Genomic DNA, 55,783 nt, shown 5'->3' with positions numbered 1-55,783 from the left:
TCCAGCCGTCCACCGCGATCGTCTTGACCCCGTAGACCAGCGGCAGCACGGCCGCGAGCGAGAGCGCCGCACCGGACAGGTCGAAGCGGCCGCGCCGGGGGGAGCGGTACTCGGGCAGCAGGGCGGGCGCGGCCAGCAGGACCAGGGCCATGACCGGGACGGCGAGCAGGAAGGCGGAGCCCCACCAGAAGTGGTCCAGCAGCAGGCCGCCGGCGACCGGGCCGAGGGTGGCGCCGGTGGTGAGGATGCCGCCCCAGGCGCCGAGGGCGATCTGGCGCTGCTTGGGGTCGTGGAACATGTTCCGGATCAGCGCGAGGGTCGACGGCATCACGGTGGCCCCGGCCACGCCGAGCAGGGCGCGGGCGGCGATCAACTGGCCGGCGCCGTCCGCGTGGGCGGCGAGCAGTGAGGCGCCGATGAAACCGGCGGCGCCGATCATCAGCAGCCGGCGGCGGCCGATCCGGTCTCCCAGCGCGCCCATCGTGAGGAGCAGCCCGGCGAGCAGGAACGAGTACATGTCCATGATCCACAGCTGTTCGGTGCCGCTCGGCGCCAGCGTGGTGGAGATGTAGGGGACGGCGAAGAAGAGCACGCCCATGTCCATGGTCAGGACGAGGGTCGGGAGCAGGAGGACGGTGAGCCCGATCCATTCGCGGCGGCCTGCGCGGCCGGTGGTTGCGGTCATGGGGAGGACAGTACGGACGTGTCAGACGCTTGTCTAGTACGTTCGTCTCAATCGATTGTGCAAGACATTCGAGTCAGACGATCGAGCCAGACATTCGTGCAAGACATCCGTCCAGGAGGGACGTAGCATCGGGGCATGGGAAATCGCGAGGACCTGATGGCCGGCGCCAAGCGCTGCCTGTACGAGAAGGGCTACGGGCGCACCACCGCCCGGGACATCGCCGCCGCGGGCGGCGTCAGCCTGGCGGCCATCGGCTACCACTTCGGCTCCAAGGAGGCGCTGCTCAACGCGGCGCTGATCGAGGCGACGGGCGAGTGGGGTGCCCGGCTGGCCGCCGTGGTGGAACGGGCCAACAGCGCGTCGGACGACCCGGAGGAGCGGTTCGTCGCCGTCTGGGACGGGGTGAGGGAGACCGTCGCCGAGCACCGCGGCCTCTGGGCCGCGCAGTTCGAGGCGATGGTGCAGGTGGAGCGGGTGCCGGAGCTGCGGGACGCGCTCGCCGATGCGCAGCGGCGCGGGCGGCTCGGACTGTCCGCGCTGTTCCAGGGGCTGACCGAGGTGCCGGACACCGAGGAGGAGATGGCCCGCGGCGTGTTCTACCAGGCCCTGCTGGTGGGCATGGCCGGGCAGTGGCTGGCCGCCCCGGAACTCGCCCCCGGCGGCCGGGACTTCCTGCGCGGACTGGAGCTGGTCGGCGGTTCGGTCCTCAAGGGCGGGGCAGGCCCGGGCCGGCCCGGCCCCGCCGCGGCCCCGGGCGGACCTGCCGACTGACCGTCCTGCCGGTGGTCAGACGGTGACGGCCGTCAGCAGTACCACCGAGTCGATGTGGGCCAGCAGACCGTGCCGCTCCTGCGGCACGGGGTGCAGCTGGCCCGCCGAGAGTTCCACCCGCCGTCCGCTGATGGTCAGCGAGACGCGGCCGCGGAGGACCTGGAGGCTGGCGGCGGTCGGCGCGTTGTGCTCGTCCAGTGCGGTGCCGGCGGTCAGCGCGATCACGGTCTGCCGCAGGACGCCGTCGTGCAGCACGAGGTGGGCACTGCGCCCGTGCGGGCTCTCGGCGGCGAGCGCCGCGTGCTCCGCGACGAGCTGTTCGAGATCGATCATCACGCGTCCTCCTGCGGCGGGCGTGCCGGGGTCCGGCGGGCGTGCCGGGGGACCGGGCAGTGCCCGTCCCCTCCGGCCCAGCGTCGCGGACGCGCCGGGCGCCCGCACCCGGAGAGCCGCCGGGCCGTCACCGTACGGGACCACTCGGGGTGCGGAGGCCGTCGGCTGCACCCATGGTGGAGGCATGGTGACCAACGAGCGTTTTCTCAGCGGATTCCAGGTCAACCGCTCGCTGCTGGCCGGCGGCGCGGTGCTCACGGGCATCGGCGCGCTGCTCGGGGCGGCCGGAGCGGTGATGGTGTGTGCGGCGCTGGCCACGGCCGGCCGTACCTGGGTGCGGGGTCTGGAGACCCCGCCGACCGCGCTGGCCCAACGGGCGCTGCGCGAGGCCAAGGTGGCCTCGGCGGCCGGCTGGGAGGCGTGGCGCACCGAGCACCATTCGCCCAACTGAGCCGGGCAGGCCGGGTGGATCGCAGCCCGGGCAGGCCGGGCGGACAGGGTGTCCGGCCTGCGCCCGGTTCCGTCGGGCCCGGCCCGGCTACAGCCCGAGTGACTTGGCGACGATGCTGCGCATGACCTCGCTGGTCCCGCCGTAGATCCGGAAGACCCGGTTGTCCGTGTAGAGCCGGGCGATCGGGTATTCCAGGATGTACCCGTAACCGCCGTGCAACTGAAGGCACTTGTCGATCACGACGGACGCCGACTCGGTGCAGAACAGCTTGGCCGCCGCCGCGTCCGCGACGGTCAGCTCGCCGTCCTGGTACAGCTCCAGCGCGCGGTCGACCATCGACTGCTGCGCCACCACCTGGGCCTCGCAATCGGCCAGCGTGAACTTGGTGTTCTGGAACTCGGCGACCGCCTTGCCGAACACCTTGCGGTCCTTGACGTACTGCACCGCGAACCGCACCGCCGCCGCGGCGGCCGCGTACGCGCCGACCGCGATCGCCAGCCGCTCCTGGACCAGGTTGTGGGTCAGGTACGCGAACGCCCGGCCCTCCTCGCCGAGCAGGTTCTCCACCGGCACCTTGACGTCGCTGAACGCCAACTCGGCGGTGTCCGAGGTGCGCAGGCCGATCTTCTCCAGCTTGCGGCCGACGCTGTAGCCGGGGGCGTCGGTGTCCACGCAGAGGATGGAGAGGCCGGCCCGGCGGTTCTCCGGGTCGTACGGCGCGGTGCGGCACACCACCAGGACGAGGTCGGCGAGGACGCCGCCGGTGATGAAGGTCTTGGCGCCGTTGAGGACGTAGTGGGTGCCGTCCTCGGAGAGCCGGGCGGTGGTGGCGATCCCGGCGAGGTCGGAGCCGGCTCCCGGTTCGGTCATGGCGATGGCGGTCATGATGTCGCCGGAGACGAAGCCGGGCAGCCATCGGCCCTTCTGCTCCTCGGTCGCGTACTCCAGCAGGTAGGGGAGGACGAGGCCGGTGTGCACGCCGGAGGAGCCGAAGCTCACGCCCGCCCGGGCGGTCTCCTCGGCGACCACCGCCTGGAACTTGAACCCGCTCTCGCCGGCGCCGCCGTACTCCTCGGGCACCTCGATGCCGTAGACGCCGAGTTCGCCGAGCTTGCGGTAGAAGTCGCGCGGCGGGTGGCCCGCGGCCTCCCAGCTCTCGTAGACGGGGACGACCTCGTTGGCGATGAAGTCCCGGATGGTCTCCCGGAAGGCCTCGTGGTCCTCGGTGAACACGGTGCGGCGCACGACGGCGCTCCCTTCGGTGGGCCGGATGCTGCGGAGCCGGGCGCCGATGGGTCGGGTGGCCCGGTGATCGCCCCACAAGTTAATCCCCGGTAGCTTCGACTGTCCAGGGTCGGCGTGGGGCCGGAACGGGAGCGTCCGGCCCGCTTCCGGGGCCGGAGGCGCGGGGCCGGGGGCGGCCGGAAGTGAATCCCTGTTAGCCTCCCCGGTCGAGGTCGAACGACCGTCCGAACGCCTGGCCGTCCGTCCGTCCGTCCGTCCGTCAGACAGACAGACAGACAGACCTACCGGCCGGGCCGGAGTGGCGCCGGGCAGTGCGGGGAGGCGTGGAGGGCGGGAGGCCGTGGTGGTGCGACGACCGCCCGCCCGCGCCCGGCAGGCGCAGATCCTGGCCGTGGCCGCGGAACGGTTTCACCGTGACGGCTACCACCGGGTCTCGATGGCGGAGGTCGCCGCCGGGGTGGGCATCACCGCTCCCGCGCTCTACCGGCACTTCCGGGGCAAGTCCGAACTGCTCGACCGCGCCGTCCGGGTGGGCCTCGACGCACTGGCCGAGGGGGTCCGCGCCGCGGACTCGACGGCCTCCCTGGGCACCGCGCTGGCCGCCGTCGCGGTCGGGCACCGGTCGCTGGGCACGCTGGTGCAGCGGGACGCCCGACTGCTGCCGCCGCACCGGCGGGTGGCGCTCCGCCGTGAACTCCGTGCGGCCGTCGTGCGGATGGTCGTCGTGCTCCGCGCCGGGCGTCCCGAAGTCGCCGCCGGCGATGCCGAGGTGATCTGCTGGTCGGCACTGTCGGCCGGGGCCGGGCTGTCCTACCTGTCGGCCGTCCCGCAGCCGCGTCGGGCCGAGCGGCTGCTCCGCGACCTGCTCGGGGCGGTGCTGGCGGTCCGGCTGGACGCCGCCGCCGCGGCCGGGCCGCGGCCGGCTGCTCCCCGTCCGCCCGGCGGCGCGGGCGGGGCGGGGCCGCAGCCGCGTCGGGAGGAGCTGCTGGCCGCGGCCGTCCGGCTGTTCCACCGGCGCGGGTTCGACAACGTCAGCACCGACCTGCTCGGCGCCGCCGTGGGCATCTCGGGCCCCAGCGTGTACCGGCACTTCGACAGCAAGGCGCAACTGCTGGCGGTGGCGCTGGTGCGCGGCCGGGAGCGGTTGTGGCACGAGGTGGGGGGCGCGATCGCGGCCGCACCGGGCGGGCCGGAGGCGGAGCTGGTGGCGGGCCTGGCCGCCTACGTGGGTTTCGCGCTGGGCAACGGGGACTACCTGGGCGTGATGCTGAGCGAGACCGAGCGGCTGGCGCCGACGGACCGGCGGGCGGCGGTCGACTTCCGGCGGGACTTCCTGCGGACCTGGGTCGACCTGCTCGGCCGGGTCCGACCGGAGGAGGATTCGGTGACCGCGCGGATTCGGGTGCACGCGCTGTTTTCGCTGGTCAACGACGGTGTGCGGAACCGTCCGTCCGGTGCGCGTCCGGATCTCGACGACTGCCTGGTGCGGCTGGGCCGGGCCGTCCTGGGGCTCGGCCCCTGAGTCGGGCCGGGCGGGGCGCCGGGGCTCGGGACCCGACGGCCGAGGCCGGGTGCCCGCCCCGTGCTGGGGGCGGGCACCCGGCCTCGGCACGGGCCGGTGCGCCCGGGGGAGGAGTGCCGATCAGCCGCCGAAGCGCGGGGCGATCAGGGCGGCGAGGTTGCCGTTGCCCTGCAGGGCGCCGACGTTCCCGGAGTTGCCGGCCACGGCGAGGCCGTTGTTCTGGTTGCTGGCGCCGGACCCGGTGGCCGTCTGCTGGGTCGTGACCACGTTGCCGTGGACGTTGCCGATGATGTTGTTGGAGCCGGTGTTGTTCACCACGTTGCTGTTGGAGTGGTGGTCCGCGCCGGCGCCGTTGTCGGCGTGGGCGGTGCCGATGCCGGCGAGGAGGAAGGCCCCGAGGGCGGTGACGGCGGCGGCTGCGCGGATACGGGACACGGTGGTCTCCTGAGGGTGGAGTGCGAATGGTGGCGCGTTCCGGAGTGGCCGCTCCGAAGCGCCGTTGCCTGACGTCGCACGACCAGCATTCACCAGCACCGCGGACGAACTCCACCGAATGGGTGGCAATTCGCCCGATGGTGTCATCTGACGGGCATTTCCGCGCTCTTCGTCAGGGCGTCGACGGTTGCCGACCGACCCTTAAACTCCCTTTCGGGTGACGGTAGTTGGAAGGGTGTCGAACCGATCCGTTGACGTCCGGATGTCAACTCAGGGTTGACCGGACCCCTTTCCCTAGAAAGAAATGGTCGCCGGATAGTCGCACTGGCACACTGGGGACCCATGTCTGAAGGTCTCCCGCCCGACCATGCCCCCGCCGAGGATCTGCGTACGACCGAGGTCGATCTCGGCGGACTGGTGAACGTCCTCGCCACCCACCTCTACTCCACCCCGTTGGTCGCCCTGCGGGAACTCGTCCAGAACGCCCACGACTCGCACACCCGGCGCCGACTGGAGGACCCGGCCGGCGGCCACCGCCCGCTGATCCGGGTGCGCGCGGACGCCGGCCGCCGGACCGTCGGCATCGAGGACACCGGGGCCGGGCTGACCGAACCGGAGATCCACGCCTACCTGGCCACCGTCGGCACCGGCTACACCCGGATGCTGCGCGAACTCACCGGCAACCAGGAGCTGATCGGCGCCTTCGGCCTCGGTTTCCTCTCCGCCTTCTCGGTGGCCGACGAGGTCACCGTCACCACCACCTCGCACCGCGAACCGCGACGCGGTCACCGCTACCGCAGCCGGGGCGGCGAGCAGTACAGCGTCGAACCGGTGCCCGCCAGGCCGGTTCCCGGCACCCTGGTCGAGCTCGCGCTGAAGGCCGAACACGCCCACCTCGCCGACGAGTCCACGCTCCGCGAGGTGCTCGGCCGGTACTGCGTACTGCTGCCCGTCCCGGTCTACATCGGCGACGACGAGCGGCCGGTCAACGACGTCCCGGTGCCCTGGCGGCAGGACGGCGCGGCCGGCGGGGACGGCAGCGGCCCTGCCGCGGACGGCGGGAGCGCGACCGGCCGGTCCGACGGCAGGACGGCCGGCGGTGACGGGTACGCCGCCCGGATGCGGTTCGCCACCGCCTTCGGCCGCCGCTTCGAACCGCTCACGGCCTTCCCGGTCCGCCCCGTCGACGGCGATCCCGCCGAGGGCGGCACCGACGCCGTCGGCCTGCTCTGGGTCCAGGACGGCGGCACCTACGGCAGCAGCGACAACCGCGATCTCGCCGTCTACCTGCGCGGCATGCTGCTCACCGAGGACGCCCGCGACCTGCTGCCCGGCTGGGCGGGGTTCATCGGCGGGGTGGTCGAGTCCAGCCGGCTGACCCCGACCGCCAGCCGCGAGGACCTCCAGCGCGACGACCACTACCGCGCCCTCCAGCGGGCGCTCACCGACGCGGTGGTGGACGGGCTCTACGAGACCGCCCGGCTGCGGCCGGCCGTCTGGCGCCGGATCCTCGCCCGGCACGGCCAGGACCTGCTCGGCGCCGCGCTCTGCGACGAGCGGCTGTTCACCCTGCTCGCCGACGACGTCCCGGTGCCCACCTCCCAGGGCGACCTCACGGCCGGGGCGCTCCGGGCGGCCGGCGGGGGCGCGGTGCACGTCGCGCTCGGCTCCGGCGGTGGCTTCGAGGAGATGCTCTACCGCGCCATGCAGGTGCCGATCGCCCGCGGCGACCGCTACGCGGTGCTGCCCTTCCTGCGCCGCTACGCCGGGCTGCGGGACTGCCGGCTGGTCGAACTCGGCAGCGAGAGCGGCAACCGCGAGCTGTTCCGCGACCCGGAGCGCCCGCTCCCCGCGGACGAGAGCGGCTGGCTGGCCGCCGCCCTCACCGATCCGGGCGAGCAGCTCGTCCCGGCCCGGTTCGACCCGGCCGGGCTGCCGCTCGTCCTGGTGCCGGACCGGGAGGCCGAACTGAAGGCCCGGATCGAGGACGACCAGGCCGACGCCCGGATCCCGTCCGCCGCGCTCCGGCTGGCCAGGTCGTTCACCGCCCACACCGACGGCGAGGTCAAGGCCCGGCTCTACCTCAACCTGGCCTGCCCGGCCGTCCAGGACCTGCTCACCGCCTACCGGGCCGGTCACACCGGCAGCGCCACCGCCGCCGGGCTGCTCCGCTCGCTCAAGGTGATCATGGCCGCCGCCTCGTCCGGCGCCGCGCCGGGCGGCGCGTCCGGCGACCTCACCGCCGCGCTCGGCGGGATCGGCACCGCGGTCTCCGCGCTGACCGCGGCCGTCCCGCCCGGCCTGCCCGCCGTCCCGGACACCCTCGACGGACTCGCCGGGGAGGGCTGACGGGTGGATCCCGCCGGCACCCCGCCGCCTGCCGTACCCGCCCCGGCCGTGCCCGCCGTGCCCGCCGTGCCCGCGCTCGGCCGTCGGCGGAAGCACCGTCAGTGAACGACTTGTCAGTGGCGACCGCCACACTGCCCACCAGTACGACGCACCACCCGCAGGGGGAGACGGAAGCGGTATGAGCACCGACATCTGGGCCTGGGTCCACGACACCCACCGCCGCCTGGCCGAGGCCGGCCACCACCGGCTGGCCGACGCCATCTACGAGCTCCCCGGCCACGCCAACGAGGGGCGGAACGAGCAGCTCGACGCCGTCTACCCCGAGGCGGTCGCCGCCGCCCGGGCCCTCGACCTGCCCTGGGTCGAGGTCTACCTGCGGCACTGGCGGATGCAGAACCTGCTGAACAAGCGGCACCAGGGCGAACAGGCGCTGCCCGAGGCGGTCGACCTGCTGGAGTTCGCGCACCGCGAGCAGACGGCCGGCTGCCCGCAGTCCGTCTGCGTGGTGCAGGACTTCGCGATCTGCCACGCCCGGGTCGACGGCCCCGGCTACGTACCCGAGCGGCTCGCCGTGCTCAGCGAGACCCTGGAGCGGATCGAGCCGGCCCGGGCCTGCTTCGACTGCCTCTCCCGGGAGTACTCGGACGCCCTGGAGGACGACGGTCGCCCCGCCGAGGCGCTGACCTACCTGGACGCCGCCGCCGGCCGGATGCGTGCGTCCGGCCAGCAGCTCTCGCTCCACTTCCACCACGCCCGCGCCGGGACCCTGCACCTGCTCGGCCGGCACGAGGAGGTGCTCGCCCTCCTCGACACCGCCGAACAGGCCGAGCGCGCCCGCGGCCGGGAGGTCGACGAGAGCGACCGGCGCTGGGGCGCCCTGCTGCGGGCCCGCGCCCTGGCCTCGCTCGGTCGCACCGACGAGGCCACCGGCCTCCTGCCCGGCGCGGCCGAGGCGGAGCGTCACGCCGACCTCCGGCCGGCCTGGACCACCACCGTCGAGCTGCTGGTCGCCGCCGGCGCCCGGGAGAACGACGCCGAGCTGGGCATCACGCTGGCCGGCTGGGTCGGCTACCTCGACGGCACCGGCTCGCACCGGCCGTGCATCGACCTGCTGCTCGCCGCCGGACGGCTGGCGCTGGCCCGCGGCGCCCGGACGGTCGCACTCACGCTCGCCGCCACCGGCGAGCGCAAGCTCGGCTCGCTGCGCCGCCGGGACGGCGTCGCCGAGCAGGTCGCGGAGCTCCGGGCGGCCGCCGAGGCACTGCCCCGTCCCGGGCTGCCGGTCCCGGCGGAGGACCTGCCCGGCCACCTCGCCGAGGGCGGGGTGCCGTTCGAGACCGGCGCCGACCTGCTCTCCGTCGCCCTGGACCGGTACCGGGGCGAGCCGTCCGGCGCCACCGCGCTGGTCCTCCTGCAGGCCGGGGTGCTGGGCGGCCTCGGCCATCCGAGGGCCGCCGCCGACCTGCTCTGGCGGCAGCTGGACGCCGACCCGGCGGGCGAGGAACTGCCCAGCACGCTCGGCGCCTTCCTGATCGAGGCCGGCGACGCCGAGGGAGTGCGCCGGCTCGCCGACCGGCTGGCGGCGACCAGCCCGGCCGACGGCCACTGGGTCCGGGCCCGCTGGGCCGCCGCCGAGGGGCGCTGGGCCGAGGTGGTGGAGCAGTGCGAGGCGATCCTGGCGGCGCAGCCGGACCGGATCAACACCCGTCGGCTGGCCGCCGGCGCCGCCACCGAGCTGGGCGACCACGTCGCCGCGCAGCGCTTCTACCAGGACCTCCTGGTCCATGCGCTGCCCGCGGACACCGCGTCCGAGGAGGAGCTGCACCGGACGGTCCGGCCGGCCGACCTCTGGCACCTGATCACCGCCGCCACCGCCAACCGGGACTGGACGGTGGTCCGTTCCGCCGGCGCCCGGCTCGGCATCGAGTTCGACGAGCCCGAGGGCCCGGTGGACGAGGAGTGGCAGATCGTCACCGTCCGGGCCGGTCGGCGGGACGGCTCCACCGCCGACCTGCCCGCCGTCCGGACCGGCCCGGCCACCGCCCGGATCCTCCCGGTGCTCGGTGACGAGGTGCCGCTCAACCACGGCGACGTGGTGGTCTTCGCCCCCGCCCCGCTGGAGGAGCCGCCCGCCGAGTCCGCCCCGGAGGAGGAGCGGCGTGGCCGGCCCCCGGTGTTCGCCCTGCTCACTCTGCTCGACCCGGCCGGCTACACCACCTACTGGGTGGACGGCGGCTGGCCGGGCGACGAGGCGTGGGCCGAGCTGCGCGAGAAGCTGCGGGGCGAGGGCTACGCGGTCTGGGCGTACAGCGGCGACCAGTACACCATCACCGACCCGGCCGACGAGGACGCCGTGCTGCCCGGGATCTACGCGGCCCTCGCGGTGCCGCCCACCGCGCACGCCGCCGACGCCGACGCACTGCTGCACCGGTTCACCGACTCCTGGCCGCACCCGCTGGCCTGGCTGGAGCTGGCCGAGGCGGCGGGTGCGGACACCGCCGCGCACCGGGAGGTGATCGAGCGGTACGGGCTGTAGTCCGGAGCCCCCGCGGCCACGGGGCGGACCCGACGGCAGGGGGAGTTCTTGGTGAATGCTTTACTGTTTCATTGCCAAGAGTCGACCCTTCAGGAGTCCGCCCCGTGACCAGCCTCGCCCTCGGCCCGTCCTGGCTCGATCCGACCTACCTGATCTCCACCTTCGAGCTGATCGGCATCCTCGCGATCGTCTTCGCCGAGTCCGGCCTGCTGATCGGCTTCTTCCTCCCCGGGGACTCGCTGCTCTTCACCGCCGGCCTGCTGGTCGCCGGCGACACCTACCTGCAGCAGCCGCTCTGGCTGGTCTGCTCGCTGATCGTGGTCGCCGCGGTGGCGGGGGACCAGGTCGGCTACCTGTTCGGCCGGAAGGTCGGACCGAGCCTGTTCCGGCGCCCCGACTCGCGGCTGTTCAAGCAGGAGAACGTGGAGAAGGCGGCGGCCTTCTTCGACCGGCACGGGCCCAAGGCGATCGTGCTGGCCCGCTTCGTGCCGATCGTCCGGACCTTCACCCCGATCGTCGCCGGGGTGAGCAGGATGAACTACCGCACCTTCGTCCTCTTCAACGTCATCGGCGGCGTGCTCTGGGGCGGCGGCGTCACCGTGCTCGGGTACTTCCTCGGGCAGATCCCGTTCGTCCGGGAGCACATCGAGGCGATCCTGATCGGCATCGTGCTGTTCTCGGTCGTCCCCGTGGCCGTCGAACTGCTCCGCGCCCGCCGGTCCCGGCCGTCCGCCGAGCCGGTGCCGTCCGCCGCGCAGGCCGGGTCCGCCGAGCACGCCCCGCCGGTGTCGGCCGGTGGCCGACACCGCGCCCGGTAGCACCCCGCGCCCGGCCGCGCACCCGCCGCCGCCCCGCCGCTCCCGCCGTCAGCCGCCGCACCACCCCGCCTCGTGCGCCCACCCCGCCGGGGAGGAGCCCGGGCGGGGCCGTGCTCGCCGCCGCGTACATGTGCGTCCGGCAGTTCGATCAGGCAAGGTGTATCCGGAGATCGAACGGCGGCCCGGGGTGGCCCGGCGCCGTCAGGGGCGGCAAGGAGTGGAAGTGCCTAAGCGGGGCCGGTCGGGTGGCGGCAAGAGGGCCAGGGGCGGCCGAGCGGCCCGGCCCCAGCGGCAGGCCCGTCCGGCGCCCGGGGCGCAGCCGGTCCACCCGTCGGAGGCGCCGCCCACGGAAGGGCTGCTCGGTCACCCCGCTCCCGTCGCCGAGCACACCGTGCTGGTGCCGTTCCTCCTGCCGGCCCCCGAGACCAAGGGCCTGCTGACGCCCGAGCCGGAGCCCGCACCGGAGCCCGAGCCGGAGCCCCTTCCCGAGCCGGAGCCCGGACCCGAGCCCCTCCCCGGGCCGGACCAGCCGCGGGCCGCGGCGTACCGCCGGCGTCCGGGTGCCGAGGACACCCTCACCCCCGAGGAGTGGCGCGCCGCCGGCTACACGCCGCCCACCGGCGTCGCCGTCCCCGCGCTCATGCCCGGAGCCCCGGGCGAGGCACCCTGGCCGGACCGGATGCGCACCCTGCTGCGCATCCCGATGTCCGAGCGCCCGTCCTTCGAGCGGACCGCCCGCGAGCTGCACCCCTCCGCCGGCCGCAACGTCCCCCGCATCCTCGACCTGACGCTCCGTATCGGCGAGCTGCTGCTCGCCAGCGGCGAGGCCGCCGAGGACGTCGAGGCGGCCATGCTCGGCATCGCGCACGCCTACCGGCTGGACCGCTGCGAGCCGCAGGTCACCTTCACCCTGATCGGCATCTCGCACCAGCCGTCGCTGGTCGAGCCGCCGATCACCGCCGACCGCGTGGTCCGCCGCCGGACCTCCGACTACACCCGGCTCAACGCGGTGTACGAGCTGGTCGCCGACATCACCGCCGAGAAGGTGAGCGTCAACGACGCGTACCGCAGGCTGGCGCTGATCCGCCGCAACCGGCACCCGTACCCGGCCTGGCTGCTCGCGCTGAACACCGGTCTGCTGGCCGGCGCGGCGACCTTCCTGGTCGGCGGGCGGATCGACGACAAGGCCTGGCTGGTCTTCATCAGCGCCTTCGTCGCCGCCGTGCTGGGTGACCGGATGGCCTCGACGATCGCCCGCCGCGGGCTGCCGGAGTTCTACCAGTTCGTGCTGGCCGCGATGCCGGCCGCCGCCTCCGGCCTCATCCTCTCCTTCAACGACCTGGGCCTGCGGGGATCCGTGGTGATCACCGGCGGGCTGTTCGCCCTGCTGCCCGGCCGGGCCCTGGTCGCCGCCGTCCAGGACGGTCTGACCGGCTTCTACATCACCGCAGCGGCCCGGCTGCTGGAGGTGATCTACCTGGTGGCGGGCATCGTCATCGGCGTGATGCTGATCCTGTACCTCGGGGTCGGGTTCCAGGCCAAGCTCCGGCCGGACGAGTCGCTGGTCGGGGTCAACTACCCGCCGGTCCAGATGATCGCCGCGCTGGTGCTGACGCTGGCCTTCGCGATGCTGCTGCAGACCGACCGCCGCTCGCTCGCCCTGGTCACCCTGAACAGCGGCATCGGCTGGGCCAGCTACGGCGTGCTGGTCTACAACGCCGCCATCTCGCCGATCGTCGCGACCGGCGTGGCGGCCGGCCTGGTCGGCCTCTTCGGGCAGCTGATGGCCCGCTACCGCAACGGCTCCGCGCTGCCGTACGTGACCGCCGCGATCGGGCCGCTGATGCCCGGCTCGGCGCTCTACCTCGGCATGCTCTCCTTCGCCCAGGGGCACGCGAGCGGGGGTCTGGTCCAGATCACCCGGGCCGCCGCGATCGCCCTGGCGCTGGCGATCGGGGTGAACCTGGGCGGTGAGATCGCCCGTCTCTTCATGAAGCTGCCGGTCGGTGTCGAGCGGCCGTCGCTGGCCCCGGTCGTCCCCCGGCGGGCGGCCAAGCGCACGCGGGGCTTCTGACGCCCCTACGGGCACGGGTTCGGACGCCGTTGGCCCCCGGGCCATGTCGTGGCAGAGCGGACGCAGTACCAGGAACGAAGGTAAGACGCATGACCACACTGCTGGACGGCTACCGCGACCACATCGTCGCCACGCACAAGCAACCGCTGCTCCTGCTGCTGGTCGGGTTCATCACGTCCTTCGTCTTCATCCGGTTCAGCGTGCGGATGATCAGGGCCCAGGTGCGCTGGTGGCCCGGCAACGTGACCCCCGGTGGGCTCCACATCCACCACATGGTGTTCGGTCTCGGCTTCCTGCTGGCCGGGGGGATCGGGGTGTTCGCCACCTACGGCGGGCACCCGTGGATCGACGTCTTCGGGCTGCTCTTCGGCATCGGCTGCGGTCTGGTGCTGGACGAGTTCGCGCTGATCCTGCACCTCGACGACGTGTACTGGAGCGAGCAGGGCCGCAAGTCGGTGGACGCGGTGATCTTCGGGATCCTCTTCACCGGCCTGCTGCTCATCGGGTACGTGCCGCTGGGTGTGGTCCCCGGGGAGGAGACCAGGTGGGGGCTGGTCACCGTGATCTCGATCAACGCGCTGGCCTCGATCGTGACCCTCCTCAAGGGCAAGGTGTGGACCGGTCTGCTCGGGATCATGGTGCCGGGCCTCTCCTGGATCGGTGCGATCCGGCTGGGGCGGCCGAGCAGTCCTTGGGCGCGCTGGCGCTACGCCACGCGCCCGCGCCGACGGGCGCGTGCGCTCCGGCGCGAGCGCCGACTGCACCGGCGTGCGGACATCGCCCGCACCTGGCTTTTCGACCTGATCGCGGGCGCCCCCGACAAGGTGCCGGCGAACCATCCCGCCGCGCACCGGGTGGCCGAGCGGATGGCCGCCCGGGCCAGCGCCCACCTCGACGCGCACACCGCCCGGGCACTGGCCCGTCGGTCCGCCCGGCTGGCCGACCGCCGCTCGGCGGCGGGCGCGGCGGAGCACGGGGCCGGAGGCCGGGGGGCCGGCGGCTTCGGCGGGTACGGCGCTCCGGCGGACCCGCCGGGCCGGGAGGGTGGCGCGCGGCAGCGCCGGCGCACCGTCCGGGCCGGCCGCAGCCGGACGTACGCGGCCCGTCCGACCGGTCTGGAGCCCCGGCCCGACCGCCCGCGCCGGTTGCGGACGCACACGCCACGGATCCGCCGGTAGTGCGTGTACCTTGCGTTGGAGCAGGTCCGAGGCCATCAGGTCGGGGCCAATATCCGGTCAGATCATCCGATAGTCACCCGGCCGGCGGTGCGGGCTTCAGGTGTGAAAGCCGCCCGACTTGAGAACATGGCGGTCAGTGACCGTCTTGTCACGCAATGGGATGGTTCGTCCGGCCGTCATCGGCGGACGGGGGTCGTCGGGCCGCCCGGCCGTCGGGTCATCCGGCCGCCCGGTCGTCGGGCCGTCGCCGGGCCGGTGCCGGATCTTCGCCGAACGGGCGCGGTTCCGCCGCCGCCGGGTACGGCGGGCCGTCCTCCCTCGTGACCGTTCGAAGGGGTGACCCGTGGCGCGCAGAATCCTGCCGACCCTCCTGATTGCCCTCACCGCCCTGCTCGGTCTCCTTCCCGCGGCGACGGCCGCCCCCGCCGATCCGGCCGCCCCGGCCGAGCCGGCCACCTCCGCCGAGCCGGGCGCTGCCGCCCCCGTAGCGGCCGGGCCGGGGGAGGGGGCGTACCCGTCCGCCCAGGAGATCGACGAGTCCCGGGCCGAGGCCGACCGCCGGGCCGGCTCGGTCGCCGCCATCGAGGCCGGCCTCACCGCGGCCAAGGGCGAACTCGACCAGGCCGGCCGCACCGCAGAGCAGGCCGTCGAGGCCTACAACGGCGCGCAGCTCGGCCTCACCCGGGCCCGCGGCGAGGAGTCCGCCGCCGGCGACCGGGCCGCGGCGGCCGAGGCCGATCGGGTCGAGGCCGCCGAGAGCGCCGCCCAGTTGGCCGCCGAAACGTACCGGCAGGGCACCAGCGCCGGGCTCTCCGCCGTCAACGCGCTCCTCGGTGCCCGGGGGCCGCGCGAGGCGGGGGACCAGGCCGCCGTGGTCGGTGTCGCCAGCGACCGGACCCGGCAGATCCTCGACGCGGCGGTCTCGACGGCGGAAGCCGCCGGCCGGGCGTCCAGTGCCGCGCGGGTCGCCACCGAGACCGCCGCCCGGGCCGCAGCTGAGGTCGGCGCGGCCCGGGAGCGGGCCGAGGCCGGGCTGACGGCGCAGCAGGAGCAGGTCGTCGCGGTCGGACTGCGGCGGGAGCAACTGCTCGCCGACCTGGCCGCCGCCCGGCACACCACCGTCGAGATGGAGCGGCAACGGCGCGAGGCACTGGAGGCGATCGCCGCTCGGGAGGCCGAGGCCGCCGCCCGTGCCGCTGCCGAGAAGGCCGCGGCGGAACGGGAGGCCGCGGAGCGGGCCGCGGCGGAACAGGCAGCCGCCGAGCGGGCCGCGGCGGAACAGGCAGCCGCCGAGCGGGCGGCGGCGGAACGGGCCGCCGCCGAGCGGGCCGCGGCGGAGAAGTCGGCTGCCGATCGGGCGGCCGCCGAGAAGGCCGCTGCCGAGAAGGCCCCCGGGGTGGCGAAGGGGCCCGCCGCGCCCGCCGCCGTCCCGCCGCCCGCCCGGCCCTGGTCGGCCGAGGGCGCCGCCGCCGCAGTGGCCTTCGCGAAGTCCAGGATCGGCCTGCCCTACGTCTGGGGCGGCGAGGGGCCGGGCGGCTACGACTGCTCGGGGCTGACCATGATGGCCTGGCGTCAGGGCGGCAAGCCGCTCAACCACTTCGCCGCCGACCAGTACGCGCAGTCCTCCCCGATCACCTACCGTCAGCTGCGTCCCGGGGACCTGGTCTTCTGGAGCTCCACCGGTCGTGCGGCCGACATCCACCACGTCGGCCTGTACATCGGCGACGACCAGATGATCGAGGCCCCCCGCCCGGGCACGCGGATCAAGCAGGCCAGCCTCTGGATCATGGGCACCCCCGACTTCTACGCCCGCCCCTGACCCGGGCCCCTCGCCGATGCAGGGTCCCCAGAGCCCCGGCAGAATCTCACGGCACTCGGCAGATGGACGGCAGAAGTGCCACTGCCATGAGACCTGCCGTTCAGGGCTTCACCCGTGGGTGGTTCGGGCGGTAGCCCGGGTCGCCGGGGACGCGCGCTCAGCGCCTCGTCTCGTACCTGGTCAGGACCACGCCGCAGGGGAGCGTCCGCGTCTCCACCAGGTTGAGGTTCACCCAGCTGTCCAGCGCGGTGAAGAACGGCGTGCCGCCGCCCACCAGGACCGGCGCGGTGGCCAGTACGTACTCGTCAATCAGCCCGGCCCGTACGGCAGCCCCGGCGAGCGTCGCGCCGCCGATGTCCATCGGGCCGCCTTCCTCGGCCTTGAGCCGGGTGATCTCGGCGACCGCGTCGCCGGTGACCAGGCGGGTGTTCCAGTCGACCTCGTCGATCGTCGAGGAGAACACCACCTTCGACATGTCCCGCCAGCGGCGCGCGAACTCGATCTCCGCCGGGGTGGCGTCGGGCCGCCGGTCGCCGGTCGGCCAGTAGGAGCTCATCGTCTGCCACAGCTTGCGCCCGTACAGCGTCAGGTCGGTCGCCTGCAACTGGTCGGACCAGAACTGGAACAGTTCGTCGCTCGGCACGCTCCAGCCGATGTCGTCGCCGGGCGCGGCGATGTAGCCGTCCAGGGTCAGGTTCATGCCGTAGATCAGTTTTCGCATGGCGCCAGTCTTCCGTGAGTCGGTCTCACGCGTACGGACCGGCGCGGCCCCGTCCACCCGCCGCCGACCCGTCCCCGACCCGCCTCCGACCCGGGGCCGGCACTGCCCGCAGGGCCACGGCCGCCGGGGGAATAAATCGGATGCCGTTGGCGAAAACCCGCCGTACGGTGGGCGAATGGGCATTGACGCACACGGTGGGACCCGTGACCCGGGCAGCCGGCCGGAGGAGCAGACCGACACCATCGGCGGCATCGAGATCCGGTCGATCGCCGAGGACGAGATCGAGCCGTGGGACCGGGCGCTCGTCGTCGGCTTCCTGCGCCCGCACGTCGGCAGCGCGGCCGACTACCGCAGACGGCAGTGGCAGCCGGGCCGGATGCTCACCGCCGTCGACGCGGGCAGGTTCGTCGCCACCTACCGCAGCTTCGACACCGAGCTGACCGTCCCCGGCGGCGCCGTCGTCACGGCGAACGCGCTGACGGCCGTCACGGTGACCGCCACCCACCGTCGGCGCGGACTGCTCAGCGGCATGATGACCCGGGACCTCGCGGCGGCGCGCGAGCGCGGCGCGGCGGTCGCGATCCTGATCGCCGCCGAGTACAACATCTACGGACGCTTCGGCTTCGGACCGGCCACCCGGGGCCACGGCTGGAACATCGACCTGCAGCGCGCAGGCGGCCTGCGGGCCGGGTTGCCCACGGTGCCCGGCGGGCGGATCGACCTCGTCACCATGGCGGAGCTCCGCAAGCTCGGCCCTGAGCTGCACGACCGCTGGCGGCTCACCCAGCCAGGTGCGATCGCCCGCGACGAGGTGATGTGGAAGCGCTACACCGGCGAGATCGAGGTGCCGGGCTTCGACTGGAAGGAGCCCTTCGCCGCCGTCCACCGGGACGCCGAGGGCACCGCCACCGGCCTGGCCGTCTACAAGATCGACGACGCCTGGGACGGCTCCTACCCGAACTGCACCCTCACCGTGCTCGACCTCGTCGCCCTCGACCGGGGCGCCGGCGCCGAACTCTGGCGCTACCTCTTCTCGGTGGACTGGGTGCGCAAGGTCGTGGTGGAGAACATCGGGCCGGACGACCCGTTGCCGCTCCTGCTGAACGACCCGCGCGCGGCCACCCCGTACGCGGACAACGCCGACTTCATGTGGCTGCGGGTGCTGGACGTCGAGGCGGCCTTCAACGCCCGGACGTACGGCGCGCCGGGCCGGGTGGTGCTGGAGGTGGAGGACCGCGACGGCTACGCGGCCGGCCGCTGGGCGATCGACGTGGGCGCGGACGGCACCGGCCGATGCAGCCGGACCGCCGACGAGGCCGATCTGGCGATGGACGCCTCGGTGCTGGGCTCGCTCTACCTGAGCGGCGAGACGGTGCCGCGGCTCGCCGCGGCCGGTCTGGTCACCGAGCTGCGGCCCCGTGCGGCGGCCGACGCCGACCTGCTGCTCCGTACGCCACTGCTGGCATGGAACCTCGACGGCTTCTGATCCGTCGGCGACCGGCCGGCCCGTACGGGCCGGCCGGTCCCGTTGCCGGGGCCGTCGGCGACTACTTGACCGCCGTCCTGCCGATGGTGGGCAGGATGAAGTCCTGGATCAGGCCCTTGGCGTCGCGGACGATCGGGCGGAACACCCGGTAGCGCGAGAGGTTGATGACGCGTGCGGCCATGGGCGTCGACCGCCGGACGAACTCCCGGGTGCGCTCGGTGTCGGGCGTCCGGTCGAACACCCAGTAGAGCACCACGACCATCAGGTGCAGCCACAGGACGTCGGGCAGCAGCTCCACCAGCTCGGTGTCCAGCTTGGGCGCCAGGTCGGAGCCCTCCAACACCTCGCGGAACAGTGCCACGGCGGTGGCGCGGGCCGGGTGGGACTCGTTGGAGAACGGGCTGAGCGAGCTCGTCGGGTCGGCGGCGGTGCGGAAGAACTGCGCCGCGAACTCGTGGTACGGGGCGGCCGTGTCGAGCCAGGACGTCAGCGCGATCTCCAGCCGCTCCGAGAACTCCCGGGTGTGGGCCATGCGGTTCCTGGCGTCCGCGGCGTGGTCGTACGTCATGCGGTCGTAGAACCCCTGGATCAGGAATTCCTTCGCCGAGAAGTAGTAGTACGCGTTGCCGACCGAGACGCCCGCCTCGGTGGCGATCGCCCGCATCGTGGTCTTCTCGTATCCGCGCTCCTGGAACAGCCGCATGGCCGTCTCCAGGATCAGGGCCCGGGTCTGCTCGCTCTTGTCGGTCTTCGGCTGGGCGCGGCTGCCGCGTGCCTCGGCCGACGGCGCCGCGGGGTTCGGCCCGGCGCCCTCGGCGCCGTCCGTTCCGCTGGTTCCGCTGGTCCCGTTCGTACCGTTCGTCGCTGCCAGGTCGTCCACGGGCCCGAGCCTAGCCCGATCGGTCAGTCCCGGGCGGTGTCGGTGCGGGGGGTACCGGATGCCCCCTGCGCATCCGGTGCCGTCGCTTCGCCGCCTTGTCTTTCGAGCGCGTTCAAAAGCATGTCGTGACTGTAGCGGCAGAGATTGAACATGTTCAACATGGAGGGTGTGGCAAGCTCGTCACATGATCACCACCATTCGCCGGGGCACCGGACGCGACGCCGAGGCCGTGGCCGGGCTGCACGCCGCCAGCTGGCGGACCGCCTACGCCGGTATCGTCCCGGCGCCGGCGCTCGGTGACGGGCTGGCCGCCGAACGGCGCGAGATCTGGGCGCTGCGGCTCACCGTCGACTACGGCGATCCGGAGGTCACCCCCGAGCTGCTGGTCGCCGAACGGGCCGACGTGGTCGTCGGGTTCGCCTACCTCGTCCCCCAGCCGGACGGCCGGGTGCTGCTCGACAACCTGCACGTCCGCCCCGGGCTCACCGGCGGCGGCATCGGCCGCGAGCTGATGGACGCGGCGCTCGCCCACGTCGCCACCCGCCACCCGGGCGCCGACCTCTACCTGGAGGTGCTGACCGCCAACACGCGGGCGGTCGCGTTCTACGAGCGCGCCGGGGGCCGGCGCACGGCGACCGGCGAGGGTGTCTTCCCCGGCGGCTACCGGCTGCCCGAGTACGAGTACACCTGGCCGGCCCGGGTGCACCGGACCGAGGTCGGGGACCGGCCGGCCGGGGCGGACGCCGCCACCGGTCAGTCGCGGTCGTAGACCGTCACCGGTATCCCCCGATCCGTCAGGCGGGCCGTCACCAGCGGCTCCACCAGCTCCCACCGGCCGCCGGCCGGCCCGCACCCGATCCGCGGCATGTGGACCGATGCCCCCAACCCGGCCGCGTGCCCGCCGAGTGCGGTCAGCGCCGTGTCGATCGCCTCGTGCCGCACCGGCACCGCGGTCGAGCGGGCCGTGCGGATGCCGTGCTGTCCCACCATGTTGGCCACCCAGAGGGACTCGTCGACCCGGACGAACTGCACGGCGCCCAGGCCGAAGTCGTTCCCCGCGCGCTCCCGGTGCCGGCGGCGGAAGGCCCGCTCCGGCTCCGGCCACCGGCGCGAGAGCGCCAGTACGAACCCCCTTCCCCAGCCGCCCAGGTTGTTGCACACGTGTGCGATGACCTTCACGCCCTGGTCCCGGGGGGCCGTGGCATCGCCACGGACGTACCGGACGCCGCTCTCCGTTGTCATGATTCGAACGTTAGTGCGCACCACGGACGGAACGCGCGGCAGTTTCGTCCGAAGCCCTCGAAGCCCCCGAGTTCCCCGGGGCCGTCGGCGTTTCCGACGCTTCCGGGGCCGTCACCGCTGCGGTCTCCGGAGCGGCGTCCGCAGGTGCCGCCACCCCCGCCACCCCCAGGTGGCGCCGCCCGGCCAGGGCGATCAGCAGGGCGAGTGAGGCGGCCCCGGCCGGGAGCCAGAAGCCGGCCCCCGGTCCGGCCCGCTCCGCGACCACGCCCGCCAGCGAGGAGCCGGCCGAAATCCCGACCAGGATCCCGGACACCGCGATCGCCATCGCCTCGTTCAACTGCCTCTGCGGCAGCAGCTCCTGGATGAGAGTCATCCCGGTGACCATGGTCGGCGCGGTACCCGTCCCGGCGACGAAGAGCGCCGCCCCGAGCAGTGCGAGCCCGGCCCCGCCGAGCCCGGCGGCCAGCGGCAGGAGCAGCAGTCCGGCCATCGCGGCGACGCCCCACAGAAAGCGGACACCCGGTGCCCGGCGCGGGCGGAGGGTCCCGAACGCCAGCCCGGCCACGCAGGACCCGGCGGCCACCAGCCCCAGCAGTACGCCGGCCACCGGCCGTCGGCCCAGGGAGTCGGCGTACGCGACGGTGGTCAGTTCCAGCGAGCCGAAGATCACGCCCGTGGCGAGGAAGGTCAGCACCAGCACCCGCAGCCCCGGCGCCCGGAGCGGCGAGCCGTGCCGCTCGCCCGCCGCCCGCTCCGCCAGGGGCGGTTCGGTGCGCCGCTGGGCCGCGAAGAGCAGGGCGCCACCGGTGCCGAACGCTCCGGCGGTCAGCATCCCGGCCTCCGGCGCGAACGCGGTGCAGAGCACCATGCCGAGCACCGGTCCGGCCATGAAGCAGAGCTCGTCCAGCGCCTGTTCGAAGGAGTTGGCCAGGTGCCGTGCGGCCGGGTCGTCCCGGTACAGGTGTGCCCAGCGGGCCCGCGCCATGCCGCCCAGATTGGGTGCGGCCGCGCAGGCCGCCCAGCACGCGTAGAGCGTCCAGTCGGGCGCTTCGAACCGGACGAGCAGCAGCAGTCCGGTGAACGGCAGCGCGTTGTACAGGGCGGCCGGCACCGCCACCCGTGACTGCCCGTACCGGTCGACCAGCCGTCCGAGCAGCGGCATGCCGATCGCCCCGGTGGCCAGCCCGGCCGCCGCGACGGTGCCCGCCAGCGCGTACGAACCGCGCCGGTCGGCGAGCAGCACCACGAGGGAGACGCCGGTCATCGACATCGAGAGCCGGCCGAGCAGCCCGGCGAGGGTGAACGCGGCGGTGCCGGGCCGGGTGAACAGCCGGCGGTACGAGGCGAGCATGGGACTCCGCGGGGAGAGGAAGGGGGAGGGACCCAGCCTCGGTCCGGCGACCGGTCGTGGTCCAACACCTGTTTCGCCGCACTGACAACAGAATGCTGTCGATCGACCCGGCCCGACCTCGTTGCTAGCCTGCCGCCATGTCCCGTGACCTGCACCCCCGCCTGCTCCGAGGCTTCGTGGCGACCGCCGAGACGCTGCACTTCGGCCGGGCCGCCGAGCGCCTGCACGTGGCCCAGCAGGCGCTCAGCCGGGATGTGCGCGCGCTGGAGCGGCTGCTCGGCGACGCGCTGTTCACCCGGACCACGCGGAGCGTCGAACTCACCCCGGCCGGGATCGGGTTGCTGCCCCGGGCGCGCCGTCTGCTGGCCCTGCACGACGAGATCCTGAGCGGCGCCGCCCACCGCCCGCTGCTGCTCGACCTCAACAGCGACGTCACCGGACCCGACCTCACCGGCGTCCGGTTGCTCGAACGGGCCCGCGCGGCCCGGCCGGACGGCGAACTCCTGGCACGCTTCCACGGTGGTCTCGCGGCGGCCTCGGCCGAGCTGCTCGCCCACCGGCTGGACGTCTCGTTCGGCCGGTTCGCCGGCCTGCCGGCCGGGGTGCGGGCCCAACTCGCGCAGGTGCCGGTCCGGTTGGAGCGGGTGTCGGTGATGATGAAGGCCGGGCACGTACTCGCGGACCGGCCGGCGCTGCGTCTCGCCGACCTGGCCGGGCACCCGGTGGACGTGTGTGCAGGCAACCCGGCCACCACCGAGTGGGCCGATCTCGGAGTCCGGCTGCTGCGCGAGCACGGCCTGACCCCGGCCGCGCCGTACGTCCCGCCGGTCGGCGTGGACGAGACCGCCCGCTACCTCGCCCGGCACGGCGATCCGATGCTGACCACCGTCGGCGGCCCGTTGATCCCGGGAGCGGTGAACGTGCCGCTGGTGGATCCGGTGCCGCTCAGTCTGGTGAGCCTGGTGCACCGCCCGGACCTGCGGCACCCCGGGCTGGTCGCGTTGCGTGCGGCTGCTGCCGAACTCGGCGCGCGTGAACAGTGGCTGCGTCGGCCGGCGGGCAGCTGGCTGCCCGCGGCGGACGGCGCGCTGCTGGCCGTCTGATCGCCGAGTGGACCCGAGCCGGGCGGCAGGGCGCGGCGGGCGGGGTGGGCCGGACTCGGGCGGGGCCTCGGCGCGGCCGGATCCGGCCGTCAAATCCGTGTGCGAACCGGGCGCCCGGCAGGAATCGCGCCGTAAGCGGCCGTTGTTGTGGCCGAGTACGACCTCGCCCCTGCCGCTCGGGGGTCGGCAGGGGTGAGGCGGATGCGGGCGCGGGGTCGGCCGGGGGAGCCGAAGGGCGCGCCCGCGGCATGCGGGGCACAGGGCCCGTGGCCGAGGTCGGCCGGGTCAGGCCGCCTTCACTGCGGAGATGTCGAAGCTGAGCTTGACCTTCTCGCCGATCAGCACGCCGCCGGTCTCCAGCGCGGCGTTGTAGGTCAGGCCCCAGTCGGTGCGGTCGAGGACGGCCGAGCCCTCGAAGCCGACCCGCTCGGCGCCGTAGGCGTCGGTGGCGGTGCCGGTGAAGTCCAGGTCCAGGACGATCGGCCGGGTGGTGTCCTTGATCGTGAGTTCGCCGGTCATCCGGTAGGTGTCGTTGCGCACCCGCTCGGCGGAGGTGCTGCGGAAGCGCATCTCGGGGTAGGTCTCGGCGGCGAAGAAGTCGCCGGTGCGGAGGTGCTCGTCGCGCTGGGTCTGGTTGGTGTCGATGCTCGCGACCTTGATCACCAGCTCGGCGCTGGAGTTGACCGGCGTGGTGCCGTCCAGGTGCAGCTTGCCGTCGTACTCGGTGAAGCGGCCCTTGACGTTGGTGACCATCGCGTGGCGGACGGAGAAGCCGATCTCGCTGTGGGTGGTGTCGATCGCCCAGTCGCCGCTGAGGTGGCCGAGGTCCGGCCCGGTGGGTGCGTCGACGACGGCGGTCGCGGTGCCGGTGGTCGCGGTGGTGGCGGTCTTGTTGCGGTTGAACAGGCCCATGGCTCCTCCTCGGGTTCGAAGCCAGTTGTTTAGGCTTCAACTTGACGGCTCCACCATAGACCCGTTTCGTTCAAAGTTCAACCAATGGCGCGACGGCCCTCGCCCGGAGTGTCCCGGGCCGGGCCGTCGCGGTCGGGTGAAGGCCGTCAGCCGACCTGCGCCAGCTCCTCGCCGACCAGCTCGAAAGCGGTCCGGCCGTCCAGTGACTCGCGGATGATGTCGGCGTGCCCGGCGTGCCGCGCCGTCTCCTCGATCAGGTGCAGCAGCACCCAGCGCGCGGTGCGCCGCGAGCCGGCCGGGAACCACGGCGCCTCCGGCAGCGGCGCGTCCACCTCCAGGTTCGGCAGCTCCTCGATGATCCGCTCGGTCTCCGCGGCCACCTCCGCGTACCGCTCCAGCCAGTCGGCCAGGGTCTCGCCCTCGGTCAGCGCGAAGGAGCTCTCCCGGTAGTCGTGCCGACCCTCCGCGCGGTCCAGCAGGATGCCGACCACCCACTCGCGCTCGCAGATCGCCGCGTGCTTGACCAGCTCGGCCAGCGAGAGGGCGCTGGCGCTCGGCCGGGTGGCGGCCTGCTCCTCGGTCAGTCCGAGGACGGCCCGGCGCAGGCCGCCGCGCTGCGCGGCGACGAAGGAGAGGAGGGCGTTGCGCTCGTCGGTCTCGGCGTTCACCAGGGTGGGCATGGTCGGCAGACCTCTCGTCGGTGGGGTGTTCCCGCTTCGGTAGTACGGAAGGTATCGGCCAACTAGGTCAGATCCTGTCCTCCTCGGGGCGGGGTTCGAGGCCGGTTCGCCGAGCGCCGCATCGGTATCGTCGGACCTCGGACGTGCGAGCGGAGGAACGCCTCCGGCCGCGTTGCCCACCCCCGCGACTTGACCCTCGACCTGGTCGAGCCCCCAGAGTCCCCGACATGGAGAGCGACCTGCGAAGCATCGGTGAGCTGGCCCGTGACAGCGGCCTGAGCGTGAGCGCGCTGCGCTTCTACGACGGCGCCGTCGTGCTCGCCTCGGCCTGGGTCGATCCCCGGACCGGCTACCGCTGGTACGCGCCCGGACAGCTCGCCGACGCCCGGCTGCTCGCCCGGCTCCGACGGGTGGGCCTGCCGCTGGCCGACATCCGGGCCGTCCTCGGCGCGGCCCCGGGCACCGGAGTCGCCCACCGGGTGCTCGACGCGCACCTCGGCCGGCTGGAGGACGGCCTTGCCGACGCGCGCCGGGAGCTCTCCCTGATCCGCCGACTGATCGACCAGAGGGAGAGTCCCATGACCGTCACCACGATCGAGCACCGCTTCACCGTTCCCGCCCGGGAGCTGGCCGACGCCCTGGACGCGGTCCGCTTCGCCGTGGGCAGTGACCCCGAACTTCCGGTCCTGGCGGGCGTGCTGTTCGACCTGGACGGCGGCCTGCTGCGGCTGGTCGCCACCGACCGTTACCGGATGGCGCTCGCCGAACTGCCCGTGACCGCCGACCGGGTGGCCGAAGCCCCCGAAGCCCCCGAAGCCCGCGACGCCCCTGCCGCCGTCGGTGCGTCCGTCGCCGTGATCGTCCCCACCGCCCTGGTCGACGCCGTCCGCGCGCTGCTGGGCTCGGGTGCCGAGCGGGCGGAACTGGCGCTCGGCGACGGCTCCGTCCGGGTCGAGACCGGGGGCCACCGCATCGAGGGGGCCACCCTCGGCCACGACTACCCCGACTACCGTGCGCTGGCCCGACTCGACCCCGTCCACCGGGTGGACCTGTCCGCCGCCGAACTCCGTGACGCCGTCCGGTCCGCGGCCACCGGCAGCCTGCCGTCCGGCCCGCACGGCGCCGACTGCGAGGTCGCCGTCCTCACGCTCGACGCCGACGGCCGGCTCACCGTCGCGGCCCCCGACGCGGAGCGGGTCCCGGAGTCCGTCCGGGTGGCGGTCAACCGGGACTTCCTCCTGGAGGCCCTCCCGGACACCGGTCCCGGTCAGCTCGTCCTCGAACTCGGCGGCCCCGTGGCGCCGCTCGCCATCCGCACCCCCGGCCACCCCGGGACCTTCTCGATCCTGATGCCCGTCCGCCTCCCGGCCTGACCTGCCGGACCTGACCGGCGGCTCCTCGGTGGCGGGGTCACCGAGGAGCCCGGCCGGGTGTTCGGTCGCCGGCGGGGCGGAACCGCGCGTTTGCTCGTGCTAGCACTGTGCTTGCATTTGCAAGCAGGGTGGGGCAGGGTGGTCGCATGGCCTCACTGAACGTCGGCTCGCTGGGCGAGTACATCCGCGAGCAGCGGCGGAACGCGCAGTACTCGCTGCGGCAGTTGGCGGAGGTCGCCGGCGTGTCCAATCCGTACCTCAGCCAGATCGAGCGAGGGTTGCGCAAGCCGAGCGCGGAGATCCTGCAGCAGATCGCCAAGGCGCTGAGGATCTCGGCGGAGACGCTCTACGTCCAGGCCGGGATCCTGGAGGAGCGGCGCGGTGAGGGGCTGGAGCTGCGGGCCTCGATCCTGGCCGATCCACTGATCAACGAGCAGCAGAAGCAGGCGCTGCTCGCGGTCTACGACGCCTTTCTCAAGGAGAACGCCGCCGACGGGCGGCCCGGTGCGGACGAGCGTACGGACGAGCGTACGGACGAGGGCAAGACGCCCTGAACACCACGGGAGGACCGACCATGCCGATCACGGACGACATCAAGAAGACCCTGACCGACCCGACCCCGCTCTACGCCCTCGCCGGCGCCGGGGACCTCGCCTACGAGAAGCTCCGCGAAGTGCCGGGCAAGGTGGAGGCACTCGCGGCGGACCCCAGGGGCGCGCAGGAGAAGGCCACCGCCAGGCTGGCCGAGGCCCAGGCCCGGCTGGTCGAGGCCCAGGCCAAGGTCACCGGCTCGGTCACCACCCTGCCCTCCGACCTCAAGGTGCTGCAGGAGAAGGCCCAGACGTTCGCGCTCCAGCAGGTGGGCCGCGCCGTCGAGTTGGCGGTGAAGGCCAAGGAGACCTACGACGAGCTGGCCGAGCGCGGCAAGGTCGTGGTCGACCGCGGCCGGACCGGCGCCGACGGTGACGCGACCGTCGAGGCCGGGACGGCGGCCGTCGAGCCGATCGACGTCGAGCCGATCGAGGCCGAGCTCGTCGAGGAGGACGTGCCCGCCCCCAGGAAGAGCGGCCGCGCCCGTAAGTCCGCGGAGTAGGGCGGAGCGGGAGCAGTGGCGGGCCGGGTCGGGGCGCGCCCCGGTGATGCGGGGACGTTGACCCCCTGGCGGGTGGCTCACCGTGCCAGGATGGGCGGCAGGGGTGCCGCAGTCGAGATGCAGAGGAGGCCGTGATGGCCGGAGTGGGCCAGATCCTGGTCTTGGACTACCTGAATCCGTTCTGGTGGCTGGCCGTCGCCATCCTGGGCTACAAGCTGTACGCGTTGATCGACGCGGCGACCCGTCCGGAGGACTCCTACCGGGCGGCGGACAAGAAGACCAAGGGGTTCTGGCTGGCCGTCCTCGGCATCGCGTTCGGGCTGGACCTGCTCTTCGGGGCGGACTTCCTGACCAGCTTCCTCACCCTGGCGGGCCTGGTCGCGGCGATCGTCTACGTGGTGGACGTCCGCCCGGCGATCCGGGCGCTGACCGACCGTGGCGGCCGGGGCGACCGGCGCAACATGGGGCCCTACGGGCCCTGGTAGCCGCCCGGCACGGAGTGTCCGAGCCCCGGCCCCCGCGGGTCCACCCGCGGGGGCCGGGGCTCGTCGTCGTCCGGGTGTCGGTGCACGGCGGGCGCCTCAGCCCAGGATCAGCTGCACCGGGTTGCGTTCCAGCAGCAGCACCGCGACGTCGTCCGTCAACGCGCCGCCGTTCAGCTCCTCGACCTCGGCGATCGCGCTGTCGACCAGCCGGCCCCTGGTCAGCCCGGCGGACTGGTGGTCGCCGACCAGGTCGGCCAGTCCGTCCTGGCCGAGGCGGCGGGATCCGGCGCCGACGCGGCCCTCGATCAGTCCGTCCGTGTAGAGCATCAGCCGCCAGCCGGAGGGGAGCTCGAACCGGTGCGACGGCCAGACGGCCTGGCCGTCGTGGCAGGGGAGCAGGCCGAGGGCGGGGCCGGCGTGGTCGGACGGCAGGGTGAGTGGCGTGTGGTCCGCGCCGAGCAGCAGCGGCGCGGGGTGGCCGGCGAGGTAGAGCCTGGCGCCCTCGGCGGCGCCGGGAGTCCCGGGGTCGCCGGGTTCGATGACCAGCATGCAGAGCGTCGCGAAGATCTCGTCGCTGCGGCGCTCGTGCTCCAGCACGTGCTGGAGCGTGCTGAGCAGGGCCTCGCCGGTGAGCCCGGCGAAGACCAGGGTGCGCCACGCTATCCGGAGCGCCACCCCGAGGGCGGCCTCGTCGGGCCCGTGGCCGCAGACGTCGCCGATCACCACGTGGACGGCGCCGTCGTCGGTGCGCACCGCGTCGTAGAAGTCGCCGCCGAGCAGGGCTCGGCGGCGGCCGGGGCGGTAGCGCCGGGTGAAGGAGAGGTTGGCGCCGTCCAGCAGCGGGGTGGGCAGCAGGTGGCGCTGGAGGCGGGCGTTCTCCTGGCCGCGCAGTTCGGCCTCGACCAGGCGGCGCTGGGACTCGTCGGCGCGCTTGCGCTCGACCGCGTACCGCAGGGCCCGGGCCAGCAGGGGGCCGTTCGTCTCGTTCTTGATCAGGAAGTCCTGGGCGCCGGCGGCCACGGCTGCCGCGCCCAGTTCCGCGCCGGCGGCGTCGGTGAGCACCACGACGGCGGTGTGCGGGGCCCGGCGGAGCAGTTCGTGCAGGCCCTCCAGACCGTCGGACGGGTCCGAGGGGTGGGGCAGGTCGGCGGGGGCGTCGAGGTCGAGCAGGACGCAGCTGAAGTCGTTGCCGCGCGGTCGGCTGCGCCGGCTGCCGGCCGGGGCGGGGGCGAGCAGCTCGGCGGCCTGGTCGAGGCCACGGGCCCAGTGGATCTCGATGGGGGCACCGCTGTCGGCGACCGCTGCCTTGAGCAGTTCGGCGTCGGAGGCGTCGTCCTCGATGACCAGCAGCTTGAGCGGGGCGGCGGCCGGTGCGACGGGGGAGCGGACCGGCGAGGGGGGCTTCCCGGGGGCCGTTCCGGCGGTGCGTCGGGCACCCCTGCCGCCGTCGGGCGCGGTCGGGACCCGGGTGGCCGCTCCGGTGGGGATCCGGGTGGTGGCTCCGGCGGGGGAGGATCCGGCCCGTGCGGTGGAGGCGCCGCCGTCGGACCGGGGGTGAGGTATCGGCGCGGTCGCCGTGAGCGGGCCGGCCGACTGCTCGGCGTGGGCGGACCGGTCGCGGGCACACCTCGCGTGGGCGCTGTCCAGGGCGCCCGGCAGGTCCGCGGCACCAGGTGCCCGCCCGTCTCCCGTTGCGGGCATCGGCTGATCCTCCTTTTCCCCGAATGCGTAACGGCCGGCGTCCGTCCGCAGTGCCCGCTTGGCACCCCGCGGCGGGGAACTTCTCGCGACCATAACGTGATCTCCGGGGATTTCTCTGGCCGACCGGCGCCGTTGTGGCTATCGCCACGCCGGTGGCGGTGTGTTGGATGGGAGCGGGTACATCGGCGGAGGCCCGTACCGGCGGTGTGGGGACGGGCCGGAGAAAGGGGACGGCATGGTGACGCGCATCACCCTGGTCGAGGGTGACATCACGGAACAGCAGGTGGACGCGGTGGTGAACGCCGCCAACTCCTCTCTGCTGGGCGGCGGTGGCGTGGACGGCGCGATCCACCGCAAGGGCGGACCGCAGATCCTGGAGGAGTGCCGCAGGCTGCGGGCCTCGCAGTACGGCCGGGGGCTGCGCACCGGGCAGGCGGTGGCGACGACGGCCGGTGACCTGCCGGCCCGCTGGGTGATCCACACCGTGGGGCCGGTCTATCTCGTGGAGGAGTACGGGGAGCGGGCGGAGCTGCTGGCCTCCTGCTACCGCGAGTCGCTCCGGGTGGCGGTGGAGCTCGGCGCGCGCACGGTGGCCTTCCCGGCTGTGTCGGCCGGGGTGTACGGGTGGCCGCCGGCGGACGCGGCCAGGATCGCGCTCGGCACCGTCGCGGAGGTGACGGCGGACCCGGGGTTCGGCGGCGGACTGGAGGAGGCGCGGTTCGTGCTGTTCGGGAGGGAGACGTACGAGGTGTTCGAGGGCGTCGGACGGGAGCTGGGGTCGACGGGGAGGGAGTGAGGTCCCGCCCGGGTGCCCCCATGGTGGCGTGACGGGACGTCAACACGCCAGAGATATTCGATAACTCGTTCGAGTGAATCCGCCGACTCGCTCACCGCCACCCGGCCCCGACGGGCCCTCTCCGCCGCGCCCCTCCGCCGTGCCCGCCCCGGGCGGACTCTCGGGTCGACTCCCCGGAAGGCGGCCCCGGTGGGCGCGCTACGGCGCCAGCGCCGCCCAGGGCAGCGTGACCTCGCCCTGCCGCCACCGCCCGCGCGCGTCCACCAGCGGCCAGCCACCCGCCAGCGCGGTGCAGGCGGCCACCCACCGCTGCCGCGCGCCGAACGCCCCGTACGGCGCGGCGGCCGCCCAGGCGCGGTCGAAGTCCCGGAGGAAGGCGTGCACCGGGCGACCCGGCACGTTGTGGTGGATCAGCGCCTTCGGCAGCCGTTCGGCCAGGTCGGACGGCTGGCCGAGGCCGCCCAGCCGGGCCGCGAAGGTCACCGTGCGGGGCCCCTCCGGGCCGAGTGCCACCCAGACGTGCCGGCGGCCGATCTCGTCGCACGTCCCCTCCACCAGCAGCCCGTCCGGCGTCAGCCGGGCGCACAACCGCTCCCAGACCCCGGCCACCGCCGACTCGTCGTACTGGCGCAGCACGTTGGCGGCCCGGATCAGCAGGGCCGGTTCGCCGCCGTCCAGCGGTACCTCGAAACCGCCGCGGCGGAACGTCAGCAGCGGCGGCTCCGCGTACGGAAGGGCGGCGGCCACCCGGTCCGGTTCGATCTCGATCCCGACCACCCGGACGTCCGGCCGGACGGCGCGCAGCCGTCCGGACAGTTCGACCGCCGTCCAGGGCGCCGCCCCGTACCCGAGGTCCACGGCCACCGGCGGGCGGCCGGCGGAGCGCAGCGCGGGCCCGAGGGCGTGGGCGATCCAGCGGTCCATCCGCCGCAGCCGGTTGGTGTTGGTGGTGCCGCGCGTCACGGTGCCCACCGGCCGCCCCGCCCGTGCGCGGGCGGGCGCGGTGACGGAGTCGAAGGAGGAGGCGACCATGCCCCACAGCGTACGTGGCCCGTCCGGGCGGGCCGGGGGCTCCGGCCCGGGGTCGCGGCGGGGCGGCCCGGCGCACCCCGGGCCGCCCGCCCCCGCGGGGCCGCTCCGGTGCGCCCGTCGTCCCGTCGGCCATCTCGTGCAGCGAGACGGGAATGCCGGTCGGTGACCACGTGGTTGGCACACTGGTGGTGATGTGTGTCCGGACGGGGCCGGCACGCAGCCGCGCCGCAGCAGGTGTCGCGGCGGTGCGGCGTGCGCGGAAGCACACACGCCGGCCAGCAAGCAGGCAAGCAGGCTGCAGAGACGGGCAGCACAGAGGAGGCTTCAGCCAGGTGATCCAGCACCCCGTCCGTTCGGTTCGCCGTGCCCAGCCGGCCCCGCCCGCGCGCGGCCGGCTCCAGTCGCTCGTCCAGGGCCGGCAGCGTCGGCCGCGCCGGATAGCCATGCTCAGCGTCCACACGTCGCCGCTGCACCAGCCCGGCACCGGTGACGCGGGCGGCATGAACGTCTACATCGTGGAGCTGGCCAAGCGTCTCGCCGAGCTCAACATCGAGGTCGAGGTCTTCACCCGGTCGATCTGCTCGGACGACGCGCCGACCGTCGAGCTGGCCCCCGGGGTGCTGGTCCGGCACGTCACGGCCGGTCCGTACGAGGGGCTGGTGAAGGAGGACCTGCCGGCCCAGCTCTGCGCCTTCACCCACGGCGTGCTCCGCACCGAGGCCGGACACCGCCCCGGTCACTACGACCTCGTGCACTCGCACTACTGGCTCTCCGGGCAGGTCGGCTGGCTGGCCGCCCAGCGCTGGGGCGTGCCGCTGGTGCACACCATGCACACCATGGCCAAGGTGAAGAACGCCGCGCTGGCCGAGGGGGACACCCCCGAGCCGGCGGCCCGGGTGATCGGCGAGACCCAGGTGGTGGAGGCGGCCGACCGGCTGATCGCCAACACCACGGAGGAGGCCGCCGAGCTGGCCCGGTTCTACGCGGCCCGGCCGGACCAGCTGGCCGTGGTCCACCCCGGCGTCAACCTGGACGTCTTCCGCCCGGGCCGGGCGGTCGGTCCGAACGCGGTGGGCGCCCCCGGCACGTCGGACGCGCTGGACGGCGTGGTCGCCCGGCGGGCGGCCCGGGCCCGGCTCGGTCTGCCGGCGGACGCCGCCGTGCTGCTCTTCGCCGGCCGGATCCAACCGCTGAAGGCGCCCGACGTGCTGCTGCGCGCCGTGGCGGCGCTGCTGGAGCGGCGGCCGGAGCTGCGCGAGCGGCTGGTGGTGCCGGTGGTCGGCGGCCCGTCCGGCACCGGGCTGGCCAAGCCGGAGAGCCTGCACAAGCTCGCCGCCCAGCTGGGCATCTGCGACGTGGTGCGTTTCCACCCGCCGGTGGGACAGGAACTGCTCGCCGAGTGGTACCGGGCGGCGACCGCGCTGGTGATGCCCTCGTACAGCGAGTCGTTCGGGCTGGTCGCGCTGGAGGCGCAGGCCTGTGGCACGCCGGTGGTGGCGGCCTCGGTGGGCGGTCTGCCGGTCGCGGTGCGGGACGGCGTGACGGGCACCCTGGTCCACGGCCACGACCCGCGGGCCTGGTCGCACGCGCTGGAGCCGTACGTCACCGACCCGGGCCTGGTGGCCCGGCAGGGGGACGCGGCGGCCCGGCACGCGGCCGGGTTCGGCTGGGACAGCGCCGCGGCGACCACCGCCGAGGTGTACGCCGGCAGCCTGGCCCGCCCGGCCGGGCGGCTCACGGGCTCCCGGCTGCGGCTGGCCTGAGGGCGTCGGCGACCGGCCGGTCCGCGGGCACCGGCTACCGCGGGAGGCGCCGGCTGCGGAGGCCCACGCGCCCCGGGTGCCACCCGGGCTGCCCGCCCCTGCCGCCCGCGTCCGGTCGCGGCACGGCGGGGAACTCCGGCCGGCGTGCTGCTGCGCCCGGCCGTACCGCCGAGTAACGTCACCCTCATGGCAATCCGCACCAAGGACGAGGCCCTGACCCTCCTGCGCGCCGCCCTGGACGAGGCCGGGGTGGCCTGGGAGCCGGCCCCCACCGATCCCCACACGCTGGTGGCGACCCTTCCGGGCAACCGGAAGCTCAGCACCACCTGCGCCCTGCGGGTCGGCGACCACACCCTCTCGGTGAACGCCTTCGTGGTCCGGCGCCCCGACGAGAACCACGAGGCGGTCTACCGCTGGCTGCTGGAGCGGAACACCCGCCTGTACGGCGTCGCCTACGCGGTCGACGCGCTGGGCGACGTCTACCTGGCCGGCCGGCTGCCGCTGGAGGCGCTGACCCCGGACACGGTGGACCGGCTGCTCGGCACGGTGCTGGAGAACGCCGACGAGCCGTTCAACACGCTGCTGGAGCTGGGCTTCGCGACCGCGATCCGTCGGGAGTGGGAGTGGCGCACCAAGCGGGGGGAGTCCACGCGCAACCTGGCGGCCTTCGCCCACCTCGCCGGTCCGGCCCCCGAGGGTCCGGCTCCTGACGGTCCGGCCGCGGAGCCGGCTCCCGGCGGCGGACCCGCCGCCGGGTAGCGGCCCGGCTCAGCAGCCCGTCGGAGCCTGCTCCGGTGCGGCGTCCGCCTTCCGGAGCGCCCCGGACGCCGCACGCCCGGACGCCACCACCTCGGGCTCGGTGCCGGCCCCGGTCACCGCGGCCGGGGTCGCCGTCACCACCGGAACGGTCACCGCCGGAGCCGCCGGCGCCGCGCCCGTCCGCCGTCCGAGCAGCACGTACCCGGCCGCCGCGACCGTCCCGCAGGCCGCGCAGGCACCCCACAGCGCCCCGCTGCCGGCCCGCTCCAGCAGCACGCCGCCGACCGCCGGCGCGAGGAACGAGGCGAGCGACCAGGAGAGCGAGTAGACGCCCTGGTAGCGCCCGCGGGCCTCGGCCGGCGAGAGCTCGGCGACCAGCCCCATCATGGTCGGCGCGTTCAGGATCTCGCCGATCGTCCAGACCGCCACGGTGAAGGCGTAGAACCACGCCGAGGACCCGGCCAGCGCGGTCAGCCCGAACCCCCAGCCGATGAACAGCGCACTGGCGATCAGCAGGGCGGTCCGGTCGCGGCCCTCCATCCACCGGGTGAGCGGGATCTGGAGCACCACGATGAGCAGCCCGTTGAGGCCGATCACCAGGCCGTACTGGGTGGCGGTGATGCCGGCCCGTCCCATGTCCACGGCGAGCATGGTCGAGCCCTGCTGGGCGACCAGGGCGAGCAGCAGGTTGAGCCCGACCACCGCCATGAAGCGGCCGTCCCGGAACACCGTGCCGAGGCCGATCGCGGGCTTGCCCGCCTGCGCGGCGGGCGTGTCCGGCCGGGTCTCGGGGATCCGGACGAAGATGACCACCGCGCAGATCAGCGTGGAGATCGCGTCCAGCACGAAGAGCGTGAGGTAGCCGTGCGTGGCGATCAGACCGGCCGCCGCCGCCGAGAGGCCGAAGCCGATGTTGATCGCCCAGTAGTTCAGGGCGTAGGCGCGGACCCGGTCCTCGGCGGGCACGATGTCCGCGATGATCGCGGAGGTGGCGGGCCGGGTCGCGTTGTTGCAGAGGCCGACCAGGAAGGCGACCACCGCGATGGCCACCTGGCCGTCGGCGAAGCCGAGCACCGCGGTGAACAGCGCGGTGCCGAGCTGCGCCGCGACGAGCGTCGGCCGCCGGCCTATCCGGTCGGTCAGCACCCCTGCGCCGATCGACGCGATCGCCGAGCCGAGCCCGAAGAGCGAGGCGACCAGGCCCGCGTACGACGCCGAGTAGCCCCGTTCGGTCGTCAGGTAGAGGGCCAGGAAGGTGACGACGAAGGCGCCCAGCTTGTTGATGAGCGTGGACGTCCAGAGCCACCAGAACTGGCGGGGCAGCCCGCTCAGCGCCTCGGTCACGGCTCTTGCGACGCGGGTCGGGACGGACAGGTGGGGCATGTGGGGGCTCCCGGGCAGGCGGCGTCCGCTGAGCAGGACGGGCAGGACCGCTCAGCACATCGGTAAGTGTCACAACTGCAGTGCACAAATTACTCATCAGGTGAGGCCGCGACCAGGGGCTTTTCCGGGCTCCACTAAGCTGGAGGCCATGGCTGACACGACGTACCGACTTATCCTGCTCCGTCACGGCGAGAGCCAGTGGAACCAGAAGAACCTGTTCACCGGTTGGGTCGACGTCGACCTCAACGAGAAGGGTGAGAAGGAGGCCGCCCGCGGCGGCGAGCTCCTCTCCGCCGAGGGCTACCTCCCGGACGTGCTGCACACCTCGCTGCTGCGCCGCGCGATCCGCACCTCCCAGATCGCCCTGGACAAGGCCGACCGCCACTGGATCCCGGTCAGCCGCAGCTGGCGCCTGAACGAGCGGCACTACGGCGCCCTTCAGGGCAAGGACAAGGCCCAGACCCTGGCCGAGTTCGGCGAGGAGCAGTTCCAGCTCTGGCGCCGCTCGTACGACACCCCGCCGCCGGTCCTGGCCGACGGTGCCGAGTACTCGCAGGCCGGTGACGCCCGCTACGCCGACATCCCGAGCGAGCTGCGTCCGCGCACCGAGTGCCTCAAGGACGTCGTCGACCGGATGCTCCCGTACTGGTACGACGCCATCGTCCCGGACCTCGCCGCCGGCAAGACCGTCCTGGTCACCGCCCACGGCAACAGCCTGCGTGCGCTGGTCAAGCACCTCGACGGCATCTCCGACGAGGACATCGCCGGCCTCAACATCCCGACCGGCATCCCGCTCGTCTACGAGCTCGACGCCGACTTCAAGCCGACCGTCAAGGGCGGCCGCTACCTCGACGCGGACGCCGCCGCGGCCGCCATCGAGGCGGTCAAGAACCAGGGCAAGAAGTAACCCACCTGGCGATACGGCCCCTCACCTGCGCGTTCGGCGCTGGTGAGGGGCCGTTGTCATTCCCGGGCCGTCTGTGGGCCGTCAGCCTTCGTGGTCTTGAACCCCGAAGACCCCTTCGATCGCCTTCCGGGCCCGGTCCCGGCTGTCCGGCAGCAGGTGCGCGTACACCCGCAGCGTCAGCCCCGGATCGGCGTGCCCCAGGTACTCGCTGACGACCTTGATGCTCTCCCCGGCGTCCAGCAGCACCGAGGCGTAGAAGTGCCGCAGCGCGTGCATCCCGTGCTCCCGGGCGGCGGCGTAGGACTCACCCCGGCCCCGGGGCGGGATCACCCCGGCGGTGGCCAGCGCGGGCTTCCAGTGGTCCTCGTTGAGTACGCCGCGCCAGACGATCGAGTCCGAGAGGCTAGTGAAGACCAGCCGCCTGGTGATCGGCGGCCCGCCCGTATTCATCCACGGCAGGGTGATCTCAACCGGCGGGAAGCGCTCGATGTGGGCCCGCAGCACATCCGCCACCGGCCCGGGGAGCGGAACGCTCCGCAGCGTCCCGCCTTTCGGCGGGGCGAACACCGGCTTGCTAAGGCTGAGCTTCAGCTGCTGGGTGACGTGCATCGTGCCCGCCTCGAAGTCCAGCGCCTCCACGGCCAGCCCCAGGATCTCGCCCTGCCGCAGCCCGCAGCCGGCGCCCACGTCGACCGTCGCCCGGTACCGCTCGGTCATCCCGGCCCGGACGGCGAACACCCGGTCCGGCAGCCACGGGACGACCCGCTTCGACCCGACGACCGGCGGCTTGACCGTCTGCGCCGCGCACGGGTTCCTGGGCAGGTGACCGTCGTCCACGGCTGCGCTCAGCACGGCGCGGACGTTGGAGAAGATGACCCGTCCGGCCGGATTGGACACCGGCTGCCGACACGGGGTCCCGTGGTACGTCGCCCAGCTCGACGGGCACCTCATCGCCGCGGTGGCCGACCCCGGCCGACTGCTCGCTGACGGGCTCGCCCAGGCGTTGGACCAAGTGGCGGCGCTCCACCCAGGATACGACCTTCGCAACCCAGGGACGCCATCGGCAACGGTCTCGATCCTGCGGGCCGGAGTCGACAGCTTCGACTACCTGGTTCTTGCCGACTCGCCGATCGTCTTCGAGCGGGCCGATGACTACCAGGTGGTCACCGACCTGCGGGTGGATACCGTGGTGCTGGAACTCCGCGCCGAGACGGAACGCTTCGCCACGGGCACGCCGGAGCACGCAGAGGCCGTTCGGAGGATGGTCGAGACCCAGAGGCTCACCCGGAACACCGTGGACGGCTACTGGGTGGCTACCTCCAGCGGCGAAGCGGCACGCCACGCACTGACGGACACGGTGCCGCTGGCGCCGCTGGCCCCCGTTCGGGCGGCGGCGGTCCTGTCCGACGGTGCCTCGCGACTCGTCACCGAGTACCGCGCTGCATCGTGGGCGGACGCCTTTGCGACGCTCCGGGAAGCTGGCGCGGACGGGCTGATCTCGGCCGTGCGAAAGGCTGAGGCCAGTGACCCTGATGGACTGCGATGGCCGTGATACAAGGTCAGTGACGACGCTGCTGTGGCGTTCTGCCAGCTGCCGTAAGCCAACCTGGCTGGTCCTCGCGCGTGCTGTAAGGAGGTTCTCCGAGCGGTGATCCTTCGAGGAGATGATGTTGGCATCAGCCAGAAGCAACGAGGAACTACGAGGAACTACGAGGAACTACGAGGAACTACGAGGAACTACGAGGAACTAAGAGAGCACGTTTCATGTGGGTTAGTTGATACAGTTCTCTTGTTGCTTGCGAGCAATCAACAAGATCTTGCCAGCGAGCAACGAAGCAAGTCGGTTCAAGCTTCCTGATTGAAGTCTGGACACAACGATCGATTGCTTCACTAGCTTCTACAACAGAACGCCCGGACCTGGCGGCTACCAGACCCGGGCTCCTGTGTAGAGAGATCGAGTGAGTCCGGCCGACTAGACAGCGGCCGGGCTTGCTCGCGCTAGCCCTGACGCTCGTCCGGTTCTGCTCTCGACCATGGGGGAGCGCTAGTTCAGCGCACCAGCTGCTCTACGCAGCTCGCGATAGCCGTCACCGCCGTGAGCGCCGCAATGATGATCTGCCCCCAAGGGGGCTGAGTCTGCTGCTTCTGCTTCGTGGCAGGCGACCGCCGCTTTCCCATGTTCGCCCAGCTCCTCGGGTTGAAATGCCTCGCAATGCGAGGTCCTCGGCCGCTCGCCGAGGCGTGCGAGACCGTTGGAGCTGAACATCAATCAGCATACCGGTTGAGAGCGTGTGTTAAGACGTTTACGGCGGTGATTGCCGTTGATTAAGGCATTGGCTTCGGGCGGGTTCGACGACCGGTGCGGCATCGAGGTAGGGGTGGCCCGGGGCTCGCACCCTGGGCCGACTGTGGGCCGTCCGGCGTCGACCAAGGGTGGCCAACGACGACAACTGTCGACGGCTCAACCCCAGGCCGGAGGCTCTTGATCAGGCCCGGAAGATCGACAGGCCAAACCCAGGGCAAGAAGTAGGCTCGCAGCGTCTCCGGTGGCCCGTGAAGGGCTGCGAGGGCCCTGTTTCCCGGGATCGGGGGGCGGGGCCCTCTGGCGTACGGTCCGCCGGTGGATCGGTGCCAGTGGCTTTCAACTCCCTTGGGGTGCAGGGTTGTTGAGTGCTGCGAAAGTGGTTCAGACCATTGACGGCCCGGGTGGCTGCTCCTACCGTGTGAGCACCGCCCCGGCGCAGGCATGCCAAGGGCTCACCCCGTAGGCCGCCGCACCCCCACGCGCGCGCGTCTGCGTCCGGCGCACTCTCCATCCACCCCCACGGAGGAGCACCATGCGCACACGTCATATCGTCGGAGCCGTGATCGCCGCGCTCGCGGTGCCGGTCGCGGTCGCGCTGCCGGCGCAGTCGCACGGCTACATCACCACCCCGCCCAGCCGCGCCGCGCTCTGCGGGGCCGGCACGGTCAAGAACTGCGGCGCGATCCAGTGGGAGCCGCAGAGCGTCGAGGGGACGAAGGGGTTCCCGAGCAGAGGCCCGGCCGACGGCGCCATCTGTGCCGGCGGCAACAGCCGGTTCGCCGAGCTGGACGACCCGCGCGGCGGCGGCTGGCCGACCACGGCCGTGTCGGCGGGGCAGCAGCGGACCTTCACCTGGAAGTTCACCGCCCGGCACGCGACGACCAACTTCAAGTACTACCTGACCAAGGCCGGCTACGACGCCACGCAGAAGGTCACCCGGGCCAACCTGGAACTGACGCCGTTCCTGACCGTCCCGTACAACGGCGCCCAGGTGCCCGGCACGGTCAGCCACACCGCGACCCTGCCGAGTGGCCGGACCGGCCACCACGTGGTCGTCTCGGTCTGGGAGATCGCGGACACCGGCAACGCCTTCTACTCCTGCACCGACGTCAAGTTCTGACCGTCCGGGGGCGCGGACCGCCCCGGACGGCCGTCAGGTCCCGCCGGCGCCCCGGTGGTGAGGAAGCCGGGGTGCACGGCCGTCTCCCACGGCAGCCGTGCACCCCGGAGCTCCTCGGTGGTCGGTGCGGTTCAGTGACCGCAGCAGCCGCCGTCGACCCCGCCGCACTGGCAGGGGCCGCCGGACTGGCAGCCGCAACCACAGCCCGCGCTGCAGCCGCACCCGGCCGCGAGGACGGGCAACAGCCTCGGTGCGGGTGACTCGATGGTGTCGGGTGCCGGTGCCGGTCGGGTCGGGTTTGCCTTCATCGCGCTGGCCCCTCCTTCTGACGGGCACACTTCTGTGCCTACGGAATCGAGTGAAGCCGCCGACCGGAGGGAGCGTCAACGGGCGCGCAGTGGTGGGGAGTCCACGCATTCGTGCTTCCCCACCACCCCCGCTCCGGGTTTACTCACCCGCAGGGGTGAGGGCTGCCCGGCGCGGGACGCCCGCGACCGGGGTCACTCGGCCCCGGCGGCCGCCTCCGAGGCGGCGACGAACTCGTCCACGTGCTCACCGGTCACCAGGTAGACGACGCGCTTGGCCACCGAGACCGCGTGGTCGGCGAACCGCTCGTAGTAGCGGCCGACCAGGGTGACGTCCACGGCGGTCTCGATCCCGTGGTGCCAGCGCTCGTCGATCAGGTGCGCGAACAGTTCGCGATGCAGCGCGTCGATCGCGTCGTCGTCCTGCTCCAGCTCCAGCGCCTTGTCGACGTTCTTGGTGGCGATCACCAGGCCGGCCTTGGCCACCAGCCGCTGGGCGAGCTGGCCCATCTCCAGGACCGTCGCGTGCAGGTCGCTCGGGACCGCCGACTCCGGGTAGCGCAGCCGCGCGACCTTGGCGACGTGGCGGGCGAGGTCGCCGCAGCGCTCCAGGTCGGCGCTCATCCGCAGGGAGGTGACGACGATCCGCAGGTCGGTGGCGACGGGCTGCTGGCGGGCGAGCAGGTCGATCGCCCGGTTCTCCAGCTCGTGGTGCAGGTCGTTGACCTTCTCGTCGGCGGCGATCACGCTCTCCGCCAGGGCCAGGTCCGCGTCGAGGAGCGCGGTGGTGGCCCGCCCGAGGGCCGAGCCGACCAGCCGTGCCATCTCGACCAGGCTGTCGCCGATCGAGTCGAGTTCCTCGTGGTACGCGTCGCGCATGATCTCTCCTCAGTAGCTGTGTCGGTGGCGGTGCCGACCGGTCATCCGGTACGACCGCCGTACGGCGCACGGGTGACCGCTGCTGGTGGCGCGAATCGTACGCGCGCACCTCGGGTGGCGGACGGTTGTTCTACTCCGCCACCTTCCCCACACGGGCTGCCCGGCCAACTCTCGGCCGTCCGGGCGACCACGCACGACCCGGACGGTGAACCGGCAGCTACCTGAAGGTGAATTCTCGGCAACGTGCGGCCGATCCCTTGATCCGACCCTGGGGGAGTGGCCGCACCGTGCGCTTAGGCTGGCGGTATGGACGTGAACGTGGCCGCCGCCGCTGCCTGCGCCATAGCCGGGCTCGGCGTCGGCCTCACGGCCTCGATCGCTTTCCGTTGGAGCGAGCGCGAGCAGGCCAGGGGCAGGTACGGCGGCACCAACCGGAATCAGGGGCCCAGTCCCGCGCAGGAACCCCCGCTCCCCCCGGGGGTCGACACCGTCCTCTCCGTGCTGCGGTCCTGCGCGATCGTGCTGGGCGAGGGCGACGAGGTGGTCAAGGCCAGCTCGGCGGCGTACGCCATGGGGCTGGTGCGCGGCGGTGCGGTCGCGGTGGACCAGCTGCTCGCGCTGGCCCGTGCCACCCGCCGGGACGGCGAGATCCGCCAGGCCGAGATGGAGCTGCCCCGCCCGGGCGCCGCCCGCGCCGCCGAGCCGCTCGCGGTCTCGGTCCGGGTCGCCCCGCTGGGCTCCCGGCTGGTCCTGGTACTGGTCGAGGACCAGACCGACCGCCGCCGGGTGGAGGCCGTCCGCCGCGACTTCGTCGCCAACGTCAGCCACGAGCTCAAGACCCCGGTCGGCGCTCTCTCGCTGCTCTCCGAGGCGGTCGCGGACGCGTCCGACGACCCCGAGGCGGTGCAGCGCTTCGCCGGCCGGATGCAGATCGAGGCCACCAGGCTGGCCAGCCTGGTCCAGGAGATCATCGACCTGTCCCGGGTCCAGGACGACCGGCTGATGGTCGACCCGGAACCGGTCGCGGTGGACGAGCTGATCGCCGAGGCGATCGACCGCTGCCGCCAGCAGGCCGCCGCCAAGCAGATCCTGATCGCGGCGGGCGGCATCGCGGGCCTCTACCTGCACGGCAACCGCGGCCAGCTCGCCGCCGCGCTCGGCAACCTGGTCGAGAACGCCGTCAACTACAGTCCGCCGCGGACCAGGGTCGCGATCGCCACCCGCCGGATCTCCAGTGCGGCGGCGCTCGGCGAGGCCGACGGCGAACTGATCGAGATCTCGGTGACCGACCAGGGCATCGGCATCTCCGAGAAGGACCGCGAGCGGGTCTTCGAACGGTTCTACCGGGTCGACCCCGCGCGCTCCCGGCAGACCGGTGGCACCGGCCTCGGTCTCTCCATCGTCAAGCACGTGGCCGCCTCGCACGGCGGCACGGTCTCGGTGTGGAGCGTCGAGGGCCAGGGCTCCACTTTCACCCTCCGCCTGCCCGCCGGGCAGGCCCCCGTGGACCAGTTTCCCCACACGGGGAAGCCCGCGGAACCCCTGTCAGAAACAACCCCCCAGCTTGCCCCGGAGGCCTGATCGTGACCCGAGTACTGGTGGTAGAGGACGAGGAGTCGTTCAGCGACGCCCTGTCGTACATGCTTCGCAAGGAGGGCTTCGAGGTGGCCATCGCCGCCACCGGCCCCGACGCGCTGGAGCAGTTCGAACGGAACGGTGCCGACCTCGTCCTGCTCGATCTGATGCTGCCGGGGCTGCCCGGTACCGAGGTCTGCCGCCAGCTCCGGGTGCGCTCGAACGTGCCGGTGATCATGGTCACCGCCAAGGACAGCGAGATCGACAAGGTCGTCGGTCTGGAGATAGGTGCGGACGACTACGTCACCAAGCCCTACTCCACCCGTGAGCTGGTCGCCCGGATCCGCGCGGTGCTGCGGCGCCGCGGCGAGAGCGAGGGCCCGGGCGACGGCGGCGGCCCCGGCGCGCTGGAGGCCGGTCCGGTCCGGATGGACGTCGACCGGCACGTGGTGACGGTGGACGGCGCCAAGGTCGACCTCCCGCTCAAGGAGTTCGACCTGCTGGAGATGCTGCTCCGCAACGCCGGCCGGGTGCTCACCCGGATGCAGCTGATCGACCGGGTCTGGGGCGCGGACTACGTCGGCGACACCAAGACGCTGGACGTCCACGTCAAGCGTCTGCGGGCGAAGATCGAGCCGGACCCGGGCGCGCCGCGCTACCTGGTCACGGTCCGTGGGCTCGGCTACAAGTTCGAGCCGTAAACCGGCCCGGAGGACTCCGGGACGAGGGCGTGCGCGCCGTCGCCCGCAGGGCAAGGGGAACGCCCCTCCGGCACTCGCCGGAGGGGCGTTCCCCTTGCCCTGCCCGGGTACGGCCGGGCGCCGTGCCTCAGTGGTGGGCGGCGGACGGGCTGCCCGAGGCGGGGGCGGTCGGGGTGGCGGCCTTCTTGGGCGGCACGGCCCCGGGGGCGGAGGTCGGGCCGAAGCCCTGGTACAGGCCCTTGTTCGGGCTGACCGAGGCCTCCGTCTCGAGCTTCTCGTGGTTCTTGAACGCGAACGCGGTGTTCACGTAGCCGCCCACGCTCAGGCTGGCCGAGGCCACCTTGGCGGACGGGTTGCCCTGACCGCCGAGCAGCACCGCGCCGCCGGGCGGGACGACGATGGTGCTCAGCGGGGCGCCCTTGTCGTCCGCGAAGGTGGCGGTGGCGCCGCTCCCGACGGTGATGGACTGCAGCTCCAGGGCCTCGGCGCCGGTGTTGCTGATGTTCACCGTCACATTGGCGGGGCCGGTGTGCTCGCCGGAGGACTCGTCCCCCGTGACCACGACGATGTTGTTCAGCCGGATGTCGGCGCCCAGGGTCGCGGCCGCGTTGTCGGGCTTGATCTCCAGGGTCTCCGGCGTGTTGCCGGCGGCGCAGGAGGACAACGAGGCGATGGCGAGGGCGGCGATGGCGGCGATGCTGCCGCGTCGAAGGCTGCGGCTCACGGCGGCGGCTTCTCCCTAGGTCACGTGTCGGTAGGTCAGGTCTCGGTCGGTGGATCCGGTCTCAGATTATCGACCTCGCTTATGCCGTCCTCACGGGGTGGTCCCCGTGTCGCGCCCCGGAAGGTTCAGGGGCGTCCGTACGGCCGCACGTCCACGTGCTCAGGTCAACAACGGACCAAGATCGGATCACGATCGGGAAACGGCCCGATAAACGGTGAAAACTCAAGATCCAATCACGGTTTCGAGAGTGTTGCGGCAGGTTTCGGTGAGCGTCGGAACCGCCTCCGACCTGCGGGAAGCCCGCGTCGAACACCGGTCGCAGCACGTCATGGGGGTGCTTGTCAAGCCCCGAGACCGGCCCTGACCTGCGAAAACGCCCTTCGGGTGCGGTGAAAAGCGTGTTATTCTGGAAAGCCACGGAAGGGGTCCTGTCACATGACGTTCAAGGTTGGCGACACGGTGGTCTACCCCCATCACGGGGCTGCGCTGATCGAGGCCATCGAAATTCGCCAGATCAAAGGTGTGGACAAGACCTACCTGGTGCTGAAGGTGCAGCAGGGAGACCTGACGCTTCGCGTGCCCGCCGAGAACGCGGAGTTCGTCGGCGTGCGCGACGTAGTCGGCCAGGAGGGTCTGGACCGGGTCTTCGAGGTGCTTCGCGCACCGTACACCGAAGAGCCGACCAACTGGTCCCGTCGCTACAAGGCGAACCTGGAGAAGCTCGCTTCGGGTGACGTTATCAAGGTCGCCGAGGTTGTGCGCGACCTCTGGCGTCGTGAGCGTGAGCGCGGTCTCTCGGCCGGAGAGAAGCGCATGCTCGCCAAGGCGCGCCAGATCCTCGTCAGCGAGCTCGCGCTGGCGGAGAACACCAACGAGGACAAGGCGGAGACGCTGCTCGACGAGGTGCTCGCCTCGTAGCGGCCGTCCGCTCCACAACGCTCACAGCGCCCGATGCCGGCGCGCCGCTCACCGGACCGATGGCCGGTGGGTGGTGCAGTGGCACTTCGGGCGCTGAGGCGTGTCCGGACGACGCCCCGCACCCGGGCGGCCCGGCCGGCCTCGGGTCTGCATGACCGTTTCTGCTGATTCCGCGGGCGGAGGACGGTGGTGCTTCGGAAGGGGTCCTCGCCCGTCGTGCACGCCATGGCCATACCCACTTCTCCGAAGGAGTGAAACCTGAACGCCACAGCAGCAGTCGCAGCAGCAGTGGTGCCCGCCGCGGGACGCGGCGAGCGACTGGGGCCCGGTGCCCCGAAAGCCCTGCGTGACCTGGGCGGCGTGCCGCTCCTGGTGCACGCCGTCCGGGCGCTGACCCGCAGCCGCGCGGTCGGCCTGGTCGTGGTCGCGGCGCCCGCCGACGGGGTGGCCGAGGTGGTCGCCCTGCTCGACAGCCACGGGCTGGAGGGCAAGGACATCCGGGTCGTGGCCGGCGGGGAGACCCGTCAGGAGTCCGTCCGGCTGGGCCTGGCCGCCATTCCCGCCGGGGTCGGGATCGTCCTGGTGCATGACGCGGCCCGGCCGCTCGTGCCGGTCGAGGTCGTCGACGCGGTCGCGGCCGCCGTCCGGGCCGGGGCGGAGGCGGTGGTGCCGGCGGTGCCGCTGGCCGACACCGTCAAGCGGGTCGAGCCCACGCCGGGCGGACCCGAGCCGGTGCTCGACACGCCCGACCGGTCCACCCTGCGCGCGGTCCAGACCCCGCAGGGGTTCCGCCGGGAGACGCTGGCCGAGGTGCACGCCAAGGCGCTGGCCGAGGAGGCCGGGGGCGCGCTGCCGCCGGTCACCGACGACGCCGGCCTGGTGGAGCGGTACGGCGGCCGGGTGGTCGTGGTGCCCGGTCACGAGGAGGCGTTCAAGGTGACCCGCCCGCTGGACCTCGTGCTCGCCGAGGCCGTACTCGCCCGCAGGAGGGCCTCCGATGGCTACTGAGCCGACCGCCGGCGCCGCCCCGGTGATTCCCCGGGTCGGCATCGGCACCGATGTGCACGCCTTCGAGGCCGGCCGCCCGCTCCGGGTCGCCGGCCTGGAGTGGCCGGGCGCCGAGTACGGCCTGGCCGGGCACTCGGACGCCGACGTGGCCGCGCACGCGGCGTGCGACGCGCTGTTCTCCGCCGCCGGGATCGGCGACCTGGGCGCGCACTTCGGCACCGACCGGCCCGAGTGGGCCGGGGCGTCCGGGGTGACGCTGCTCGGCGAGGCGGCGCGGCTGGTCCGCGCGGCCGGCTTCGAGATCGGCAACGTGGCGATCCAGGTGATCGGTATTCGGCCGAAGATCGGCAAGCGTCGCGAGGAGGCTCAGGCCGCGCTCGCCGCGGCGGTCGGCGCGCCGGTGTCGGTGTCCGGCACGACCACCGACGGACTGGGTCTCACCGGTCGGGCCGAGGGGCTGGCCGCGATCGCCACCGCCCTGGTGTACGAACGCCGTTGACGTTCCCACCGCCCGTTCCGGTGGTGCGCCGCCGGTCCTTCCGGAAGCCTGTCGAGGGCCGGGCCGGTCGCGGATCGGGCGGTGGCGTCACCGGATCGGGGGAACCCGCTCGGGAATAAGCGACGGGTGACGGGTGTTCAGGAGGGTTGCCGGGGGACCGAGTCGCTACCGTTCGGTGCGGGCCCCCGCCGGGCCCGGCCCCGCCCACCGGGCGATCTGTCCACCGCCGTTTGACGAGAAGAACGAGGTCCCGATGGCCGCACATCTCTCCGACCAGGCCAAGACTCTGATCGACGGCAAGAGCTTCGCCGTGATCTCCACGCTCCAGCCGGACGGCAGCCCGCAGTCCTCCGTGGTCTGGGTGAAGCGGGACGGCGACGACATCCTGTTCTCCACCGTCGAGGGGCGCCGCAAGCACCTCAACCTGGTGAAGGACCCGCGCGTCTCGTTGGTGATCAACCCGCCGGAGAACCCGTACACCTATCTGGAGGTGCGCGGCGAGGTCACGCTGACCCGTGAGGGCGGCCGGGAGCTGATCGACGAACTCGGCCTGAAGTACCGCGGCGAGCAGAAGTACACGTACGACGGCCCGGACGACGTTCGGGTGGTCGTCCGGCTGAGTCCGCGGAAGGTGGTCGGTTCGATCTGACCCTCCCGGGAACGGAGGGGGCGCTTCCTCTACGTCACAGAGCGGAAACGGCTCTGCAGCGGTATTGACATTCCAGAATGTCGCGGGGCACCCCCTCCTGCCCACTACGCTTGACGCTGTGAGCATTCGCCTGTACGACACCAGCACCCGCCAGGTACGCGACTTCGTCCCGCTTGTACCGGGTTGTGTCTCGATCTACCTGTGCGGCGCTACCGTCCAGTCGGCGCCACACATCGGGCACATCCGGTCCGGTCTCAACTTCGACATCATGCAGCGGTGGTTCGCCTACCGCGGCTACCAGGTGACGTTCGCCCGCAACGTCACCGACATCGACGACAAGGTGATCGCCAAGGAGCGCGAGCTCGGCACGCCCTGGTGGCAGATCGCCTACGCCAACGAGCGGGCCTTCAACGACGGTTACTCCGCGCTGGGCTGCCTGCCGCCGACCGTCGAGCCACGGGCCACCGGGCACGTCCCCGAGATGATCGAGATGATGCGGGGACTCATCGCGCGCGGGCACGCCTACGCGGCCGAGGGCAACGTCTACTTCGACGTGAAGTCCTTCCCGGGCTACCTCGAGCTCTCCAACCAGAAGCTGGAGAACCTCCAGCAGCCCGAGGGCGAGGGCGAGACCGGCAAGCGGGACCAGCGCGACTTCGCCATGTGGAAGTCGGTCAAGCCCGGCGAACCCAGCTGGGAGACCCCGTGGGGCCGCGGGCGCCCGGGGTGGCACCTGGAGTGCTCCGCGATGGCCCACAAGTACCTGGGCACGGCCTTCGACATCCACGGCGGCGGGCTCGACCTGATCTTCCCGCACCACGAGAACGAGATCGCCCAGTCCAAGGCGTTCGGCGACGACTTCGCCAACTTCTGGGTGCACAACGCGTGGGTCACCATGCGCGGCGAGAAGATGAGCAAGTCGCTCGGCAACTCGGTGCTGGTCTCCGAGATGGTCCGGCGCTGGCGGCCGATCGTGCTCCGCTACTACCTGGCCGCACCGCACTACCGCTCGATGATCGAGTACAGCGACGAGTCGCTGCGCGAGGCCGAGGCCGGGTTCGGCCGGATCGAGGGCTTCATCCAGCGGACCGTCGAGCGCTGCGGAAAGGTCGACGCCGCCCCCGAGGTGCCGCCGGCCTTCGCCGAGGCGATGGACGACGACCTGGGCGTGCCCCAGGCGCTGGCCATCGTGCACACCGCCGTCCGCCAGGGCAACAGCGCCCTCACCGCGGACGACAAGGAGAACGCGGTGGCGCGATTGGCCGAGGTCCGTGCGATGCTCGGTGTACTGGGACTCGACCCGCTCGACCCGCACTGGGCCGGGGCGGAGCGCGGCGAGGACCTGCACGGCGTCGTCGACTCGCTGGTCCACCTGGTCCTGGAGCAGCGGCAGGCGGCCCGGGCCCGCAAGGACTTTGCCACCGCGGACGCCATCCGCGACCAGCTCGGGCTGGCCGGACTGGCCATCGAGGACACCCCGTCCGGCCCGCGCTGGACGATCAACAACCAGTAACCCCCGGGCGACCGAGGGGTGAGGTGGGGCCGTACCTGACCGGTGCGGCCCTCCCGCATGACGGAGCGCATGCCGTCGGCCCCCACCGGCTTCCGCCGGAGGGGGCCGGCCATGCCGGACAGACAGACAGGAAGTACAGCCATGGCCGGCAACAGCCAGCGCAGGAACCGCCGCAACCCCGGGTCGAAGAAGGGCGCGAACGTCGGTACCGGCGGCCACAGCCGGAAGGCGCTCCAGGGCAAGGGCCCGACCCCGCCCGGCGCCGAACGCAAGGGTCACCCCAAGCAGCGGGCCGCCAACGCCGCGATCAAGCGCGAGCGGGACGCCAAGGCCCGGGCCGGCATGCGCCGCGCCGGTGGCGGCGGTCGCGGCGGTCGCGGCGGCGCCGGTGCCGCGGAGCTGGTGGTCGGCCGCAACTCGGTGGTCGAGGCGCTGCAGGGCGGCGTGCCGGCGACCGCGCTGTACGTCATGCAGTTCATCGACACCGACGACCGGGTCCGCGACGCCTTCCAGGCCGCCAACGACCGGGGCATCCCGCTGATGGAGGCCCCGCGCCCGCAGCTGGACCAGATGACCGGCGGCCTGAACCACCAGGGCCTGGTCCTCCAGGTCCCGCCGTACGAGTACGCGCACCCGGAGGACCTGCTGGCCGAGGCCGCGGACGCCGCCCAGGACGCGCTGATCGTGGCGCTGGACGGCGTCACCGACTCCCGCAACCTGGGCGCCGTGGTCCGTTCCGCCGCCGCCTTCGGCGCGCACGGCGTGGTCATCCCCGAGCGCCGGGCGGCCGGTATGACCGCCGGTGCGTGGAAGACCTCCTCGGGTGCGGCCGCGCGGCTGCCCGTCGCCCGCGCCACCAACCTGACCCGGACGCTGGAGGGCTACCAGAAGGCGGGCCTGCTGGTGGTCGGCCTGGCTGCCGACGGCGAGGCCGAGATCGGGGACCTGGAGGCGCTGACCGGGCCCGTCGTGATCGTCGCGGGCAGCGAGGGCAAGGGCCTGTCCCGGCTGGTCTCGGAGACCTGCGACCTGCTGGTGCGGATCCCGATGTCCGGGCTCACCGAGTCGCTGAACGCCGGTGTCGCGGCGAGCGTCGTGCTGTACGAGGCGGCGCGGCTCCGCTCCAAGGTCGGCTGACCGGAAGGCACACGCGGGGCGAGCGGCGCAAGGGGTTCTCCGGAATTCCCCGCCGTCCGTCCGCAAGACGAGTGAAAGCGATCGGGCCCGACCGGGCCCGATCGCTTTTCTCATGATCACTTCAAGGGGGCTCCCGATATCCACCCGGGAGAGTGTCCTAACCGGGCGTCACCCGGTTAGACGGGTGTGGACACCAGAACACCTCGGCGCCCCCTCCTGGGCGGCGGCAGCACCGGGATAGAGGCCGAACCCGGCCTCACCACCGTCAAGGTGCCGTCCGACCCGGCGCGCCTCAGCAGCACCCAGGCGAGCTTCCGGCTCAATCTCGGCACCCCGGTGGCGCCACTGATCGAGGCTCCGGCCGGACTGCTGTCCACCGGCGCCGCGTTCGGCGACCCCTACGCCACCCAGGGACTGATCCGCCGTTCGCCGGTCACCCCGCAGGTCGTCGTGCCCGCCTCCACGGTCTCGGCGCTCACCGGCGGGGCCGGCGGGCCGCGCCGCAAGGGCCGCGTCACACCGGTCACCTGGACCGGCGAGGCGCGGCCGGGCGACGTCGCCGCCACCCAGTTGCTGGAGGCCGTCCGGCTGGGCGGAGTCCCGGCACCGGCCGGTGCCGGCGGGCGCGGCTCCCTGGCCGACGACGACACCCGGCTGATCCCGCCGTACGGCGGCTCCCGGACGGTCCCGCGCCAACCGCGCGAGGGAGCCGGCACGGCCACCGAGGGCGGCGTCGGGCCGGTCGGCGCGCCCCAGGGCTGGACGCCCAGCGGCGAGCTGCCGGAGGTCTCCGCCGCCGGGGCGGAGGGCAGGCAGCCCTGGTACCCCGGCCGCCGGGTCGACCTCGGTCTGGTGCTGCTGCCCCTGCGCGCGGTGCTCGGCGCGCTCTCCGTCTACGCCGGGTTCAGCAAGCTCTGCGACCCGGTGTACTTCGACGGCGGCGAGCGCGGCTCGATGATGCGCTGGCTCTCCTCGCTGCACCCCTGGAAGGTCGCCGATCCGCTGCTGGCCTTCGCCATGGCGCACCCGGTCGGCTCCGGCCTGGTGGTGTCCTTCACCGAGATCGTGGTCGGCGTGCTGACCGTCCTCGGCCTCTGGCAGCGGCTCGCGGCCGGTGCGGCGATGGTCCTCTCCGCCGCACTGCTGTTCACGGTCAGCTGGCGGGCCGTCCCGGTCTACGACACCCCCGACCTGATCTTCCTGGCGGCGTGGAGCCCGCTGCTGATCGCCGGCGCGCCGTTCGGCTCGCTGGACGGGCGGCTCAACCTGGAGGCCTGGCGGCGGTACGGTGCCGACGCCCCGGCCGCGCTGCGCCGCCGGGTGGTGCGGCGCGGTGCGGTGGTCACCGCGGTGGTGGTCGGACTGACCCTGCTGGTCGGCTCGATGCTGGGCGCGGCGGTCCGCACCGGCGCCCGCCCGCACCCGGCGCCGTCCCGGCCGGCCACCGACTACGGCACCCCGGTCTGGCCGAGCGGCGGGCCGTCCGCCGCGCCCGGCGGGAAGGGCCCGTCCACCTCGCCCTCGCCCGCCGCCTCCCGGCCGGCCTCGCCGACCGCCCCGGCGACGTCCGCCCCGCCGTCCGGCGCCCCGACCTCGCCCAAGGCGGCGACGGCCACGCCGAGCGGCAAGGCGAAGTCGGCCAGGCCGGAGAGCGGTGCGGCCAGCCCGGCCGCGCCGGCCGCCTCGGCGCCGCCCGCCGCCCCGGCCCCCGCCGGGTCGGCGCCCGCGCCGCGCAGTACGCCGGCCTCGGGCGGCGGCTCGGGGACGGCGTCGAAGCCGAGCCCGAGCAGCGGTGCCGGCACCGGCGGCGCGCCGACCGGCACGGGTACGGGCAGCGGCTCGGGCTCGGGGCTGCTGGGCGGCGTGCTCGGGAGCGGGCCGCTGTCCGAGCTGGCCGGCGGCGGCGCGCGGAACTCCCGTCCGGGGGCTCCGACGGCCACCTGACGGCCCGGGACGACGGCCGGCCGGGTACTCCGTGGGGGAGCACCCGGCCGGTCGTCGTGGGCCGGTGACCCGGCGGGCTGCTGCGGTGGCTCCGGCGGGCGTGGCGGCTGCGGGAGGCCACCGCGGGGATCAGGCCCGCCGAGGGAGACGGATCACCGAGGGGGACGGATCACCGAGGGGGCGGACCGAGGGGCGGGGCGGGGGCGGATCACTGCGGGGCGCGGCCGGCGCCGGCGGCCAGCTCCTTGGCGGCTTCGGTGAGGTCCTTGGCGGTGTCGATGGCCCGCCAGTAGACGCCCTGCGGCAGCTGGTAGCCGGCCAGCCGCTTGCTGCGGGCCAGCTGGGGGAAGGTGGTCCGCTCGTGGTCGCCGACGTCCGGCAGCAGTTCGGCGAACTCCGGGCTGAACACGTAGAGCCCGGCGTTGATGAGGAACGGCGAGGGCGGGGCCTCGATGAAGTCGAGGACGTTGCCGAACTGGTCGGTCTCGACCGCGCCCCACGGGATCCGCGGGCGGGCCAGCGCGAGGGTCGCGACGGCGTCGCGCTCGTGGTGGAACGCGGCCATGTCGCGCAGGCTGAACCGGGTCCAGATGTCGCCGTTGGTGGCGTACCAGGGTTCGTCGGGGCGGGGCAGGGCCGCGGCGGCGTACTTGAGCCCGCCGCCTCGGCCGAGCGGCTCGGCCTCGACCACCGTGCGGACCTTCATCGGCAGGTCGGCCTTGTCGAGCCACTCCTCCAGCACGTCCGCGAGGTGGCCGCAGGAGACGACCGCGTCGGTGACGCCCTCGGAGGCGAGCCAGGCCAGCTGGTGGCCGAGGATCGGCGTGCCCGTGCCGGGGATCTCGACCAGCGGCTTGGGGCGGTCGTCCGTGTAGGGCCGCAGCCGCGAGCCCTGGCCACCGGCCAGGATGACGGCCTGGGTCACGGGTACCGGGCCGGGCGGGGGCTGGTGGGCCGGTTGGGCGGCGGCGGGGCCGGAGTCAGCGCTCATGGCTGAACAATAGGCGCGGTACCGGGTCCGCGGGCCGGCATCGCGCGGACCGGTGACGGTCGCGGTCGGCCGGGGCACCACCCGGGTCGGTGGCGCCCGTCACCGGGGCCGCTCGGGCCGACGACACCCCGGCCACCCGCCGGTCGGCGACACCGGGCCGGGTGTCGCCGCGGGTCAGGCGGAGGCGCCGGAGGCGAAGGCGCCGTCACAGACCGGGCGGGCGAAGGACCGGGCGCGCTGGACGTCGCCCTGGTACTTGCGCACCGCGGCCTTGCCCAGCTCGGTGGCGAGCGAGGTGCAGTACGGCGTCAGCGCGGGCTGCTCGCGCATGGAGCGCTCCAGCAGGTCCAACGCGCTGCCCGGGTTGTGCGCCCGCAGCTCGTCCAGGAGCACGACGCGCAGCGCGTCCTGGGGGGCGAGCCCGTCGGGGGCCCTGCCGGCGGTCGCCGTCCGGCCGATCCCGGCGCCGTCCCCGCTGGACGCCGCCACGACCTGCTGGTCCAGCGCGGTCGGCGGTGCCCACGGCACCCTGGTCACGGCGAGGGTGCCGGTGGTCACCAGGACGACGGGCAGGGCGAGGGCGACGGTCTGGCCGATTCGGCGAACTAGCTGCTTCACGCTCAGGAGCGTAGCGGTGGGTGGGCGTCGCATCGCCCTCCGTTACACCATCGGGTGACAGGATGTCCGGGTTCGTCCCTGCACCGTGTTGACGTCATCACCCGTTGGGGTGGCCGAACGCGGCGGAGCCCCGCCGGACCGGTGACGGTCCGACGGGGCTCCGACGGGGTGCTGCGCGCCACGGCCGGCCGGAGCCGGTCGGGGCCGCTCAGTTGGAGAGGCGGGCGCCGCTGCTGGTGGAGAACACGTGGGTCTCGTTGGCGATCGGCACGACGTGGATGGTCTCGCCGCGGGCCGGGATCTGGCGGCCGTGCACGCGGACCACCAGGTCCTTGTCCGCGCCGCCGATCTGGGTGGTGCCGTACACGAAGCCGTCCGAGCCGAGCTCCTCGACCACGTTGACGGTGACGGCGACGCCCTCGATGCCGCCCGAGGGGACGATCTCGAAGTGCTCCGGGCGGATGCCGACGGTCACGGTCTTGTCGGTGCCGGCGCCGGACAGGTCCTCGCGGGAGATGTTGACGACCGAGCCGCCGAACTTCACGCCGCCGTCGACCAGCGGCACCTCGACCAGGTTCATCGCGGGCGAGCCGATGAAGCCGGCGACGAAGAGGTTGGCGGGCCGGTCGTACATGTTGCGCGGGGTGTCGACCTGCTGCAGGAGGCCGTCCTTGAGCACCGCGACCCGGTCGCCCATGGTGAGCGCCTCGGTCTGGTCGTGGGTCACGTACACCGTGGTGATGCCCAGGCGGCGCTGCAGGCCGGCGATCTGGGTACGGGTCGAGACGCGGAGCTTGGCGTCCAGGTTGGACAGCGGCTCGTCCATCAGGAAGACCTGCGGCTCGCGGACGATCGCGCGGCCCATCGCGACACGCTGGCGCTGACCGCCGGAGAGCGCCTTCGGCTTCCGGTCCAGCAGCGCGGTGAGGTCGAGGATCTTGCCGGCCTCCTCGACCTTGGCGCGGATCTCCGACTTGTTGACGCCGGCGATCTTGAGCGCGAAGCCCATGTTCTCGGCGACGGTCATGTGCGGGTACAGCGCGTAGTTCTGGAACACCATCGCGATGTCCCGGTCCTTCGGCGGCAGGTGGGTGACCTCGCGGTCGCCGATGCGGATCGCGCCGCTGTTGACGTCCTCCAGGCCGGCCAGCATGCGGAGGCTGGTCGACTTGCCGCAGCCGGAGGGGCCGACGAGGACGAGGAACTCGCCGTCCGCGATGTCCAGGTCCAGGGCGTCCACCGAGGGCTTGTCGGCCCCGGGGTAGACACGGGTCGCCTTGTCGTACGTCACAGAAGCCATGGCTGTGCTCTCCTTCACCGGCAGGAACGTGCCGGACGATCCGAGTAAAGGTGGGGGAATCGCTGTCGCCGGCTCGATCGGCCGTGGTCTGAACCACAGCGCGCACCGGCTTCCGGCGACGCTACCTGCGCTTCCGCCGATTGTCAGCCCCCGGCCGATCGGAATTCGGCATCGGTTCCATCACGTCCGCTCCCCGGGGGCGGCTCCCGCCCAACCCCCGGATATCCCCCCACCGGCCCGTTCACGCCCGGTAGACTGCCCCCGGTGCCGCCGTGACCACGTCGCGGACGGTCACCATGCCTCCTTAGCTCAGCTGGCCAGAGCACCGCTCTTGTAAAGCGTAGGTCGTCGGTTCGAATCCGACAGGGGGCTCAGCACGTCACCCCGGCCGGGCTCCGGCTCCGGACCGCGGGTGGCTCGGCCGACGGCCCCGGGCGATGCGCCCGGGGCCGTTCGCGTGGGCCCGATCGCGTGGGCCGTCGGGCTCGATCGCGTGGGCTCGATCGCGTGGGCCTGTCCCCGGCGGGCGGGGCGGCCACCGGGGCCCGCCCGTCCGCCCGCCACCTTTTTTCTGCGCGCCGCCGCGACGGCCGTCCGGGGCTGCCGGGCCCCCTGCGTGCCGCCGGGCGGCTCCTCGCGACATCCGGACGATTCTCCGAGAACCACAGCTCAGCGGGTCGGCCGGTGCGCCCGGGGCGGTCCGTGGGTCCGGGGGCGCACGGTGACGGATCGGATCAATGGGGATCGTGTGAGACCGGTTCGCCGCTAACGTTGTCACGGTCCGGTCACCTAACGTGCGTATTCCATGACTATCCTGACGTCGCGTCAGGCCCGTGCCGAGAACGAGGTGCACGGTGCCGACCCATTCCCCGGCAGCGGTTTCCCCTGGCTGGCCGGGGTGGTGAGGCTGCCCGCGTACGGAATTGAGCCCTGAGGAAGGAACGGCAGATGGACGCGATGCCCGGCCGGGAGCCGGCGCGGCTCGTGTATCACCCCGCCGGCCAGGATGCCGAGTTGAGAGCCGCGGTCGACGACCTGCGGGTCGGACGGTGGCTGTCCACCCGGACTCTGCTGGACTCGACCGGGCGCGACTGGAGCCGGAGATCGGCGAGGACCCAGGTGCTGAGTGTGGTCGCGCCCCGTTCCGACGCGCTGGAGCACTGGGCCCAGGAGGAGCCGGGGAGTCCCGACCTCGCGATCCTGCGGCTCCGGGTCGAGGTGGAGCGGGCCGCCGCCGCCCACGCCGCGGGACGCCGGGACGCCGTCGAGCTGGAGCAGAACGCGCGGCAGTCGAGCTGGCGCGCGGTGGAGGAGCACCCCGCCGACCCGGTGCCCTGGCTCTGCCTGCTCACCCTCGCCACCCTGGACCCCGAGCAGCGGAGGGCCGAACACCGCGATCCGGGACCGGACATGATGCTGCCGCCGGGCCCCTGGGGCCTGTTCTTCGAGGCGAACCGGCGCGATCCGTTCAACCGCGAGGCGCACGTCCGGATGCTGCGGTACTGGCTGACCGTGCGCCGCTGGTCGGCGACCGACTTCGTCAACTTCGTGCTGCCGAACGCGCCCTACGGCTCGCCGCTGTTCGCGCTGCCGCTGTACCTGTCCGTCGAGCAGTACCGCAGCGACCGGCGGCGGGACATCGCGCGCCGCCAGTGGCTGAGGGAACCCCACCGGGACCGCGCCGTGGCCGCGTTCGAGAGCTGGACCGCGACGG

At 73.4% G+C, this 55,783-nt stretch carries 51 protein-coding genes, 1 tRNA gene and 1 pseudogene (2 of these 53 cut by a window edge); 34 read left to right on the top strand and 19 right to left on the bottom strand.

The annotated features are described in order from the left end of the window. A protein-coding gene (locus PUR61_RS44375) for an MFS transporter (RefSeq protein WP_329885637.1) crosses the window boundary here: on the bottom strand, window positions 1–685 show its beginning. Its footprint begins 839 nt before the window's first position; 685 of the gene's 1,524 nt are visible here — the first part of the coding sequence; its start codon is at window positions 683–685; the stop codon falls past the left edge of the window. Window positions 686–820: 135 nt separating this feature from the next. On the opposite strand from PUR61_RS44375, the gene PUR61_RS44370 reads away from it, so the two are divergent. After that, window positions 821–1,456, top strand: coding sequence for a TetR/AcrR family transcriptional regulator (locus tag PUR61_RS44370; RefSeq protein ID WP_329885636.1), 636 nt, complete (start codon window positions 821–823; stop codon window positions 1,454–1,456). 15 nt (window positions 1,457–1,471) lie between these two features. On the opposite strand, the gene PUR61_RS44365 is transcribed toward PUR61_RS44370, so the two are convergent. Next, a complete protein-coding gene (locus PUR61_RS44365; protein ID WP_329885635.1) occupies window positions 1,472–1,789 on the bottom strand; it encodes a cupin in 318 nt (105 codons plus the stop codon). Between the two features lie 184 nt (window positions 1,790–1,973). Between PUR61_RS44365 and PUR61_RS44360 the strand changes: the two genes are divergently transcribed. Further along, window positions 1,974–2,240, top strand: a complete 267-nt coding sequence (locus PUR61_RS44360) for a hypothetical protein (RefSeq protein ID WP_329885634.1) — start codon at window positions 1,974–1,976, stop codon at window positions 2,238–2,240. Window positions 2,241–2,327: 87 nt separating this feature from the next. Here PUR61_RS44360 and PUR61_RS44355 read toward each other — a convergent pair whose 3' ends face one another. Continuing rightward, the gene (locus PUR61_RS44355; RefSeq protein ID WP_329885633.1) at window positions 2,328–3,485 is read right to left on the bottom strand and encodes an acyl-CoA dehydrogenase family protein; all 1,158 of its coding nucleotides are present in this window, start codon (window positions 3,483–3,485) and stop codon (window positions 2,328–2,330) included. A 343-nt stretch (window positions 3,486–3,828) separates the two neighbouring features. On the opposite strand from PUR61_RS44355, the gene PUR61_RS44350 reads away from it, so the two are divergent. Continuing rightward, window positions 3,829–5,007, top strand: a complete 1,179-nt coding sequence (locus tag PUR61_RS44350) for a TetR/AcrR family transcriptional regulator (RefSeq protein ID WP_329885632.1) — start codon at window positions 3,829–3,831, stop codon at window positions 5,005–5,007. A gap of 120 nt (window positions 5,008–5,127) precedes the next feature. On the opposite strand, the gene PUR61_RS44345 is transcribed toward PUR61_RS44350, so the two are convergent. Further along, window positions 5,128–5,442 carry a hypothetical protein gene (locus PUR61_RS44345; protein ID WP_329885631.1) on the bottom strand — a complete coding sequence of 105 codons (315 nt, stop codon included), beginning with the start codon at window positions 5,440–5,442 and terminating at the stop codon, window positions 5,128–5,130. 342 nt (window positions 5,443–5,784) lie between these two features. Between PUR61_RS44345 and PUR61_RS44340 the strand changes: the two genes are divergently transcribed. From PUR61_RS44340 to PUR61_RS44315, 6 genes are all read left to right on the top strand, one after another. Beyond that, window positions 5,785–7,791, top strand: coding sequence for an ATP-binding protein (locus PUR61_RS44340; RefSeq protein ID WP_329885630.1), 2,007 nt, complete (start codon window positions 5,785–5,787; stop codon window positions 7,789–7,791). A gap of 178 nt (window positions 7,792–7,969) precedes the next feature. Continuing rightward, entirely contained in the window at window positions 7,970–10,327 is a 2,358-nt protein-coding gene (locus PUR61_RS44335; protein WP_329885629.1) for a hypothetical protein, read from the top strand. A gap of 104 nt (window positions 10,328–10,431) precedes the next feature. Next, on the top strand, window positions 10,432–11,145 hold the full coding sequence (locus tag PUR61_RS44330; RefSeq protein WP_329885628.1) for a DedA family protein: 714 nt from the start codon (window positions 10,432–10,434) through the stop codon (window positions 11,143–11,145). Window positions 11,146–11,368: 223 nt separating this feature from the next. Beyond that, window positions 11,369–13,219 (top strand): threonine/serine ThrE exporter family protein, encoded by a 1,851-nt coding sequence (locus PUR61_RS44325; RefSeq protein WP_329885627.1) that lies wholly within the window; start codon window positions 11,369–11,371, stop codon window positions 13,217–13,219. An 89-nt stretch (window positions 13,220–13,308) separates the two neighbouring features. After that, window positions 13,309–14,397 (top strand): hypothetical protein, encoded by a 1,089-nt coding sequence (locus PUR61_RS44320; protein WP_329885626.1) that lies wholly within the window; start codon window positions 13,309–13,311, stop codon window positions 14,395–14,397. Window positions 14,398–14,740: 343 nt separating this feature from the next. Continuing rightward, the gene (locus PUR61_RS44315) at window positions 14,741–16,216 is read left to right on the top strand and encodes a C40 family peptidase (RefSeq protein WP_329885625.1); all 1,476 of its coding nucleotides are present in this window, start codon (window positions 14,741–14,743) and stop codon (window positions 16,214–16,216) included. A 157-nt stretch (window positions 16,217–16,373) separates the two neighbouring features. On the opposite strand, the gene PUR61_RS44310 is transcribed toward PUR61_RS44315, so the two are convergent. Further along, the gene (locus PUR61_RS44310; protein ID WP_329885624.1) at window positions 16,374–16,937 is read right to left on the bottom strand and encodes a dihydrofolate reductase family protein; all 564 of its coding nucleotides are present in this window, start codon (window positions 16,935–16,937) and stop codon (window positions 16,374–16,376) included. Window positions 16,938–17,112: 175 nt separating this feature from the next. Between PUR61_RS44310 and PUR61_RS44305 the strand changes: the two genes are divergently transcribed. Beyond that, window positions 17,113–18,423 (top strand): GNAT family N-acetyltransferase, encoded by a 1,311-nt coding sequence (locus PUR61_RS44305; protein WP_329885623.1) that lies wholly within the window; start codon window positions 17,113–17,115, stop codon window positions 18,421–18,423. A gap of 61 nt (window positions 18,424–18,484) precedes the next feature. On the opposite strand, the gene PUR61_RS44300 is transcribed toward PUR61_RS44305, so the two are convergent. Continuing rightward, on the bottom strand, window positions 18,485–19,303 hold the full coding sequence (locus PUR61_RS44300) for a TetR/AcrR family transcriptional regulator (protein WP_329885622.1): 819 nt from the start codon (window positions 19,301–19,303) through the stop codon (window positions 18,485–18,487). 184 nt (window positions 19,304–19,487) lie between these two features. Between PUR61_RS44300 and PUR61_RS44295 the strand changes: the two genes are divergently transcribed. After that, window positions 19,488–20,072, top strand: a complete 585-nt coding sequence (locus PUR61_RS44295) for a GNAT family N-acetyltransferase (RefSeq protein ID WP_329885621.1) — start codon at window positions 19,488–19,490, stop codon at window positions 20,070–20,072. Here PUR61_RS44295 and PUR61_RS44290 read toward each other — a convergent pair. Then, window positions 20,057–20,545: an Appr-1-p processing protein gene (locus tag PUR61_RS44290; protein ID WP_329885620.1), complete on the bottom strand. Its 489-nt coding sequence runs from the start codon at window positions 20,543–20,545 to the stop codon at window positions 20,057–20,059. The two genes, PUR61_RS44295 and PUR61_RS44290, sit on opposite strands and share 16 nt — an antisense overlap. A gap of 10 nt (window positions 20,546–20,555) precedes the next feature. Next, window positions 20,556–21,896 (bottom strand): MFS transporter, encoded by a 1,341-nt coding sequence (locus PUR61_RS44285; protein ID WP_329885619.1) that lies wholly within the window; start codon window positions 21,894–21,896, stop codon window positions 20,556–20,558. 137 nt (window positions 21,897–22,033) lie between these two features. Here PUR61_RS44285 and PUR61_RS44280 point away from each other — a divergent pair, with 137 nt between their 5' ends. After that, the gene (locus PUR61_RS44280; RefSeq protein ID WP_329885618.1) at window positions 22,034–22,999 is read left to right on the top strand and encodes a LysR family transcriptional regulator; all 966 of its coding nucleotides are present in this window, start codon (window positions 22,034–22,036) and stop codon (window positions 22,997–22,999) included. Window positions 23,000–23,284: 285 nt separating this feature from the next. Here the strand turns inward: PUR61_RS44280 and PUR61_RS44275 are convergent, their stop codons facing one another. After that, window positions 23,285–23,911, bottom strand: a complete 627-nt coding sequence (locus tag PUR61_RS44275) for a YceI family protein (RefSeq protein WP_329885617.1) — start codon at window positions 23,909–23,911, stop codon at window positions 23,285–23,287. Window positions 23,912–24,057: 146 nt separating this feature from the next. After that, complete coding sequence (locus tag PUR61_RS44270; RefSeq protein WP_329885616.1) at window positions 24,058–24,591, bottom strand: DinB family protein; 534 nt, start codon at window positions 24,589–24,591, stop codon at window positions 24,058–24,060. Between the two features lie 227 nt (window positions 24,592–24,818). On the opposite strand from PUR61_RS44270, the gene PUR61_RS44265 reads away from it, so the two are divergent. The 4 genes from PUR61_RS44265 to PUR61_RS44250 all read left to right on the top strand — a co-directional run bounded on the left by PUR61_RS44265 (window position 24,819) and on the right by PUR61_RS44250 (window position 27,542). Continuing rightward, window positions 24,819–25,964: a DNA polymerase III subunit beta family protein gene (locus PUR61_RS44265; protein ID WP_329885615.1), complete on the top strand. Its 1,146-nt coding sequence runs from the start codon at window positions 24,819–24,821 to the stop codon at window positions 25,962–25,964. Between the two features lie 146 nt (window positions 25,965–26,110). Then, on the top strand, window positions 26,111–26,518 hold the full coding sequence (locus PUR61_RS44260; RefSeq protein ID WP_329885614.1) for a helix-turn-helix domain-containing protein: 408 nt from the start codon (window positions 26,111–26,113) through the stop codon (window positions 26,516–26,518). A gap of 20 nt (window positions 26,519–26,538) precedes the next feature. Continuing rightward, window positions 26,539–27,057, top strand: coding sequence for a hypothetical protein (locus PUR61_RS44255; protein ID WP_329885613.1), 519 nt, complete (start codon window positions 26,539–26,541; stop codon window positions 27,055–27,057). A 134-nt stretch (window positions 27,058–27,191) separates the two neighbouring features. After that, window positions 27,192–27,542 (top strand): DUF2516 family protein, encoded by a 351-nt coding sequence (locus PUR61_RS44250; RefSeq protein ID WP_329885612.1) that lies wholly within the window; start codon window positions 27,192–27,194, stop codon window positions 27,540–27,542. Window positions 27,543–27,638: 96 nt separating this feature from the next. On the opposite strand, the gene PUR61_RS44245 is transcribed toward PUR61_RS44250, so the two are convergent. Beyond that, the gene (locus tag PUR61_RS44245) at window positions 27,639–29,243 is read right to left on the bottom strand and encodes a PP2C family protein-serine/threonine phosphatase (RefSeq protein ID WP_329885611.1); all 1,605 of its coding nucleotides are present in this window, start codon (window positions 29,241–29,243) and stop codon (window positions 27,639–27,641) included. Window positions 29,244–29,481: 238 nt separating this feature from the next. Here PUR61_RS44245 and PUR61_RS44240 point away from each other — a divergent pair, with 238 nt between their 5' ends. Further along, window positions 29,482–30,039, top strand: a complete 558-nt coding sequence (locus PUR61_RS44240) for an O-acetyl-ADP-ribose deacetylase (RefSeq protein WP_329885751.1) — start codon at window positions 29,482–29,484, stop codon at window positions 30,037–30,039. 198 nt (window positions 30,040–30,237) lie between these two features. On the opposite strand, the gene PUR61_RS44235 is transcribed toward PUR61_RS44240, so the two are convergent. Continuing rightward, window positions 30,238–31,071 carry a class I SAM-dependent methyltransferase gene (locus PUR61_RS44235; RefSeq protein WP_329885610.1) on the bottom strand — a complete coding sequence of 278 codons (834 nt, stop codon included), beginning with the start codon at window positions 31,069–31,071 and terminating at the stop codon, window positions 30,238–30,240. A 332-nt stretch (window positions 31,072–31,403) separates the two neighbouring features. On the opposite strand from PUR61_RS44235, the gene PUR61_RS44230 reads away from it, so the two are divergent. After that, window positions 31,404–32,834 carry a glycosyltransferase gene (locus PUR61_RS44230; protein ID WP_329885609.1) on the top strand — a complete coding sequence of 477 codons (1,431 nt, stop codon included), beginning with the start codon at window positions 31,404–31,406 and terminating at the stop codon, window positions 32,832–32,834. A 186-nt stretch (window positions 32,835–33,020) separates the two neighbouring features. Next, the gene (locus PUR61_RS44225) at window positions 33,021–33,593 is read left to right on the top strand and encodes a YbjN domain-containing protein (protein WP_329885608.1); all 573 of its coding nucleotides are present in this window, start codon (window positions 33,021–33,023) and stop codon (window positions 33,591–33,593) included. Between the two features lie 9 nt (window positions 33,594–33,602). Here the strand turns inward: PUR61_RS44225 and PUR61_RS44220 are convergent, their stop codons facing one another. After that, window positions 33,603–34,976: an MDR family MFS transporter gene (locus PUR61_RS44220; protein WP_329885607.1), complete on the bottom strand. Its 1,374-nt coding sequence runs from the start codon at window positions 34,974–34,976 to the stop codon at window positions 33,603–33,605. Window positions 34,977–35,124: 148 nt separating this feature from the next. Here PUR61_RS44220 and PUR61_RS44215 point away from each other — a divergent pair, with 148 nt between their 5' ends. Continuing rightward, window positions 35,125–35,883 (top strand): phosphoglyceromutase, encoded by a 759-nt coding sequence (locus PUR61_RS44215; protein ID WP_329885606.1) that lies wholly within the window; start codon window positions 35,125–35,127, stop codon window positions 35,881–35,883. Between the two features lie 81 nt (window positions 35,884–35,964). Here PUR61_RS44215 and PUR61_RS44210 read toward each other — a convergent pair. Then, window positions 35,965–36,762 (bottom strand): annotated as a pseudogene (locus PUR61_RS44210) (tyrosine-type recombinase/integrase); the annotation flags it as partial. On the opposite strand from PUR61_RS44210, the gene PUR61_RS44205 reads away from it, so the two are divergent. Beyond that, on the top strand, window positions 36,755–37,435 hold the full coding sequence (locus tag PUR61_RS44205) for a hypothetical protein (protein WP_329885750.1): 681 nt from the start codon (window positions 36,755–36,757) through the stop codon (window positions 37,433–37,435). The pseudogene PUR61_RS44210 and the gene PUR61_RS44205 sit on opposite strands and share 8 nt — an antisense overlap. A 1,285-nt stretch (window positions 37,436–38,720) precedes the next feature. Continuing rightward, window positions 38,721–39,308, top strand: a complete 588-nt coding sequence (locus PUR61_RS44200) for a lytic polysaccharide monooxygenase auxiliary activity family 9 protein (protein WP_329885605.1) — start codon at window positions 38,721–38,723, stop codon at window positions 39,306–39,308. A gap of 500 nt (window positions 39,309–39,808) precedes the next feature. Here PUR61_RS44200 and phoU read toward each other — a convergent pair whose 3' ends face one another. After that, window positions 39,809–40,492 carry a phosphate signaling complex protein PhoU gene (gene phoU, locus PUR61_RS44195; RefSeq protein WP_329885604.1) on the bottom strand — a complete coding sequence of 228 codons (684 nt, stop codon included), beginning with the start codon at window positions 40,490–40,492 and terminating at the stop codon, window positions 39,809–39,811. A 306-nt stretch (window positions 40,493–40,798) separates the two neighbouring features. On the opposite strand from phoU, the gene PUR61_RS44190 reads away from it, so the two are divergent. Then, window positions 40,799–42,073, top strand: coding sequence for a sensor histidine kinase (locus PUR61_RS44190; RefSeq protein WP_329885603.1), 1,275 nt, complete (start codon window positions 40,799–40,801; stop codon window positions 42,071–42,073). Between the two features lie 2 nt (window positions 42,074–42,075). Continuing rightward, complete coding sequence (locus PUR61_RS44185; protein WP_327678296.1) at window positions 42,076–42,768, top strand: response regulator transcription factor; 693 nt, start codon at window positions 42,076–42,078, stop codon at window positions 42,766–42,768. 127 nt (window positions 42,769–42,895) lie between these two features. On the opposite strand, the gene PUR61_RS44180 is transcribed toward PUR61_RS44185, so the two are convergent. Further along, complete coding sequence (locus PUR61_RS44180; RefSeq protein WP_329885602.1) at window positions 42,896–43,492, bottom strand: DUF461 domain-containing protein; 597 nt, start codon at window positions 43,490–43,492, stop codon at window positions 42,896–42,898. Window positions 43,493–43,927: 435 nt separating this feature from the next. Between PUR61_RS44180 and PUR61_RS44175 the strand changes: the two genes are divergently transcribed. The 7 genes from PUR61_RS44175 (at window position 43,928) to PUR61_RS44145 (ending at window position 51,160) form a co-directional block, all read left to right on the top strand. Further along, complete coding sequence (locus PUR61_RS44175) at window positions 43,928–44,410, top strand: CarD family transcriptional regulator (protein WP_030244332.1); 483 nt, start codon at window positions 43,928–43,930, stop codon at window positions 44,408–44,410. A gap of 258 nt (window positions 44,411–44,668) precedes the next feature. Beyond that, window positions 44,669–45,418, top strand: a complete 750-nt coding sequence (ispD, locus tag PUR61_RS44170; protein ID WP_329885749.1) for a 2-C-methyl-D-erythritol 4-phosphate cytidylyltransferase — start codon at window positions 44,669–44,671, stop codon at window positions 45,416–45,418. Then, a complete protein-coding gene (gene ispF, locus PUR61_RS44165; protein WP_329885601.1) occupies window positions 45,408–45,917 on the top strand; it encodes a 2-C-methyl-D-erythritol 2,4-cyclodiphosphate synthase in 510 nt (169 codons plus the stop codon). Before ispD ends, ispF begins: the two co-directional genes overlap by 11 nt. A 253-nt stretch (window positions 45,918–46,170) precedes the next feature. Then, window positions 46,171–46,566 carry a PPOX class F420-dependent oxidoreductase gene (locus PUR61_RS44160; protein WP_329885600.1) on the top strand — a complete coding sequence of 132 codons (396 nt, stop codon included), beginning with the start codon at window positions 46,171–46,173 and terminating at the stop codon, window positions 46,564–46,566. Window positions 46,567–46,684: 118 nt separating this feature from the next. Then, window positions 46,685–48,079 carry a cysteine--tRNA ligase gene (gene cysS / locus PUR61_RS44155; RefSeq protein ID WP_329885599.1) on the top strand — a complete coding sequence of 465 codons (1,395 nt, stop codon included), beginning with the start codon at window positions 46,685–46,687 and terminating at the stop codon, window positions 48,077–48,079. A 141-nt stretch (window positions 48,080–48,220) separates the two neighbouring features. Continuing rightward, window positions 48,221–49,216, top strand: coding sequence for a 23S rRNA (guanosine(2251)-2'-O)-methyltransferase RlmB (gene rlmB, locus PUR61_RS44150; protein ID WP_329885598.1), 996 nt, complete (start codon window positions 48,221–48,223; stop codon window positions 49,214–49,216). Window positions 49,217–49,402: 186 nt separating this feature from the next. After that, the gene (locus PUR61_RS44145; RefSeq protein ID WP_329885597.1) at window positions 49,403–51,160 is read left to right on the top strand and encodes a DoxX family membrane protein; all 1,758 of its coding nucleotides are present in this window, start codon (window positions 49,403–49,405) and stop codon (window positions 51,158–51,160) included. 208 nt (window positions 51,161–51,368) lie between these two features. On the opposite strand, the gene PUR61_RS44140 is transcribed toward PUR61_RS44145, so the two are convergent. The 3 genes from PUR61_RS44140 to PUR61_RS44130 all read right to left on the bottom strand — a co-directional run bounded on the left by PUR61_RS44140 (window position 51,369) and on the right by PUR61_RS44130 (window position 54,069). Next, complete coding sequence (locus tag PUR61_RS44140) at window positions 51,369–52,151, bottom strand: nucleotidyltransferase family protein (RefSeq protein WP_329885596.1); 783 nt, start codon at window positions 52,149–52,151, stop codon at window positions 51,369–51,371. A gap of 174 nt (window positions 52,152–52,325) precedes the next feature. Continuing rightward, complete coding sequence (locus tag PUR61_RS44135; RefSeq protein ID WP_329885595.1) at window positions 52,326–52,769, bottom strand: hypothetical protein; 444 nt, start codon at window positions 52,767–52,769, stop codon at window positions 52,326–52,328. Between the two features lie 208 nt (window positions 52,770–52,977). Then, window positions 52,978–54,069 carry an ABC transporter ATP-binding protein gene (locus tag PUR61_RS44130; protein WP_329885594.1) on the bottom strand — a complete coding sequence of 364 codons (1,092 nt, stop codon included), beginning with the start codon at window positions 54,067–54,069 and terminating at the stop codon, window positions 52,978–52,980. 298 nt (window positions 54,070–54,367) lie between these two features. On the opposite strand from PUR61_RS44130, the gene PUR61_RS44125 reads away from it, so the two are divergent. From PUR61_RS44125 to PUR61_RS44115, 3 genes are all read left to right on the top strand, one after another. After that, window positions 54,368–54,441, top strand: a tRNA-Thr gene (locus PUR61_RS44125). A 433-nt stretch (window positions 54,442–54,874) separates the two neighbouring features. Beyond that, window positions 54,875–55,003 (top strand): hypothetical protein, encoded by a 129-nt coding sequence (locus PUR61_RS44120; protein WP_329885593.1) that lies wholly within the window; start codon window positions 54,875–54,877, stop codon window positions 55,001–55,003. A gap of 14 nt (window positions 55,004–55,017) precedes the next feature. Further along, window positions 55,018–55,783 carry the 5' portion of a hypothetical protein gene (locus PUR61_RS44115; RefSeq protein ID WP_329885592.1) on the top strand. It continues 221 nt past the right edge of the window, so 766 of the gene's 987 nt are visible here — the first part of the coding sequence; the start codon lies at window positions 55,018–55,020; the stop codon falls past the right edge of the window.

It is taken from the genome of Streptomyces sp. BE20 (assembly GCF_036322525.1).
Lineage (GTDB): Bacteria > Actinomycetota > Actinomycetes > Streptomycetales > Streptomycetaceae > Kitasatospora.
Note: the sequence above shows the minus strand (reverse complement) of the source record. Positions and strands in the feature narration are given on the sequence as shown.

Coding starts and splice junctions, on each gene's coding strand:
- PUR61_RS44310 (WP_329885624.1), bottom strand. CDS start 16,937: ATGCGAAAACTGATCTACGGCATGAACCTGACCCTGGACGGCTACATC.
- PUR61_RS44270 (WP_329885616.1), bottom strand. CDS start 24,591: ATGCCCACCCTGGTGAACGCCGAGACCGACGAGCGCAACGCCCTCCTC.
- PUR61_RS44360 (WP_329885634.1), top strand. CDS start 1,974: ATGGTGACCAACGAGCGTTTTCTCAGCGGATTCCAGGTCAACCGCTCG.
- PUR61_RS44280 (WP_329885618.1), top strand. CDS start 22,034: ATGTCCCGTGACCTGCACCCCCGCCTGCTCCGAGGCTTCGTGGCGACC.
- PUR61_RS44235 (WP_329885610.1), bottom strand. CDS start 31,071: ATGGTCGCCTCCTCCTTCGACTCCGTCACCGCGCCCGCCCGCGCACGG.
- PUR61_RS44320 (WP_329885626.1), top strand. CDS start 13,309: ATGACCACACTGCTGGACGGCTACCGCGACCACATCGTCGCCACGCAC.
- PUR61_RS44295 (WP_329885621.1), top strand. CDS start 19,488: ATGATCACCACCATTCGCCGGGGCACCGGACGCGACGCCGAGGCCGTG.
- PUR61_RS44200 (WP_329885605.1), top strand. CDS start 38,721: ATGCGCACACGTCATATCGTCGGAGCCGTGATCGCCGCGCTCGCGGTG.
- rlmB (WP_329885598.1), top strand. CDS start 48,221: ATGGCCGGCAACAGCCAGCGCAGGAACCGCCGCAACCCCGGGTCGAAG.
- PUR61_RS44160 (WP_329885600.1), top strand. CDS start 46,171: ATGGCCGCACATCTCTCCGACCAGGCCAAGACTCTGATCGACGGCAAG.
- PUR61_RS44225 (WP_329885608.1), top strand. CDS start 33,021: ATGGCAATCCGCACCAAGGACGAGGCCCTGACCCTCCTGCGCGCCGCC.
- PUR61_RS44365 (WP_329885635.1), bottom strand. CDS start 1,789: ATGATCGATCTCGAACAGCTCGTCGCGGAGCACGCGGCGCTCGCCGCC.
- phoU (WP_329885604.1), bottom strand. CDS start 40,492: ATGCGCGACGCGTACCACGAGGAACTCGACTCGATCGGCGACAGCCTG.
- PUR61_RS44275 (WP_329885617.1), bottom strand. CDS start 23,911: ATGGGCCTGTTCAACCGCAACAAGACCGCCACCACCGCGACCACCGGC.
- PUR61_RS44130 (WP_329885594.1), bottom strand. CDS start 54,069: ATGGCTTCTGTGACGTACGACAAGGCGACCCGTGTCTACCCCGGGGCC.
- PUR61_RS44255 (WP_329885613.1), top strand. CDS start 26,539: ATGCCGATCACGGACGACATCAAGAAGACCCTGACCGACCCGACCCCG.
- ispF (WP_329885601.1), top strand. CDS start 45,408: ATGGCTACTGAGCCGACCGCCGGCGCCGCCCCGGTGATTCCCCGGGTC.
- PUR61_RS44120 (WP_329885593.1), top strand. CDS start 54,875: ATGACTATCCTGACGTCGCGTCAGGCCCGTGCCGAGAACGAGGTGCAC.
- PUR61_RS44175 (WP_030244332.1), top strand. CDS start 43,928: ATGACGTTCAAGGTTGGCGACACGGTGGTCTACCCCCATCACGGGGCT.
- PUR61_RS44370 (WP_329885636.1), top strand. CDS start 821: ATGGGAAATCGCGAGGACCTGATGGCCGGCGCCAAGCGCTGCCTGTAC.
- PUR61_RS44305 (WP_329885623.1), top strand. CDS start 17,113: ATGGGCATTGACGCACACGGTGGGACCCGTGACCCGGGCAGCCGGCCG.
- PUR61_RS44205 (WP_329885750.1), top strand. CDS start 36,755: ATGACCCGTCCGGCCGGATTGGACACCGGCTGCCGACACGGGGTCCCG.
- PUR61_RS44265 (WP_329885615.1), top strand. CDS start 24,819: ATGGAGAGCGACCTGCGAAGCATCGGTGAGCTGGCCCGTGACAGCGGC.
- PUR61_RS44140 (WP_329885596.1), bottom strand. CDS start 52,151: ATGAGCGCTGACTCCGGCCCCGCCGCCGCCCAACCGGCCCACCAGCCC.
- PUR61_RS44250 (WP_329885612.1), top strand. CDS start 27,192: ATGGCCGGAGTGGGCCAGATCCTGGTCTTGGACTACCTGAATCCGTTC.
- PUR61_RS44260 (WP_329885614.1), top strand. CDS start 26,111: ATGGCCTCACTGAACGTCGGCTCGCTGGGCGAGTACATCCGCGAGCAG.
- PUR61_RS44215 (WP_329885606.1), top strand. CDS start 35,125: ATGGCTGACACGACGTACCGACTTATCCTGCTCCGTCACGGCGAGAGC.
- PUR61_RS44340 (WP_329885630.1), top strand. CDS start 5,785: ATGTCTGAAGGTCTCCCGCCCGACCATGCCCCCGCCGAGGATCTGCGT.
- PUR61_RS44245 (WP_329885611.1), bottom strand. CDS start 29,243: ATGCCCGCAACGGGAGACGGGCGGGCACCTGGTGCCGCGGACCTGCCG.
- PUR61_RS44220 (WP_329885607.1), bottom strand. CDS start 34,976: ATGCCCCACCTGTCCGTCCCGACCCGCGTCGCAAGAGCCGTGACCGAG.
- PUR61_RS44190 (WP_329885603.1), top strand. CDS start 40,799: ATGGACGTGAACGTGGCCGCCGCCGCTGCCTGCGCCATAGCCGGGCTC.
- PUR61_RS44285 (WP_329885619.1), bottom strand. CDS start 21,896: ATGCTCGCCTCGTACCGCCGGCTGTTCACCCGGCCCGGCACCGCCGCG.
- PUR61_RS44290 (WP_329885620.1), bottom strand. CDS start 20,545: ATGACAACGGAGAGCGGCGTCCGGTACGTCCGTGGCGATGCCACGGCC.
- PUR61_RS44335 (WP_329885629.1), top strand. CDS start 7,970: ATGAGCACCGACATCTGGGCCTGGGTCCACGACACCCACCGCCGCCTG.